Raw genomic sequence first — 57,233 nt, 5'->3', positions numbered from 1 at the left:
TGATCGGGGTGCTGGTGGCCATGTTCGTCCACCTGCTGGTGACGAACAAGGCGTTCAACTGGTCGTTCATGGTCGACGAGATGTTCCGCCCGCCGATCATGGAGGGGGTGCGCGGCAGCATCGCGCTGCTCCTGACCGCCATGCTGATCGGCATCGTGCTGGGCATCGTCCTCGCCATCATGCGGCTGTCGGAGAACCCGATCCTGCGCGGCGTCGCCTGGGCGTACACCTGGTTCTTCCGGGCGGTGCCCCGGTTGGTGCTGGCGATCCTCTTCGGCAACCTGGGCATCCTCTGGGCGCGCATCGAGTTCGGGCTGCCCTTCGACCGGCAGATCGGTGCCCTGTTCGGGGTCGACGACTTCGAGGCGCGGCTGTTCGGCTTCTCCGCCTTGGAGGTCCTGACCGGCTTCGTCGCCGGCATGCTGGCGCTGGGCCTCTCCGAGGCCGCCTACATGGCGGAGATCGTCCGGGCCGGCATCCAGTCGGTCGACGAGGGCCAGACCGAGGCGGCCCAGGCGCTGGGCATGCGGCGGGGGCAGATCCTGCGCCGCATCGTGCTGCCGCAGGCCATGCGGGTGATCGTCCCGCCGACCGGCAACGAGACCATCGCCATGCTCAAGGACACCTCGCTCGTCGCCTTCGTGCCGGTCTCGACGGAGCTGTTCTTCCAGCTCAGGGCCGTCGGCAGCCGGACCTTCCAGGTCTTCCCGATGTTGGTCGCGGCGACCATCTGGTATCTGCTGCTGACCAGCGTGCTGCTGGTCGGGCAGTACTACCTGGAGCGGCACTTCTCCAAGGGCGTCGGGCGCAGCGGGCGGGCGAAGACGAAGCTGCGCGGGATCACCGCGGAGGCGGGCGGCGCGACCGGGAAGGTGGACGGCGGATGACCGAGGTGACGGTGCCGGCCCAGGCCGGCGCGCCCACGGCGGAGTCCGGGCCGATGGTCCGGGCCGAGCAGGTGCACAAGTCGTTCGGGTCGGTCGAGGTGCTCAAGGGCATCGACCTGGAGGTCCGCAGCGGCGAGGTCTGCTGCCTGCTGGGCCCCTCAGGCTCCGGCAAGTCGACGTTCCTGCGCTGCATCAACCACCTGGAGAAGATCAACGCTGGTCGGATCTGGGTGGACGGCGAGCTGATCGGCTACCGCGAGCGCGGCGGGAAGCTGCACGAGATGCGGGAGAAGGAGGTGGCCGCCCAGCGCCGTACGATCGGCATGGTGTTCCAGCGGTTCAACCTCTTCCCGCACATGACCGCCCTGCAGAACGTCGCCGAGGCGCCGGTGCTGCTGGGCCGGGAGAAGAAGGCCGCCGCCCGTGACCGGGCCGCCGCCCTGCTGGAGCGGGTGGGGCTGGGCGACAAGCTCGGCAACTATCCCGGTCAGCTCTCCGGCGGCCAGCAGCAGCGGGTGGCGATCGCCCGGGCGCTGGCCATGCGGCCGAAGCTGATGCTCTTCGACGAGCCCACCAGCGCGCTCGACCCGGAACTGGTCGGCGAGGTGCTCGACGTGATGAAGGACCTGGCCCGCGACGGCATGACGATGATCGTGGTGACCCACGAGATCGGCTTCGCCCGCGAGGTCGGCGACTCGCTGGTCTTCATGGACGGCGGCGTCGTGGTCGAGTCGGGCAACCCGCGCGAGGTGATCGCCAACCCCCGGCACGACCGGACGAAGGCGTTCCTGGCCAAGGTGCTGTGACGGGGACGCCGGCGCGGCCGTACGGGCCGCGCCGGCGTCCGCCCCGTGCCGATGGCATGCCGATGGCGGTCGTGCCGGTGTCCCGAACTGTCGGGGCGGGCGGCTAGAGTCGCTCGCGTGACAGCTACGACGCCCCGCCTGCTCCTCGTCGACGGACACTCCCTGGCATACCGGGCGTTCTTCGCCCTGCCGGTGGAAAACTTCTCCACCACCACGGGTCAGCCGACCAACGCGGTCTACGGCTTCACGTCCATGCTGATCAACGTGCTGCGCGACGAGCAGCCGACGCACATCGTCGTCGCCTTCGACGTCTCCCGCCGTTCCTTCCGCACCGAGAAGTACGCGGAGTACAAGGCCGGCCGCAGCGAGACCCCGACCGACTTCAAGGGCCAGGTCAGCCTGGTCAAGGAGGTCCTCGCGGCGCTGCGCATCCCGGTGGTGGAGAAGGAGGGCTACGAGGCCGACGACGTCATCGCCACCCTCGCCTGCCAGGCCCGCGACCAGGGCATGTCGGTGCTGATCACCACCGGCGACCGGGACGCGTTCCAGCTCGTCGGCGACCAGGTCACCGTGCTCTACCCGCGCAAGGGCGTATCGGACCTGGCCCGGATGGACCCGGCGGCGGTGGAGGCGAAGTACGGCGTCGCCCCGGACCGCTACCGCGACCTGGCCGCCCTGGTCGGCGAGACCAGCGACAACCTGCCCGGCATCCCCGGCGTCGGCCCGAAGACCGCCGCGAAGTGGATCAACACGTACGGCGGGGTCGACGGGGTCGTCGCGCGGGCCGACGAGATCAAGGGCAAGGCCGGCGACAGCCTGCGTGAGCGGCTCGCCGACGTGATCCGCAACTACGAGATCAACTGTCTCGTCTCCGACCTGGAGCTGCCGCTGCGCCCCGAGGACGCCCGCTGGGAGGGATGGGACCGCGAGGCGGTCCACCAGGTCTTCGACACCCTCGAGTTCCGCATCCTGCGCGACCGGCTCTACCAGTACCTGGAGGCCGTGGAGCCGGAGGCCGAGGCCGGCTTCGACCTCACCGGCGAGGTGCTCTCCGAGCCCGGGGCGGTGGCCGGGTGGCTGGAGACGCACGCGCCGGCCGGCACCCCGGTGGGCGTGGCGGTGAAGCTCGACACCGGGCCCAACCGCCGGCACACCGCCTCCGTGACCGGCATGGCCCTGGCGACCGCCGGCGGCGCGGCGGCCTGGCTCGACCCCGCCACCCTGGAGCCGGCCGACGAGGCGGCCGTGGCGGCCTGGCTGGCCGACGAGGCGCGGCCCAAGGTGCTGCACGACAGCAAGCCGGCCGTGCTTGCGTCCGCCGCGCACGGCTGGCGCCTGGAGGGCATCCTCCGCGACACCCAGATCGCCGCCTACCTGGCCCGCCCCGACCAGCGCTCCTACGACCTGACCGACCTGGCCCTGCGCTACCTGCACCGCGAGCTGCGGGTCGACGCGCCGGAGACCGGCCAGCTCACCCTCGACGGCCTCGGCAACGACGGCGAGGCGGAGCAGAACCTCATGCTCCAGGCCCGGGCCACCCTCGACCTCGCCGACGCCATCGACGCCGAACTCTCCCGCGACGGCGAGCAGTCCGCCCGGCTGATGGCCGGGGTGGAGCTGCCCCTGATGCGGGTGCTCGCCGGCATGGAGCGCACCGGCATCGCCGCCGACACGCACTACCTCTCCGAGCTGGAGGCGCACTTCGCCGCCGAGGTGAAGGCCGCCGCCCAGGGGGCGTACGCGGCGGTGGGGCGCGAGTTCAACCTCGGCTCGCCGAAGCAGTTGCAGGAGATCCTCTTCGGCGAGCTGGGCCTGCCCAAGACCAAGAAGATCAAGACCGGCTACACCACCGACGCCGACGCCCTGCAGTGGCTCCACGCGCAGAACCCGCACCCGGTGCTCGCCCACCTGCTGCGCCACCGGGACGTGGCCAAGCTCAAGACCACCGTCGACGGGCTGCTCAAGTCGGTCTCCGACGACGGGCGCATCCACACGACGTTCAACCAGACGGTGGCGGCCACCGGCAGGCTCTCCTCGACCGAGCCCAACCTGCAGAACATCCCGATCCGCACCGAGGAGGGGCGGCGGATCCGCCGCGCCTTCGTCGTCGGGGAGGGCTACGAGTGCCTGCTCACCGCCGACTACAGCCAGATCGAGATGCGCATCATGGCGCACCTGTCGTCGGACGACGCGCTCATCGAGGCGTTCAACTCCGGCGCCGACTTCCACGCCGCCACCGCCTCGTCGGTCTTCGGGGTGCCCCTCGACGAGGTCACCGCGGACCAGCGGCGCAAGATCAAGGCGATGAACTACGGCCTGGCGTACGGGCTGAGCGCGTTCGGCCTCTCCCAGCAGCTCGGCATCACCGCCGAGGAGGCGCGCGGGCTGATGGAGGACTACTTCGCCGGCTTCGGCGGGGTGCGCGACTACCTCCAGGATATCGTCTCCCGGGCCCGGCACGACGGCTACACGTCGACGATCCTGGGTCGCCGGCGCTACCTGCCCGACCTGGTCAGCGACAACCGGCAGCGCCGGGAGATGGCCGAGCGGATGGCGCTCAACGCGCCGATCCAGGGCTCGGCCGCCGACATCATCAAGGTGGCCATGCTGCACGTCGACACCGCGCTGCGCGAGGCTGGCCTGCGCTCGCGGATGCTGCTCCAGGTGCACGACGAGCTGGTGTTCGAGGTCGCGCCGGGCGAGCGGGAGGCCCTCGAGGCGCTGGTGCGGCGGGAGATGGGCGGGGCCTACCCGCTGTCGGTGCCGCTGGAGGTGTCGGTCGGCGAGGGGCGGGACTGGAACAGCGCCGACCACTGAGCGTCTTCGTTACGGGTGGGTTCCGGGGCAGCCTCACCCGCTCCGGGCGGTCAGGCTTGATCCCTGCGCGGGTCGGGCCGCCCCGGACCCATCGTGGTCGGCGTCGTGTCGGCACGGTCCGGTCCGCCGTACGGTCCCTACCGGGCGTGGTGGCCGGGTCGGTTCACCGGCCCGGCCCCCGGCGTTCCTTCGGCGGGGCGCCGTGCCGCTGCAGGGCCTGCCGGGACCGGCCGCCCGGCGCCGGCAGCGGGGCCTTGAGCGGGTCGTGGCCCCAGTTCATGAGGGACCAGCGCCACTTCGTGTCGCGGACGTCGCCGGAGGGGCGCTGGGCCATGTGCCGGCGGACGTACCCGACGACCTTGCGCATGTGCCGGTAGTCGCCCTCGGACAGCTCGCTGCGCTTGCGCCGCAGCAGACCGATGATCTTCCGGCCGGACTCGTGCCCCACCGACTCGCCGCCCTTGGTGCCCTTCCGCCAGCCGACATGCTTCGACTCGTCGGTCTCCAGCCACGTCGACAGCTCGCCCGGCTTCATGTTCACCGCCTCGGTGAACTCCCGGTAGACGTCCCGGCCCTCGTCACCCCTGCTCATGGCGCAGCACCTCCGGTCGGTGGGCGACGTCCCGACCCGAGTCGTCGTTGCGGATCCGGTACTGCGGGTGCTCCGGGGACGCGTTCACGGCGTGCCCGCGCACGTGCGTCCGGTCGACCAGCTTCTCCTTGACCACGCCGTACGCCCGGCCGCTGTGACTGGCCCAGGAGACGTGGTCACCCTCGCGGAACTCGTTCTGCTCGGCCATGCCGGGCGGGTACCCGGCGTCGATGCCCCGAAACGAGGGCCGGCGCCCCGCCGGGACCCCTCAGGCGGGTTTCTCGGCGACGAAGATGGCAGTGCCGGGGAAGAGGCGGCCGCGCAGCGGGCTCCACTGCCCCCAGATCCCCTCGTGCCCCTCGGGCCACTCCGGCTCGACCAGGTCGACCAGGTCGAAGCCGGCGCCCACGATCTCCCGGATCCGGTCGCCGAGCGTGCGGTGCTGCTCGACGTAGGTGGCCGCGCCGGTCTCGTCCTGCTCCACGTAGGGGGAGCGGTCGAAGTACGAGTGCGTGGCGGTCAGCCCGCCCTCGCCGGGGTCGTCGAGGAAGATCCACCGCATCGGGTGGGTCACCGAGAACACCCAGCGACCGCCGGGGCGCAGCACCCGGAACACCTCGCGCATCACCGCCGCCGAGTCGGCCACGAACGGGATCGCCCCGAACGCCGTGCAGGCGGTGTCGAACGCCGCGTCGGCGAAGGGCAGCGCCAGCGCGTCGGCCTGCACCAGCGGCACGCGTACGCCGGTGCGCGCGGCGGCGAGGGCGGCGTGCCGCAACATGCCGGCGGACAGGTCCATGGCGACCGGCCGGGCGCCCCGGGTGGCGAGCCACCGCGCGGCGGCCGCGGCGCCGCAGCCGACCTCCAGCACCCGCCGCCCGGTCAGGTCGCCCAGCAGCCGTGCGTCCGCCTCGCGCACCCCCTCCGGGCACCAGACGAAGTCGAGGTCGCCGAGGAAGTCGCCGTGCTCGGCCTGGTAGTCGTCGGCGTCGGTGTCCCACCAGTGGCGGCTGGCGCGCCGGGCCTCGGCGTCGCCCACCCGGCGCCGGGTCACCCGGCTGCTGTCGTCGTCCACCCGCTCACGCTAGTGCCTCTTTCGCGGGGCGCGACGGCGGGCGGCGGGCCCCGGGCGCGGCGGAACGGGGGTGGCGCTACGGTCTCCGGTGGTGCCCTTGTGACGGACGCGACAGGCGGGGCAGCTTCCTACCGAAATCTCCGCTTTCGCAGGTGGCGAGGCGGCGAGAGGGCGGGAGGCCTTGCACGCTGTGGTAATGCAGCGGGTAGGCTAGACGATGCGCTCGCGGATCGTGTGCCTCGGCAGGGAGCAGGTGCGCGGTCTCCGGGACCACTGGCGGAGTTACCTCCATGATCTCACTCGATCTTCGGTGTGCCCGGCGACGGATCCGCTGGCGCGAACAGGTCACCGCGACACCAGCCTGCTGTGACACACCATCCGACCGGAGCAACCGCCCACATGACGAGCAGCATCGAGGCCCCCTCGAGCGCCACCCGGGTCACCCACGACGATCTCGGTTCCGAGGAGGCTTTCCTCGCCGCGATCGACGAGACCATCAAGTACTTCAACGACGGCGACATTGTCGAAGGCACCGTCGTCAAGGTCGATCGGGACGAGGTCCTGCTCGACATCGGCTACAAGACCGAGGGCGTCATCCCCTCTCGGGAGTTGTCGATCAAGCACGACGTGGACCCGGCCGAGGTCGTTTCGGTTGGTGATCACATCGAGGCCCTGGTCCTCCAGAAGGAGGACAAGGAGGGGCGCCTGATCCTCTCCAAGAAGCGGGCGCAGTACGAGCGGGCCTGGGGCACCATCGAGAAGATCAAGGACGAGGACGGCGTCGTCCGCGGCTCGGTCATCGAGGTGGTCAAGGGCGGCCTCATCCTCGACATCGGGCTGCGCGGCTTCCTGCCCGCCTCCCTGGTCGAGATGCGTCGGGTGCGGGACCTGCAGCCGTACGTCGGCCGCGAGCTCGAGGCCAAGATCATCGAGCTGGACAAGAACCGCAACAACGTGGTCCTGTCCCGCCGGGCCTGGCTGGAGCAGACGCAGTCCGAGGTGCGCACCGAGTTCCTCAACAAGCTGCAGAAGGGCCAGGTCCGCAAGGGCGTCGTGTCCTCGATCGTCAACTTCGGCGCGTTCGTCGACCTGGGCGGCGTGGACGGCCTGGTGCACGTCTCCGAGCTGTCCTGGAAGCACATCGACCACCCGTCCGAGGTCGTCGAGGTGGGCCAGGAGGTCGAGGTCGAGGTCCTGGACGTCGACCTGGACCGCGAGCGGGTCTCGCTGTCGCTGAAGGCGACCCAGGAGGACCCGTGGCGGCAGTTCGCCCGCACCCACGCGATCCAGCAGATCGTGCCGGGTAAGGTCACCAAGCTGGTGCCGTTCGGCGCCTTCGTCCGGGTGGACGACGGCATCGAGGGCCTGGTCCACATCTCCGAGCTGGCCGAGCGCCACGTGGAGATCCCGGAGCAGGTCGTCCAGGTCGGCTCCGAGGTCATGGTCAAGGTCATCGACATCGACCTGGAGCGCCGCCGGATCTCGCTGTCGCTCAAGCAGGCCAACGAGGGCTTCGTCGAGGGCGAGGAGCACTTCGACCCGACCCTCTACGGCATGGCCGCGACCTACGACGCCGAAGGCAACTACATCTACCCGGAGGGCTTCGACCCGGAGACGGGCGAGTGGCTCGAGGGGTACGACAAGCAGCGCGAGACCTGGGAGAACCAGTACGCCGAGGCCCGTCAGCGCTGGGAGGCCCACACCAAGCAGGTGCAGACCTCCCGCGCCGCCGACGCCGAGGCCGCTGCCAACCCGGTTCCGGCCGTCACCGGTGGCACCACCACCTCGACCAGCGCGGCCCCGAGCCGGCAGGCCGAGGAGCCGGCCGGCACCCTGGCCACCGACGAGGCGCTCGCCGCTCTGCGGGAGAAGCTCGCCGGCGGCAAGTGACCCGCTGAACGACGGACGAGGGCCCCGTCCCCGCGATCGAGAGATCGCCGGGGGCGGGGCCCTCGCCGTGCCCACCCTCCCGCCCCTGCGTCGGCCCGAAACGCCGATCGTGGTGAGCTGGTCGGCGCCACGGCCGCTCGGCGCCGTTCCGGCGGCTCCGGGCATCGGGCCGTTCGTGTCGGCGGGGCCGGGCGTCGGGTCGTTCGTTTCGGCGGCTCCGGGCGCCGGGCCGTTCGTTTCGGCGGGGCGGGGCCGGGTCGGTCCGTGCCGGGCGCGGGGCACCGGTTCGGTTTGGCGGGGCGGGGAAGATCGGGTTGACTGGTCCGGTGCTGATGGTGGGGTTGACCGGGGGGATCGGATCCGGCAAGAGCGCGGTGGCGTCGCGGCTGGCCGATCGGGGCGCGGTGGTCATCGACGCCGACCAGGTGGCCCGGGAGGTGGTGACGCCGGGCACCGAGGGACTGGCCGAGATCGTCGCGGCCTTCTCCGACCGGGTCCTCGACGCCGGCGGGGCCCTCGACCGGGCGGCGCTGGGCGCGGTGGTCTTCGCCGACGAGGCGGCCCGGCGCCGGCTGGAGGGGATCATCCATCCCCGCGTACGGGCCCGCACGGCCGAACTGGCCGCCGCGGCGGGGTCCGACGCGATCGTGGTCAACGACGTGCCACTGCTGGTGGAGGTGGGGCTTGCGCCCACGTACCACCTGGTGGTCGTGGTGCAGACGGCGGTGGCCACCCGGTTGGCGCGGCTGGCCCGCGACCGCGGGATGGACCGGGCGGAGGCCGAGCGGCGGATCGCCGCGCAGGCCGACGACGCCCGACGCCGGGCCGCGGCGGACGTGGTGCTGACCAACGACGGCAGCCTCGCCGACCTGCACGCGGCGGTCGACGCGCTGTGGCAGGAGCGGCTGCTGCCCTACGGGGCGAACCTGCGCCAGCGGCGACCGGTGCGACCGCACCGCGTCGTGCTGACCGAGGCCGACCCGACCTGGCCGCAGCAGTACGCGCGGCTCGCCGCCCGGATCCGCCACGCGATCGCCCCCGCTGACCTGCGGATCGACCACATCGGCTCCACCGCGGTGCCCGGCCTCGCCGCCAAGGACGTGATCGACATCCAGCTCACCGTGCCGACCCTCGCCGACGCGGACGGCCCGCTGGCCGAGCGGCTCGCCGCCGCGGGCTTCCCGCGCCTGCCCGGCGACTGGTGGGACAACCCCCGACTGCCCGGCAGCGGCCGGTGGGAGAAGCGGCTGCACGGCAGCGCCGACCCGGGCCGCCCCGTGTACCTGCACGTCCGCGCCGTGGACTCGCCCGGCTGGCGGTACGCGCTGCTGATGCGCGACCACCTGCGTGCCGACCCGGACCAGCGGGCGGCCTACCTGCTGCTGAAGCGGGAACTGGCCGCCTCGGCCCCGGACAGCGCCACCTACACCACGGCGAAGGACCCGTGGTTCGACGAGGAGCACCTGCGCGCCGAGGAATGGGCGGCGCAGACCGGCTGGCGCCCCTGACCGGTCACCGGCCGCCGTCGCCGGCGCGGCGGGGTCCTGACGTCGCCCCGGCGGCGATCCTGACCCCGGTCGGTCACCGCCCGGCGGCCGGCGCTTCCGGGCGCTGCGGCGCCGGCCGGGCGGCGGGCCACCGGGGCACCGCGCCGGGGGCCAGGTCGAGCTGGGCCCAGGCGCCCGACCGGGTACGCAGCTCCACCCGGCGCAGCACGCCGGACCGGTCGATCCAGTAACGCAGCAGCGCCCCGGACGGGCGCAGCTCGACCACGTCCACGGTCCTGCCGGAGAGGCTGTCCCCGCGCACCCGGAGGGTGGCGTCCCGCGACGCGGTCGACCGGGCGGCCCGCAGCGCCGCGTCGAGCAGCAGGCCCAGGTCGCCGGCGCGCGTCGGGTCGGCCCGCCAGCCCCGGGCGGGCGGCGGCAGCGGAGGCCGGCCGGGGGCCTCCACCGTGCCGGGAACCGTCGTGGCGGGGACCTCCGCCCGGGTCACGTCCGTCCCGTCGACGCGCAGCAGCGCCCGGCGCTCCGGTGCGCCGAGGTCGGCGACGGCCACGTACGCGGCCCGGCCGGTCCAGCTCACCCAGCCGGCGCCGCGCAGGTTGGTGCCGGCGGCCAGAGGCGCGGTGAGGGTGACGGCGGCGCCGCCGGCGGCGCGGAGCCGGGCGGGCAACCGGTCCAGCCGGTCCCGCTCCCCGGCGGTCAGGGCGCGGGGCTGCCCGGGCCGGCCGCCGAGCGCGTCGACCGGCCGCAGCGTCGGCCGGTCGGTGCGGATGAGCTGCACGGTGACCGGACCGACGCCGGGCAGTCCGGTCTCCAGCCGGTGCAGGCGGGCGTCGCGGTCCAGCCAGTAGCGCGGGTGGTCGCCCGTCGCCGCGGACGCGGGTGGCGGTGGCGTGCCCGGGGCCGGCGGTGCCTGGAGGATGTCGACCGGCTCCGCCCCGACGGTGGCGCGGCCCACCCAGCGGGCGGCCTCCGGGGGCTGCTCGGGGCGGTCCGCGCCGAGCCGGAAGAGCAGGTCGAGCACGGCGGCGACCCCTCGCCCGCCGGACGGGTCGTGCAGCCGCCAGCGGTCCGCTGGCGGCACCAGCGGAGGCGGTGCGGCGGTGGGCACCGCCGACGGGTCGGGCCGCAGCACGGCCACGGTCGGCGTGGCCTGCAGCAGGCCGCGTTCGGGGCCCGCGCCGGGCCCGCCGACGTCCAGGTAGACCAGCGGCCGGGACCAGTCGACCCAGCCGACCAGTTCGATGCGGTCGGACCCGGTGCCCGTCGTCACCCGCACCCCGGCCCGCAGGTCGCGGTGGTTGGTGACCCGCATCGCGGCCAGCCGCTCGCGCTCGTCACCGGTCAGCGCCCGGGACGGCTCCGACCGGTCGGGCGACCAGCTCAGCAGCCCCGCGACCAGCGCCGCCGCGGAGAGCACGGCCACGACCGCGAGCACCAGCAGGGTGGTGCGCCGGCGGCCGGTCAGCACCCGCGGGACGGCCCCGGTGTGGGCGTCGTCGTGCGGCGGGTGGTCCCGCGGCGGGGAGGTCTGGTCGGGACGGGCGGCCCGGGCGGCGGAGGTGTCCACGGATGGTTGAACGGGATTCACCGTCGCGGGGTGACGAGCAGGGGCGCTCGCGGCGGCCGGTCAGCGCCTCGGGCGCGACCACGTCGGGTGCGCACGCCGGGCGTGCCGGGTGCTGCGACCCCTGTGCCGGGGGCGGGCCGGCCGCTGAGGGCCTGGCCGCCTGCCCGGTCGGCCGCCGCGAGCGGCCTACACCGAGAGCGTAGTCCCGTGAGATCGGCCACACAATGGTAATATCGAAGCCGATCAGGGACCGTCCGTAGTCGGCGCGGGTGTCGGACCCCCGGCGTACCGTTGAGGTCATGGCGCTCGACATTCCCCGGCTCGACGGCCGCTTCCAGGTCGTCAGCGACTTCCAGCCGGCCGGCGACCAGCCGGCGGCCATCGACGACCTGGAGCGTCGGGTCCGACGCGGCGACCGCAACACGGTGCTGCTCGGCGCGACCGGCACCGGCAAGAGCGCCACCACGGCGTGGCTCGTCGAGCGGTTGCAGCGGCCGACGCTGGTGCTCGCGCCCAACAAGACGCTCTGCGCGCAACTGGCCAAGGAGTTCAGCGAGCTGCTGCCGCACAACGCGGTGGAGTATTTCGTCTCCTACTACGACTACTACCAGCCCGAGGCCTACATCCCGCAGACCGACACCTACATCGAGAAGGACTCCTCGATCAACGAGGAGGTCGAGCGGCTGCGGCACTCGGCGACGATGTCGCTGCTCACCCGGCGCGACGTGGTGGTGGTGGCCACCGTCTCGGCGATCTACGGCCTGGGCACCCCGGAGGAATACCTCGACCGGGCCGTGCGTGTCGCCGTCGGGCAGGAGCTCGACCGCGACCAGCTGCTGCGCCGCCTGGTCGACATCCAGTACTCGCGCAACGACATGGCCTTCAACCGGGGCACCTTCCGGGTCCGGGGCGACACGCTGGAGATCATCCCGGCCTACGAGGAGCTGGCCGTCCGGATCGAGCTCTTCGGTGACGAGGTGGAGAAGCTCTACTACCTCAACCCGCTCACCGGCGACGTGGTCCGCGAGGTCGACCACCTGCTGATCTTCCCGGCCACCCACTACGCGGCCGGCCCGGAGCGGATGGAGCGGGCGATCCGCGACATCGAGGCCGAGCTGGGCGAGCGGTTGGCCGAGCTGGAGCGGCAGGGCAAGCTGCTGGAGGCCCAGCGGCTGCGGATGCGCACGACCTACGACATCGAGATGATGCGGCAGGTCGGTTTCTGCTCCGGCATCGAGAACTACTCGATGCACATCGACGGCCGGCTGCCGGGCAGCCCGCCGCACTGCCTGCTCGACTACTTCCCCGACGACTTCCTGACGGTCGTCGACGAGTCGCACGTGACCATCCCGCAGATCGGCGGCATGTACGAGGGCGACGCGTCACGCAAGCGGATGCTGATCGACCACGGCTTCCGGCTGCCCAGCGCGGCCGACAACCGGCCGCTGCGGTTCGACGAGTTCCTGGAGCGGGTGGGCCAGATGGTCTTCCTGTCCGCCACGCCCGGCCCGTGGGAGCTGGAGCAGGCCCAGGGCGAGTTCGTCGAGCAGGTGATCCGGCCGACCGGCCTGATCGACCCCGAGGTCGTCGTGAAGCCCACCAAGGGCCAGATCGACGACCTGATGCACGAGATCAAGCTGCGCACCGAGCGCGACGAGCGGGTGCTGGTCACCACGCTGACGAAGAAGATGGCCGAGGACCTGTCCGACTACCTCCTGGAGAACGGCATCCGGGTGCGTTACCTGCACTCCGAGGTCGACACGTTGCGCCGGGTGGAGCTGCTGCGCGAGCTGCGTAAGGGCGACTACGACGTGCTGGTCGGCATCAACCTGCTCCGGGAGGGCCTCGACCTGCCCGAGGTGTCGCTGGTCGCCATCCTCGACGCCGACAAGGAGGGCTTCCTGCGCAGTGGCCGGTCACTGATCCAGACCATCGGCCGGGCGGCCCGCAACGTCTCCGGCCAGGTCCACATGTACGCGGACAAGATCACTCCGTCGATGGCGGACGCGATCGAGGAGACCAACCGGCGGCGGGCCAAGCAGATCGCGCACAACGAGGCGCACGGCATCAGCCCGGAGCCGCTGCGCAAGAAGATCCACGACATCCTCGACGACATCTACCGCGAGGCGGAGGACACGGAGAACAGCCGGGTCGGCGGGGCGGTGCGGCAGCTGTCCCGGGGCAAGGCGCCGGTGAAGGAGACCCGCAGTCGCGGCCGGGCCGGCGGCGCCGGGCCCGCGCGGGAGGGGATGGCCCGGGCCGAGCTGGCCCAGCTCATCCAGGAACTCAACGACCAGATGCTGGCCGCGGCCCGGGAGCTGCAGTTCGAGCTGGCCGCCCGGATCCGCGACGAGGTCGCCGACCTGAAGAAGGAGCTGCGCGGCATGGACGCCGCCGGCGTGAAGTGACCGCCCGGCGGCGGGCTGGCGGCTCCGTCGGCTCCTCGCCGTGCGGTTCCGCCACGACGCCGGCCCGTCGCCGAAGAGCACCGGGCGCTTTCCACCGGGCGTAGGCGGCCCGGGCGCCGGGCCCGGCCGCGCCCGGGTGCCGCACCGCCCGTGACCTGGCCGGCGACGTCTGCGCGTGCGGCACGTACCGGCCCTGACGGGCGGCCGGCGGGTCCCGGTCGGACTAGCCTCGATTGCGGTACGCGAGCAGACTATTGCGCTGGGTGATCGTCCTGCGTACTCTCCCTCGGTGGGGAGGCGGGGATGCCGTTGCCAACGAGTCCGGTCATTCGACGCGCGCGCCTGGGCGCCGAGCTGCGCCAGTTGCGCAGGCGGGAGGGGCTGACACTGGAGCAGGTCTGCGACCGGCTCGGCTGGGCGTCCACCTCCAAGCTGTCCCGCATCGAGCTGGGGCAGAGCCGGCCGGATCTCGCCGACGTCCTCGATCTGCTCGACGTCTACGAGGTGCCGCCGCCGCAGCGGGAGGCGCTCATCGTCATCGCCCGCGACGCCGCCACCAGCCGGGGCTGGTGGAAGGCGCTGGGGGAGATGGGGGAGCGGCAGCGCACCTACGCCGAGCTGGAGGCGGGGGCGGCGGCCATCGTGGACTGGCAGCCCGCCGTCGTGCCGGGGCTGCTCCAGACCCCGGCGTACGCCCGGTTGCGGATCGCCGCCGGCCGGCTGCTCGACCCGACCGTCGACGTGGAGGCCGACGTGCGCGCCCGCGCGATGCGGCACGAGGTGCTGCGGCGCACCGATCCGCCCCGCTACACGGCGGTGATCGCCGAGGCGGCCTGCGAGGCCGACGACATCCCGCCGCAGGTGCGGCAGGAGCAGCTGCGGTTCCTGGTCGACCTGGCCGGCCTGCCGCACGTGACGATCCGGCTGCTGCCCCGGGGCGTCGCCGCGCGGGGCGGGGCGCAGCCGCTCACGCCGTACTCCTGCTATTCGTTCCCCGACCCGGCCGACCCCCGCACCGTGATGCTGGAGGCGTTGACCACCGACGTGCGCCTGGCGACGACGGCCGACGTCGACCGCTACGACCAGCTCACCGGTTGGCTGCTGGACGCGGCGCTCAGCCCGGAGGAGACGAGCGCGGCGCTGAGCCGGCGTGCCGCCGGGTGACCCCCGCCGGGCGCGGCGCCGAGGCGGCGATGCCTGCCGACTGACCCGGCCGCGTGCGAGCAGCGCGGCCGAGGCGCTGCCCGCCGGACATCGCCGCGCGGCCACCGGGCCCGGCGCCCCCGAGCCCGTCGGGACCGGCAGCCGGCGCGTGCACCGCGCAGGGTAGGGCAGGGGTACGACAGCCTCAGGCCGGCACGTCCACGAAGTGCTCGACCAGCGGCGGGTTGGCGAAGTACGGGCCGATCAGCGCCCGCCACTGCGTGAAACGTTCGGTGCCCCGGAAGTTGTCGTTGTGCGCCTCGACCGAGTCCCACTCGACCAGCAGCACGAACCGGGACGGGGACTCCACGCCCCGGGTCATCCGCACCGACCGGCAGCCCGGCGTCCCGGCGAGCACCGGGTGCCCCTTGGCGTACGCGGCGGCGAACTCGTCCTCGTGTCCCGGCAGTACGTCGATGAGCGCGACCTCAAGCACCATGGCCGCAGCCTTTCACGTCGCTGCGGCGGCCCGCCCTCGCGGGGGCCTGTTCCCGGTGGTCGGGCGGATCTAGGGTGGGCGCGCGGAAAGGGGAGAGGCATGATCGACTGGCTCACCGGCACGGCGTTCACCGTGGCGGGCACCGGCACCACCCGCGCGGAACTGCTGGGCTTCGCCACCGGGGTGCTCAACGTCTGGCTGGTGGCCCGGCAGCGGATCGCCAACTGGCCGGTCGGCATCGCCAACGTGCTGCTGCTGATGCTGCTGTTCTGGACCGCCGGCCTGTACGCCGACGCCGGCCTCCAGGTCGTCTACGTCGTCCTGGGCCTGTACGGGTGGTGGGCGTGGCGCTACGGCGGCGAGCGGCGCAGCCGGCTGACGGTCCGCAGGACGAGCCGCCGGGAGTGGTGGGCGCTGGGGCTGGCCGGGGTGGCGCTGACCGGCGCGCTGTGGGCGCTGCTGGACCGGGCCACCGACTCGACGGTGCCGCTGCCGGACGCGCTGACCACCGCCCTGTCGCTGCTGGCCACGTACGGGCAGACCCGCAAGCGGGTGGAGAGCTGGTGGCTGTGGATCGCGGCCGACCTGATCTACATCCCGCTGTACGCCTACAAGGGCCTGTACCTCACGGCGGCGCTCTACCTGATCTTCCTCGGCCTCTGCGTGCTCGGGCTGCGCGAGTGGCGGGCGGACCTGCGGCGCGGCGCCGGTGCGACCCGGGCGCCGTCCGGTCCGGCCCCGGTGGCGGCGTGACGGGCCCGACGCCGGCCGACGGACGCCCGGCGGCGGTCGGCGGCGGCGCGGCCGGGCCGGCGGCGCCGGAGTTCCGGCACGGGCTGGTGGTGGGCAAGTTCTATCCGCCGCACGCCGGCCACCACGCGCTGATCGAGGCCGCCGCCGCCCGCTGCGCGGCCGTCACCGTGGTGGTGGCGCCGTCGCGCCGGGAGTCGGTCCCGCTCGCGCTGCGGCTGGACTGGCTGCGCGAGGTGCACGCGGGCACCCCGTGGGTCCGCTTCGTCGGCCGGTACGACGACCACCCGGTGGACTACGCCGACCCGGCCGTGTGGGACCTGCACTGCGCGGTGTTCCGCGAGGCGCTGGGCGGGCGGCGGGTGGACGCCGTCTTCTCCTCCGAGTCGTACGGCGAGGAACTGGCCCGGCGCTTCGACGCCGTCGGCGTGTGCGTGGACCAGGGGCGGCGGCGCGTGCCGGTCTCCGGGACGGCGGTGCGCGCGGACCCGGCGGGCCACTGGGGCCGGCTCAGCGCGCCGGTGCGGGCGTGGTTCGTGCGGCGGGTGGTGGTGGTCGGCGCGGAGTCCACCGGCACCACCACGATGGCCGCCGCCCTCGCGGCGCACTACGGCACCCGGTGGGTCCCCGAGTACGGCCGGGAGCTGACCGAACGGAAACTGGCCCGGCTGCGCGAGCGTGACCCGGCGGCAACGATCTTCGACGTGTCCTGGGATCGCGACGACTTCGCCGAGGTGGTCCGGGAGCAGCAGGCGGCGGAGGACGCGGCGGCCCGGTCGTGCGGCCCGCTGCTGTTCTGCGACACCGACGCCCGGGCCAGCGCCGTGTGGGAGGAGCGCTACCTCGGGTCGGCGTCGGTCCAGGTGCGCGCGGCGGCCCGGCGGCCCGCGCTGTACCTGCTGACCGACCACGTCGGGGTGCCCTTCGACGACGACGGGCTGCGCGACGGGGAACACCTGCGGGCGTGGATGACCGGGCGGTTCCGGACGGAGTTGGCCGGGTGCGGGGTGCCGGTGGTCGAGCTGACCGGACCGCATCCGGAGCGGCTGGCCCGCGCGGTGGCCGCCTGCGACGCGCTGCTCGCGGCCGGCTGGCCGCTGGCCGACCCGCTGGTGCCCGCGGGGTCGCCGGCGGACCCGCGCGACCCCGCCACCCAGGAGCACTAGCCTCCTAGGATGCTCTACGCGCAGTGCGCTCAGCCTCACCGGGAGGGTCGGCGGCCGACGGTGGGCGAAGACACGGGCAGCCCGGGGTGCGGTGACTGGGCGCGGTGGGCAAGAATGGCGGACGAGGAGGGGAGTATTCCCCCGTGACGGAGTCGTCAGCACGGTCGAGCGTCGGTCCCCGGTGCGCGACCCGGCCCCGTCGGTCACCGCCCGCAGGACGGTGACGGAAGAGACCTCCGACAGTCACCAGAGTCAGCGTCACCGGCACACCGCGCCCACCGAGGGCGTACGGTGTGCCCGTCGTTGCGTGTCTGCCGGAGGAATGAACCTTGGACGTGTCCGGACTGGTCTGGGCGGGGACCCTCGTCGTACTGACCGCGGTCCTCCTCGTGGATCTGCTGATCATCGGTCGGCGCCCCCACGAGCCGAGTGTGCGTGAGTCGAGCCTGTGGGTCGGCTTCTACGTGGGCCTGGCTCTGATCTTCGGCGCCGGCGTCTGGCTGGCCTCCGGGGCGAGCGCGGCCGGGCAGTTCTACACCGGCTGGCTGACCGAGTACAGCCTCTCGGTCGACAACCTCTTCGTCTTCGTGATCATCATGGCGCGGTTCGGGGTGCCCCGGCAGTACCAGCAGAAGGTGCTGCTCATCGGCATCGTGCTGGCGCTGGTCATGCGGGGTGGGTTCATCGCCGCCGGCGCGGCCCTGATCTCCCAGTTCTCCTGGGTGTTCTACATCTTCGGGGCGTTCCTGATCTACACCGCGATCAACCTGGCCCGGCAGGGCGAGCCGGACGAGGACGAGTTCAACGAGAACGTGCTGATCCGGTGGAGCCGCAGGGCGCTGCCGATCTCGAAGGACTACGACGGCGCCAAGCTGACCACCCACTCGCCGAAGGGCAAGCGGATCTTCACCCCGATGCTGATCGTCATGATCGCCATCGGCACCACCGACCTGATCTTCGCGATCGACTCGATCCCGGCGATCTTCGGTATCACCCAGGAGCCGTACCTGGTCTTCACCGCGAACGTCTTCGCGCTGATGGGGCTCCGGCAGCTCTACTTCCTGCTCGGCGGCCTGCTGGACCGGCTGATCTACCTGACCCACGGCCTGGCCGTGGTGCTCGGCTTCATCGGCGTCAAGCTGGTGCTGGAGGCCCTGGCCGGCAACAACCTGCCGTTCGTCAACGGTGGGCAGCACGTCTCCTGGGCCCCGCACATCCCGATCTGGCTCTCGCTTGTCGTCATCCTCGGCACCCTCGCCGTGGCGACCGTCGCCAGCCTGGTCAAGTCCTCCCGCGACCGGCGCCGCCTGCTGTCCGACGCCCGCCGCTGAGGCGTACCCGCGCGACGAGGGGGCGCTCCCGGACCGGGAGCGCCCCCTCGTGCCGTACGCGGGTCAGACCCGGTGCGCGCCGACCAGGGTGGCGGTGCGTTCGGCCGGCAGCCGCTCCTCCAGCACCCGACGCTGGAGGTAGCAGGCGTGCAGCATCCGCCGGTCGTCGCCGGGACGGGGGTCGGCGGTGACGATGCCGATGTGGTGGATCTTCCGGCCGGGCCGGGCGAAGAAGTAGAGGTCGCCGGGGCGTTCCGTGCCCAGCGGCACCGGCGTGGTCGCCGCGGCCTGGTCGTCGGCGTCGCGCGGCAGCAGCACGCCGAGCCGCCGCCAGGCCAGGTGGACCAGGCCGGAGCAGTCGATGCCGTACGCGGACACGCCGCCCCAGATGTAGACGACGTCGAGCAGCCGCTGGGCGACGGCCAGCACCTCCCCGGCCGACGGGGGCGTGGTGGGCACCGGCACGGCGTGGGCGGCGGGCAGCCAGAGCGGGTCGGCGTGCCCGGGCGCGTGCACGGGGCGCCAGCCGTCGGCCGCCGGGCCGGCCGGGGCCAGCCGGGTGCCGAGGACCACCCCGGGCACGACCTCGGCCCCGCCCGGGGCGGTACGCAGGGCGGTGACGGTGGCGTCGACCACGAGCGCCTCGGCGTCGGCGGGGCCCGCGCCCGGGGCGAGCTGCTCGGCGGGGAGCCAGCCGGGGTAGCCGCGCGGGTGCAGCCCGGGGGCCGACTGCTCGACGGCCACCACGTGCGCCCAGCCGTCCGGGCGCACGTCGGTGACGAGCACCCGCTCGCCGAGCAGCAGTTGGCTCAGCACGCAGTCGCCGACCTGCTGGTCGGTGTCCAACCCGGAGATCCAGGCCGCGATGTCGGTGCGCGCGGCCAGGGCGGGACCGTCGACGGGTCGTACCGCCTCGGGAGAGGTCCAGAGGGTCGCGACGGCGACCCGGACCACGGCCTCCCGGCCCGGTTGCAGCTCCACGTCCACCCCCAGCTCGATCGTTCCCGCGACCCTATGAAAGTTTCCGCCAGTCAGCAATCACGAGTCTGCATCTTTGCTTCAGTCACGGAGGTCACGCCGAGGCCCGGCGCGTCCGGCAGCACGACGGTCGCGCCGTCGTACCGGAGGCCGCCCCGCACCGGCGACCAGGCCAGCCACCAGGCGGCGTCCAGGTCGGCGACGGCCGTGGTGCCGTAGGCGGCGACCAGGCTGGCGGCGGCGCCGATGCCCACCTCGCTCTCCATCATCGACCCGACGACGGTGCCGAGGCCGTGCGCGGCGGCCAGGTCGAGCAGGGTCCGGGCGGGGTGCAGGCCGCCGCACTTGGCGAGCTTGACGTTGACCATGTCGGCGGCCCGGCGGCGGATCACCTCGACCAGGTCGCGGACGCCGAAGACCGACTCGTCGGCGAGGACCGGCACGTCCACCCGGTCGCTGACCCAGGCCAGCCCGTCGAGGTCCCAGCGCGGGACCGGCTGCTCGACCAGTTCCACGTCCAGCCCCGCGTCCTCGACGCCGCGGATCACCCGGACCGCCTCGCGCGGGGTCCAGCCCTGGTTGGCGTCGAGCCGGATCCGCACGTCCGGACCGACGGCCGCCCGCACGGCGCGGACCCGCTCCAGGTCGCCGGCCGCGTCGGTGCCCACCTTCATCTTGAGCACGCCGAAGCCCTCCGCCCGCCGCTGCCGGGCCGCCGCCGCGAGGTCCACCGCCTCGCCGGCGGCGAGCGTGACGTCCGTGGGGACCCGCAGGCCCGTGCCGCCGAGCAGCCGCACCAGCGGTACGCCGAGCCGCCGAGCCGCCAGGTCGTGCAGGGCGACGTCGACGGCCGCCTTCGCCGCCTCGTTGCCGGCGACCGCCCGTTGCACCTCGGTGCAGCGGGCCACCAGATCGTCGGCGTCTCGCCCGGTGAGCGCCGGGCCGAGCAGGTCGCGGACGCACGCCTCGGAGCCGGCCACCGACGCCCCGGTCACCTGCCACACCTGCGGCGCCTCGCCGTAGCCGGAGCGGCCGTCGGCGTCGACGACCTCCACCACCAGGGTCTCCACGGTGGTGGTGCGGCGCAGCGCGGTGACGAACGGGGTGTGCAGGGGAGCGGAGAGCCGGTGGGTGCGCACCGCGGCGATCGTCATGTCCGGCACCCTATACGGACACGCACGGGCGAAGGGGAGGCCGGCATGAGCGAGCGGAGCGAGCGAATCGTGGGGCGTGGTGCGGTGGTGCCTCATGTCGGCACGGAGCGGAGCGGAGTGCCGGCATGAGCGAGCGGAACGAGCGAATCGTGGGGCGTGGTGCGGTGGTGCCTCATGGCGGCACGGAGGGGAGCGGAGTGCCGGCATGAGCGAGCGGAACTGGGATCTGGTGGGCGCGCCGAACGCCCGGGACCTCGGCGGGCTGGTCGGCGTGGACGGCCGGCGGGTGCGGCCGGGCGTGCTGATCCGCACCCCGGCGCTGGGCCGGCTGGCCGACGAGGACCTACCGGTGCTGGCGAGGCTCGGCCCGGCCTGCGTGGTCGACCTGCGGGACCGCTCGGAGATCGTGGTCGCCCCGCCGGACCGGCTGCCGGGTGAGCCGACCGTGGTGCACCTGCCGGTGCACGACGCCGAACACCCCGTCTTCACCTACGTCTCGGCGGTGCTGCTCGGGCACGACCTGGGCGCGTACGCGGCCCTGGCCGAGCAGGGCACCCCGGCGGCGATGGCGGCGATCTACCGCTGGTTCGTCACGGGGGCGTCGGCGCGGGAGAGCTTCGGCGCGGCGGTGCGGCTGGCCGCGGAGGCGCGGAACCTGCCGCTGGTCTACCACTGTTCGGCGGGCAAGGACCGCACCGGCTGGTTGACGGTGCTGCTGCTCAGCGCGCTCGGCGTGGACGAGGCCGCGATCCGGGCGGACTACCTGGCGAACAACGCGCTGACCGAGAGCCTGCGGGAGGTCCTCCTGGAGGCGATGCGCCGGCGGCAGCCGGGGCTGGACGTCGGGGCGGTCCGGCCGGTGCTGGAGGTGCGCGAGGAGTACCTCGACGCCGCGTACGGGGAGGTGCGCCGGGTGCACGGCTCGTTCGGGGCGTACCTGCGTGACGGACTCGGGATCACCGACGACGTCGTGGCGGCGCTGCGGGCGCACCTGCTGGAGTGACGGCACTGCGCGGCGCCGGCCCCGGCGGGCCGACCGGCCGTCACAGGTCGTGTCGGGCGGCCCAGGCGGCGGCGGAGATCCCGGCGATCAGCCGGCAGGCGTCGTCCTCCGCCTCGTCGCCGTCGGGGCCGCCGTCGGCGAGGTCGGTGGTGGTGCAGGCGACGACCGCGTACGCCGGCGCGTCGCCGGGGAACACCACCCCGGCGCCGTGCCGCACGCCGTGCACCCAGCCGTTCTTGTGCGCGATGCGGGTGCCCTCGGGCAGCCCGGCGGCGAGGTCCTCGCGGTGCTCCTGGGCGAACAGCACGTCGAGCATGGCGGCGCAGCCGGCCGGCGAGGCGAGCGGACCCGGGGTGTCCGCCCCGGTGGCCAGCGCGCCGAGCAGGGCGGCCAGGTCGGCGGCGGTGACCAGGTTGGTGATGCCCGCCTCGCGGGCCGCGAAGTCCTCGATGCCCCGCCCGGTGACGCTGTGCCGGGCCCCGGCAAGCGCCCAGACCTGCGCCACCGCCGGCAGGCCGACGTGGCCGATGACGATGTTGGTGGCGAGGTTGCTGGAGCGGACGATCATCCGGTGGGCGAGCCAGCGCAGCGGCGCGCTGTCGCCGACCCGCTCCCAGACGGCCTCGTCGTTGTCGTAGTGGCGGGCGCAGGAGAACCGGGGCGCGCCGGGCAGCGCCGAGTCGAACTCGTTGCGCACCGGCACCGGGGCGTCCAGGTCGAGGGCGCCGGCCTCGGCGGCCCGGTGCAGCGCGACGAGCACCGCCGCCTTCATGGTGCTGGCCGCGTAGTGGGTGGCGTCGGCGTGCCGGGTCCAGGCGGGGTCGGCGCCGGGCCGCCCCACGTACGCCGACACGGTGCCGGGCACCCCGTCCAGGTGGGCGTCGAGCTCGTCCCAGGTCATGCGGCAGACCGTAGCGGATCACCGGCGGGACGGCGGAACGGGGCGATGCGTCGTACCGTGCGGGAATGACGGTTGCCGCCTACGACGCGCACGCCGACTGGTACGAGGCGTTCGCCGCCGACACGTCCAGCGACTACATGACCCGGGTCCGCGGCCGGTTGCGCGACCTGCTCGGCGCCGGCGCCGGCCGCTGCCTCGACCTGTGCTGCGGCTCGGGCCTGCAGGCGGCGGAGCTGCGCCGGCTGGGGTGGCACCCGGTGGGGGTCGACCTGTCGGGCGGGCAGTTGCGGCACGCCCGGCCGCGCCTGCCGGTGGCCCGCGCCGACGCGGCGGCGCTGCCGGTCGCCGACGGCTCGGTGCCGGCCGTGGCGTGCGTGCTCGCCCACACCGACGTGCCCGACTACGCGGCGGTGCTCGCCGAGGCGGCCCGGGTGCTCGCGCCCGGCGGGCGGTTCGTCCACGTCGGAGTGCACCCGTGTTTCGTCGGCGCGTTCGCCGACCGCGCCGACCCGGAGCGGATCGTGGTCGACGGCGGCTACGCCGACCGGGAGCGCAGCTTCCGGGCGTGGACGCCGCACGGGGTGCGGGTGCGTGTGGGCGCGTGGCACGTCCCGCTGGCCGACCTGCTCAACGCGGTCACCGACGCCGGCCTGACCCTGGTCCGCACGGCCGAGTCCGGCCCCGGCCCGGTGCCCGACCTCTTCGCCTTCCTCGCCACCCGCCCCGCCTGACCCGGGCGTCGCAGACGGGCGGAGCCCGGACCGCGTGGGGCGGTCCGGGCTCCGGGGCGGCTGCGGTCGTACGTCAGCCGGCGTGCTTGCGGCGGGCGGCGGCCCGGCCGCGGGCGGTCTGGTCGAGCACCACCTTGCGGATCCGGACGGCGGCCGGGGTGACCTCGACGCACTCGTCCTCGCGGCAGAACTCGAGGGCCTGCTCCAGCGACAGCTTGCGCGGCGGGATCAGCTTCTCGGTCTCGTCGGCCGTGGAGGAGCGCATGTTGGTCAGCTTCTTCTCCTTGGTGATGTTGACGTCCATGTCGTCGGAGCGGGAGTTCTCCCCGACGATCATGCCCTCGTACACCTCGGTGCCGGGCTCGACGAAGAGCTGGCCGCGCTCTTGGAGGTTGGTCATCGCGAACGCGGTGACCGCGCCCGAGCGGTCGGCGACCAGCGAGCCGTTGTTGCGGGTGCGCAGCTCGCCGACCCACGGCTCGTACGACTCGAACACGTGGTGCAGGATGCCGGTGCCCCGGGTCTCGGTGAGGAACTCGGTGCGGAAGCCGATCAGGCCGCGGGCCGGGACCAGCCACTCCATCCGGATCCAGCCGGTGCCGTGGTTGACCAGCTGCTCCATCCGGCCCTTGCGGGTCGCGAGGAGCTGGGTGATCGCGCCGAGGTACTCCTCGGGGGCGTCGATGGTGAGCCGCTCGACCGGCTCGCAGGTCTTACCGTCGATCTCCCTGGTGACGACCTGCGGCTTGCCCACGGTCAGCTCGTAGGACTCGCGGCGCATCTGCTCGACCAGGATGGCCAGGGCCAGCTCGCCGCGGCCCTGCACCTCCCAGGCGTCCGGGCGCTCGGTGGGCAGCACCCGCAGCGACACGTTGCCGATCAGCTCCTTGTCGAGCCGGTCCTTGACCATGCGGGCGGTGACCTTGGCGCCCTTGACCCGGCCGACCAGCGGCGAGGTGTTGGTGCCGATGGTCATCGAGATGGCCGGCTCGTCGACGGTGATCAGCGGCAGGGGCTGCGGGTTCTCCGCGTCGGCCAGGGTCTCACCGATCATGATCTCGGGGATGCCGGCGACCGCGATGATGTCGCCCGGGCCGGCCGAGTCGGCGGGCTTGCGCTCCAGGCCCTCGGTCATCAGCAGCTCGGAGATGCGGACCCGCTGGGTGCTGCCGTCGGTGCGGCACCAGGCCACGGTCTCGCCCTTGCGGATGGTGCCCTGCCGCACCCGGCACAGCGCCAGGCGGCCGAGGAACGGGGACGCGTCGAGGTTCGTGACGTGCGCCTGCAGCGGCGCGTCCTCCTCGTACGCGGGCGGCGGGATGGTGTCGAGCAGGGTGCGGAACAGCGGCTCGAGGTTGTGGCTGTCGTCCGGGACCGCGCCGTCGGCGGGCTGGGTCAGCGAGGCGATGCCGTCGCGGGCGCAGGCGTAGACGATCGGGAAGTCGATCTGCTCCTCGTCGGCGTCCAGGTCGAGGAAGAGTTCGTAGGCCTCGTCCACGACCTCCTTGATACGGGCGTCGGGACGGTCCACCTTGTTGATCACGAGGATGATCGGCATGCGGGCCTTGAGTGCCTTGCGGAGCACGAACCGGGTCTGCGGCAGGGGGCCTTCACTGGCGTCCACCAGCAGCACCACCCCGTCGACCATGGTCAGGCCGCGCTCCACCTCGCCGCCGAAGTCGGCGTGGCCGGGGGTGTCGATGATGTTGATGGTCACCGGGTCGGAGCCGTCCGCCGGCATGTACCGCACGCCGGTGTTCTTGGCCAGGATGGTGATGCCCTTTTCCCGTTCGAGGTCCATCGAGTCCATGACCCGCTCGGTTACCTCGCCGCGGGCGCCGTAGGCGCCGGCCTGCCGCAACATGGCGTCGACCAGGGTCGTCTTGCCGTGGTCGACGTGGGCGATGATGGCGACGTTGCGGAGGTCGGTGCGAAGCTGCATACGCTTCATACTCCTGTCTGCGGTTGCCGGGGCACGCGTCGGGGTCTCCCCCCAGATGGCCCGGATCTCTGCCGAAACTGATGTTCCGACCGTTTCAGCGCCTGGCATGCTGACCCCCGTGGGAATGGGGGCCCGATGCACGACCTGCTGACCTGGCTGCAGGGCCTGCCGCCCCTGCTGATCTATGTGATCGCCGCGATGATCGTCGCGGGGGAGACCGCCGTGATCTTCGGTCTGCTGGTGCCGGGCGAGGCGACCCTGTTGCTGGTCGGTTTCCTAGCGTACGCGGGGACGCTGCGGCTCGCGCCGGCCCTGCTGGTGATGATCCTTGCAGCCGTGATCGGGGACACACTCGCGTTCCGTGCCGGCCGGCGGTACGGGCCCCGGCTGCGGGCCGGCCGGCTCGGGGCCCGGGTGGGCCACGAGCGGTGGGGCCGGGCGGACGCGATGCTGGGCCGGCTGGGCGGGCGTGGCGTGCTGACCGCCCGCTGGGTGGCCTTCGCCCGCACCCTGGTGCCCCGGCTGGCCGGCGCGGCGGGGATGCCGTACCGGCGGTTCGCGCCGTGGAACCTCGCCGGCGTGGTGACCTGGGTGGGCGGTTCGGTGCTGGCCGGCAACCTGGCCGGCGAGTCGTACGAGACGGTCTCCCGGCTGCTGGGGCGGGCCACCGGCGCCGTGCTGGTGCTGGTGGCCGCGCTGGTCGCGGTGGTGCTGGCGGGGCGGTGGCTGGGCCGCAACCCGGACCCGGCGCGGGCGCTCGCGTCCCGGGCCGCCGGGCTGCGGCCGGTGCGCTGGCTCAGCGGCCGCTACGGCGTGCTGTTCTTCCTGCTCGCCATGCACGTCGGGCCGGCCTGGACGCTGCTGATCAACCTGGTCGGCGGGCTGCTGCTGCTCTTCGTGGCGGGGTTCGCCATCGCCTGGGTGCTGGGGGCGGTGGTCCGGCACAGCGGGCTGGCGGTGATCGACGGGGCCATCGCCGACTGGTTCGCCGACCGGCGTACGCCGGGGGCGGTCGACGTCACGCTGGCGGTCGTCTCGGCGCTGCGCGGGTCGGCGCTGATCGTGCTGGTGGCCGTCGTGGCCGCGGTGCTGGCCTGGCGCAACCGGCCCTGGCGGGCCGACCTGCTCAGCGTGGTCGGCACGGTGGGGGCGTTCGTGCCGCTGGTGGTGCTCGCCGTGGTGGTCGACCTGACGGGGCCGGCCACCGGCGGCCCGGGGGGCCGGGATCCCGCCCTGTTCCCGACGCAGAACGCCGTGGTGGCGGCCAGCCTCTGCACCCTCGCCTGGCTGCTGTCGCGCGGGGCGCGCTGGCCGGTGGCGGTGGCCGCCTGGACCGGCGCGGCGGCCGGGATGGTCGGCATCGTCGGCGCCCGCCTCTACCTGGGGTGGAGCACCGCCAGCGGCAGCGCCACGGCGGTGCTGCTCGGGGTGGCGTGGACGGTGTTGTTCGTGGTGGCCTGGGCCACCCGCGACCGGGCGGTGGGCGACGCCCCGGCGGAACCGGAACCGGCGGCGGTGCGCGCCGACGCCTGACCCGGCTCCGTAGCCCCTGCCGGGGCCGTGCCGTCGCCGAGTGGGTGACCCCGACCCGGCGGGCCAGGTCGCGCCACGGCCCCGATCGTGTCGGTCAGTCCCGGGCCGCCGCCGGCTCCGGGTCGGCCGTGGCGGGCTCGGGGGCGATCCGGCCCGGCCACCAGAAGCGGTCGCCGAGCGCGAACGCCAGCGCCGGCACCAGGACCGTCCGGACGAGCAGGGTGTCCAGCAGGACGCCGATGCAGACGATGATCCCGATCTGGGTCAGCAGGATCAGCGGCAGGACGCCCAGCACGGCGAAGACCGCCGCGAGCAGGATGCCGGCGCTCGTGATGACACCGCCGGTGACCCGCAGGGCCGACAGCATGCCGTCCCGGGTGCCGGTGCGCCGCGCGTCCTCGCGGGCCCGGGTGACGAGGAAGATGTTGTAGTCGACGCCCAGCGCCACCAGGAACACGAAGGCGAGCAGGAGCACGCCGCTGTCCAGCGCGGGGAACCCGAGCACGTGGTCGAAGATCAGCCACGACGCGCCGATGCTGGCGAAGAACGACGCGATCACGGTGAGCACGAGCAGCACCGGCGCGATCAGGCCGCGCAGGAGCAGCACGAGCACGGCGCCGACGAGCAGCAGGATGACCGGCAGGATGAGCCGCAGGTCCTTGCCGTCGGCCTCGCCCGAGTCGTAGGTCGCGGCGACCGGGCCGCCCACGACGGCCCCGTCGAACGTGGCGGCGCCCTCCACCGCGGGCGGGGCGGAGTCGGGCACGGCCGCGACCGCGTCGCGCAGCGCCTCGACGGTGCGGTCGGAGGCGGCGGTGCCGGGCTCCGCGTCGAGGACGACGTCGACCTGGGCGACCCGCGCGCCCGCCTCGCCGGGCCGCGCCGAGGCGACGCCGGGCACGGCCGCGGCGGCGTCCGTGACGGCCCGTACCGCCGAGGGGGTGGTCAGGACCGCGACCGGCTGGGTCGTCCCGGCGGGGAAGGCGCGGGCGAGGGTCTCCGCGCCGGCCACCGCCTCGGGCTTGACCCGGAACTGCTCGGTCTCGGGCAGGCCGGTGCGGATGCCGAGCCCGCCGAGGGCGAGCCCCGCGAGCAGCAGCGCCGCGAGCACGGCGACCGGCACCGGACGGCGTTCGACGGCGGCGCCGAGGCGGCCCCACAGCCGGCCCTCGCGGACCGCGCCGCCGACCCGGGGCGCGAACGGCCAGAACAGACCACGACCGAAGATCACCAGTGCGGCGGGCAGGACGACCAGCGCGGAGAGCATGGCGAGGACGACGCCCGTCGCGCAGGCCACGGCGAGGGCGCGGTTCAACTCCTGCTCGGACAGCAGCAGGGTGAGCACGCCGAGCACGACGGTGAAGCCGCTGGCGAGGATGGGCTCGGCGGTGCGGCGCAGCGCGGCGCGCATCGCCACGAAGCGGTCCTCCTCGCGGCGCAGCTCCTCCCGGTAGCGGGCGATGAGCAGCAGCGCGTAGTCCGTGGCGGCCCCGAAGACGAGGACGCTGGCGATGCCGGTGACGGCGCCGCCGGGCAGGTTGATGCCGACCGCCGGGACGATCGTGTCGAGGGCGCGCAGCGTGACCTGCTCGGTCGCCGCGACGACGACGAGCGGCACGATCCACAGGAACGGGCTGCGGTAGGTGATCAGCAGCAGCAGCGCGACGACGCAGGCGGTGACGACGAGCAGCGTGGTGTCGGCGCCGTCGAAGACCTTGGTCAGGTCGGTGGTGAACGCGGGCCCGCCGGTCACCTCGACGGTGAGTGCCCTGGGCACGTCGTCCAGGGAGGCGCGGAGCGCGTCGACCCGGCCGGCGACCTCCGCCTGCCCGCCGCCGGTGGACAGCGGCACGGCGACGAGCGCGACGGTGCCGTCGGGGGAGACCTGCGGTGGGCCGACGCGGCCGCCGGCGGCGAACCGGCCGAGGTCGTCGGACTGCCCGGTGAGCGCCGCGCGGTCGGCCTCGGTGAGCGGCCCGCCGTCGGCGCGGCTGACCACGACGATCGCCGGCTGGACGTCGCGGGAGGGCAACTGGTCCTGGAGGCGCTCCACCTGGGTCGACTGCCACTGGACGGACAGGCCGGTGGCCGAGACGGGAGCCGGGTTGTCGGGCCTGGGCAGCCCGAGGACGGCCGTGCCGAGGACGATCGCGGCGACCACGGTGAGCCACGCGGCCAGTCGTCCGCGGGCCACGTGGGTGAACACAGACATCGGATGCCCTCACGGTCTCTCGGCGGGACTGCTTCGACGCAAGACCTCGCCGCTGACGGAAGTATGCCGACCGCCGAGTATCTCGATGATCGAGATTATCGGCCGCTGAGTTATGCTGCAACCGCAGCGGCGGCGGGAGGAAGCGGCGGACGTGACAGGCCACGGCATGTACCGGCGGCGCGACACCCGCCGCGAGAAGCTGGTCGCCGAGATCGCGGCCGAGCTGCGCCGCTACTCCGTCGACGCGCAGCACGTCGGGCACGCCTTCGCCAACCTGCACGGGCTGGGCGCGACCGACCTGCAGGCGCTGATCGCGGTGATGGACGCCGAGCTGGCCGGCCAGCCGATCACCCCCGGGCGTCTCGGCGAGCAGCTCAGCCTCTCCTCCGGATCCGTCACCGCGCTGATCGACCGGCTGGAGCGCGCCGGGCACATCCGCCGCGACCGCGACACCGCCGACCGGCGCAAGGTCTTCCTGCACTACGCCGAGCGGGGCGCGGCGCTGGCGACGGACTTCTTCCGCCCGCTGGGCCGGCGCACCGACGAGGTGATGGCCGGCTTTGGCGACGACGAGCTGGAGGTCGTGCACCGGTTCATGGCCGCGATGACCGCCTCGATGCGGGAGCACCGTGACACCGTCCGGGCCGCCCGCGACGAGCCGCCCCGGCGCGCGAAGGGCTGACGCCGTGCTCGACCGGCCGGCCGTCCGGCTCGCCGCCGCCGCGCTGCGGCTGCCGCCCGCGCGCACCCGGCGGGTCACCGTCACCCGTGGCGTCGCGGTGCGGGTCCGCGACGGTGTGCCACTGCGCACCGACCACTACGCCCCGGACCTGCCCGGCGCGCCCACCGTGCTGATCCGCACCCCCTACGGGCGGGGCGGGCCGATGCGGCTGCTCGGCCGGCTGGCCGCCGAGCGCGGCTTCCACGTGGTGATCCAGTCCTGTCGCGGCACGTTCGGCTCGGGCGGCACCTTCGACCCGCTGGTGCACGAACGCGACGACGGCCTGGACACCCTCGACTGGCTACGCCGCCAGTCCTGGTGGTCCGGCGCGTTCGGCATGTTCGGCGCGAGCTACCAGGGCTTCGTGCAGTGGGCCCTGGCCGCCGACGCGGGACAGGAGCTGCGGGCGATGGTCGCGGTGGTGACCGCCTCGGGCACCCGCGACTCGACGTACGCCGGGGAGTCCTTCGCCCTGGACACGGTCCTCACCTGGGCGGAGCTGCTCCAGGCGCAGACCGTGCCGTGGCTGGCCCGGCAGTGGGAGCTCAAGCGCGGCCAGCCCCGGCTCACGGCGGCGCTGGCGCACCTGCCGCTGCTGGAGGCGGACCGCGTGGCCACCGGCGTGACGGTGCCGTTCTTCCAGGAGTGGCTGCGCCACCACACCCCGGACGCCGGCTACTGGCGCGACCGCGTCTTCGGCGACCGGATCGCCGAGGTCCGCGCCCCGGTGGCGATGGTGACCGGCTGGCACGACATCTTCCTGCCGGCGCAGCTGCGCGACTTCGCGGCGCTGCGCGCGGCCGGTGCCCACCCCCGGCTGACCGTCGGGCCGTGGACCCACGGCAGCCCAGGGCTGTTCGTCGCCGCCCTGCGCGAGGGGCTGGACTGGCTCGACGAGCACCTCGCCGGCCGCCCGCCGCACCGGGCGGAGCGGCGGGGCACCGCCGCCGGCCGGGCGGCCCCAGTGCGGGTGCACGTCGGCGGGGCCGGTGGCGGCTGGCGCGACCTGCCGGACTGGCCCCCGCCGGCCGCGCCGATCCGGTGGCACCTGCACCCGGGCGGCGGGCTGGGCACCGCGACGCCGGTCCCGTCGGCGCCGGATCGCTTCCGCTACGACCCGGTCGACCCGACGCCCTCGCTCGGCGGGCCGCTGCTCGTCGCCCAGCGTGCCGGGCCGGTGGACAACCGTCCGGTCGAGGCCCGACCCGACGTGCTGACCTTCACCAGCGCCCCGCTCGACGCGCCCGTCGAGGTGATCGGCCCGGTACGCGCCGAGATCCACCTCCGCAGCGAACTGTCCCACCTGGACGTCTTCGTGCGACTGTGCGACGTGGACCGGCGTGGCCGGTCCTGGAACGTCTGCGACGGGCTGGTCCGCGTCGCGCCCGGCCGGTACCCCACCGACCCGGCCGGCGTGGTGCGCGTGCCGGTGGAGCTCTGGCCCACGGCACACCGGTTCGCGCCCGGGCACCGGCTGCGGGTCCAGGTCTCCGGCGGCGCCCATCCGCGCTACGCGCGCAACCCCGGCACCGGCGAAGCCCTCGGTGCTGCCGTCACCCTCCGTGCCGGATGGCGAGAGATCCTGCACGACCCGCAGCGACCGTCCGCAGTGGTGCTGCCGATCACGGCGACCGCCGCACAGCTTTCTCCCAGTCGAAAAAACCCCTCCTGAGCTGGGCATTCATTCATCGGCGGCGTTATGGTTGGGCCAACGCCCGGCGCTGTGCACCACTCGGCCGGGCCCCGCACGTGTGGCCCCACACCGCCTACGCGGTGTCACCGTTGTGCCCGGCCCCTGACCATCCGCAAGGGGGAATCCCATGACGCGGGCACCGGAGAACCTGTTGACCGTCCGCCGTCTGCTGCTCGACCACCTCGACATCGACCCCGACACCAGCCGCAGCCAGGACCTCGAACCCGCCGAGGTCGGCATCGTCGGCGACCCCGCCCACCGGGGCGGCTACCACTGCGGCTCCGACCGGGTGGTGACCAAGGACTACTCCGTCGTCGAGTCGCCGCGCGACTCCGCCGGCCTGACCCTCGACGCGGCGGCGCTCGACGTCGGCATCTTCGAGGTCCGCTCCGGCGGCCGTACGCACGACCTGCGCACCTTCTCCAACTGGTGCGTGGCGCAGTGCGTCGCCAACACCCCGGACAGCCGGGACGTCAGGGAGATCATCTACTCCCCGGACGGCAAGGTCGTCCGACGGTGGGACCGCCTGCGCAAGCGGACGAGCGGGGACGACTCCCACCTGTGGCACACCCACTTCAGTTTCTTCCGCGACTCGATCAAGGCGGGACGCGACCAGACCCCGCTGTTCCGCCGCTACCTGACCGCCATCGGACTTCTGGAGGACGACATGAGCGCACAGGCCGAGAGTCAGATCAACAGCATTTACGCCGGCCTGTTCTACGGCGGGTCGAGCATGGGGCGCAGCGTCGACCCCGACGCGGGCGGCCCCGAGAAGGCCAGCAACAGCATCGTGGCGAAGCTGGACTACACGATGCAGCGGCTCGACGCGCTCGTCGCGCAGCTCACCGCGCTGTCCGGCAGGGACTTCACCGACGAGCAGGCGATCGTGGCGGGCGTGCTCGCCACCCTCACCCCCGAGAAGATCGCCGCGGCGATCCCCGCCACCATGGCCGCGCAGGTCGCCGACGAGCTGGGCCGCCGGCTGGCCGCCTGACCCGCCGGCGACACCGACCGCCGGGACAGCGCGGGCGGGGTGTCGAGCGCCCGCCGGGACGGAACCAGCAACGACAGTTGCGCAAGAGTCATTGCGCAACTGTCGTTGCTGATGCCAGACTGGCGGCATGACGAACCCTGAGGTGCGCCAGGTCACCGACTCGCGGGTCCTCGCCGCGCTGTCCCACCCGCTGCGTCGCCGGTTGATGGACGTGCTCAAGGTGCACGGCCCGTCGACCGTCGGCCAGCTCGCCGAGCGGACCGACCAGGCCCCGGCGAACGTCAGCCACCACCTCAGGGTGCTGGCCGGCGCCGAGCTGCTCGAGGAGGCGCCCGAGCTGGCCCGCGACCGCCGGGAACGCTGGTGGCGCCTGGTCAGCCGGGGCGTGCGCTGGTCCCAGTCGGACTTCGACGCCGACCCCGCCGCCCGGGCGGTCGCCGACGCCGCCACCTCGCTCAACCTGGACCGGCACGTCGCCCTCGCCCGCGCCTGGCACGCCACCGACGAGGCCAGCCAGGCCGCCTGGCCCTCGGGGCCGTTCTCCACCGACCGCTGGCTGCACCTGACCGACGAGGAACTCGCCGAGCTGGGGCGCGAGGTGAACGACCTGCTCGCCCGGTGGGCCGACCGGGAGGTGCCCGACGACGGGCGGAAACGCGAGCCGGTCTTCCTCTTCGCCTACGGCATCCCGGCCACGCCGTGACGCGGGCCGTCGGCGCCGCGCCGCCCCGTACCCCCGCCGCCGGCGAGACCCCGCCGGCGCCCGCGCCGCGCCCGGCGGGCGACCCGGGGGTACGACGCGGCGGCCTGCTGCGGCACCGGGACTTCCGGCTGCTCTGGGCCGGGCAGACGGCCAGCGCCGTCGGCAGCAACGTCACCACCGTGGCACTGCCCCTGGTCGCGGTCACCGTGCTCGACGCCGGCGCCTTCGGCGTCGCGGTGCTCACCGCCGCCTCCTGGCTGCCCTGGCTGCTCGTCGGCCTGCCGGTCGGCGCCTGGGTGGACCGGCTGCCGCGCCGGCCCCTGATGATCGCCTGCGACCTGGTCTGCGCGGCGCTGTTCCTCAGCGTCCCGGCCACCGCCCTGCTCGGCATGCTGACCGTCGGGCAGCTGCTGGTGGTCGCGCTGGGCGCCGGCCTGGCCCGGGTCTTCTTCGAGACCGCCGACCAGGTCTACCTGCCCGTGCTGCTGCGCCCCGAGCAGGTGCCGGAGGGCAACGCCAAGCTCCAGGCCACCCAGACCGCGAGCTACGTGCTCGGCCCCGGGCTCGCCGGCGGGGTCGCGCAGCTCGCCGGCGCGGTCACGGCGCTGCTGCTCGACGCGCTGAGCTTCCTGTTCTCCGCCGTCTGCCTGCTGCGCATCCGCACCGTCGAGAAGCCTCCCGGGCGCGTGCGGCGGTCCCGGTCGCTGCGACGCGAGATCGGGGAGGGGATCCGCTTCGTCGCCCGGGACCCCTACCTGCGGACGCTCACCGTCTTCGGCGCGGCCAGCAACGTCGGGCTGGTCGGCTACCAGGCCGTCCTGGTGGTCTTCCTCGTCCGGGAGGCGCGCCTCGCGCCCGCGTCGGTCGGCGCGCTGGTAGCGGTGATGAGTCTCGGCGGCATCGTCGGCGCGCAGCTGGCCACCAGGCTCGGCCGGCGCCTCGGCACCGCCCGGGCCCTGCTGGTGGCGGGGGCGCTCAGCGGGCCACCGGCGCTGCTGATCCCGCTCGCCGGCCCAGGGGGCGCGCTGGTGCTGCCGGCGGTCGGCGGCATGCTGCTCAGCCTCGGGGTGGCGGTGGGCAACGTGGTCAAGGGCAGCTTCCGGCAGACCTACACCCCGCACCACCTGCTGGGCCGCGTCACGGTGAGCATGCAGATGCTGAACTACGGCACGATCCCACTGGCCGCGCTGCTGGCCGGGGCGGTCGGCGCGGCGTACGGGACCGGCACCGCGATCGCGATGATGACCGGCTGGCTGGCGCTCACCCCGGTGATCCTGCTGGTCGGGCCGCTGCGGCGGCGTCGGGACCTGCCCGCCGCGCCGGAGGTGCCCTGAACGCGCTGCGGCGGCGGCCGGCTCCCGGCCGCCGCCACCGGCACGGATCTACATCGGGCGGACGTTGTCCGCCTGCGGACCCTTCTGCCCCTGGGTCACCTCGAACTCGACCTTCTGGCCCTCGTTCAGCTCCCGGTAACCGCTCGTCGCGATGGCCGAGTAGTGGACGAAGACGTCCGGACCTCCGCCGTCCTGCTCGATGAAGCCGAAGCCCTTTTCCGAGTTGAACCACTTAACCGTGCCGGTTGCCATGCATCTCTCCCTGTTCCCAAGCGGGTGACCCCTCGGTGCTCGACCGATGATCGCCCGGTACCTCCCCGACAGTAACCGGCCGAACGCCGATCTGCTGGCCGAAGTGCCGCAGGCGGCGTGGTGAACTCTCGGGGCCGCTGGCCGAAAGCCGCGCGGCGACCGGCCCGCTGGGGCATGCTTGCGCCGGTGAGAGGTGCCGCAGCCGTCGCGCTGACCGAACTGGAGCGCGAGATCGACGCTCCGGGCGGCGGCCTGGACCGGCTCCGGCTGGTGCGGGCGCCGTTCGTGCCCGAGGTGCGGCTGCACCTGGCCGAGGACGCCATCGTGTGGTGGGCCCGGATGGAGGCGCACGCCGGGCGCGCCCTGCCGCCGCCGTACTGGGCCTCGGTCTGGGCCGGCGGGCAGGCCCTCGCCCGGCACCTGCTCGACCACCCCGACCTCGCCGCCGGGCGGCGGGTGCTCGACCTGGCCGCCGGGTCCGGCCTGGTGGCGATCGCCGCCGCGCTCGCCGGCGCCGACCACGTGGTCGCCAACGACATCGACCCGTACGCGGTCGCGGCGGTGACCGTCAACGCCCGCGCCAACCGGGTGACGGTCGCGGCCACCGGCGGTGACCTGCTCGACTCCGATCCGTCCGAGGTGGACCTGCTGGTGGCCGGGGACGTGCTCTACGACGAGGCGATGACGGCGCGGGTGCTGCCCTTCCTGCGTCGGGCCGCCGCCACCGGCGCCGACGTGCTGGTCGGCGAACCCGGGCGGGGGCACCTGCCGCCGGACGTGCTGGCGGCCGTGACGAGCTATGTCCTGCCGACCACCGAGCCCGCCGTCGACACACCCGTCCGGCGGGTCCAGGTGCTGCGCCCCCGGTGACCCCGGGCTCCTCAGGGTCGACCCCGACCCGGATACCAGGGGGCGGTGGGGGATCGGACCCGATGCCCGGGGTGGCCGGGCGGTCATAGCGTACGGGGCATGGCGGATTGGCTGGCCCAGGTCGGAGAGCTTCCCACCACCCTGCTCATGGGGGTGCTCGGGGTGGTGATGCTCTTCGACGCCGTACCGCTGCTCGGTGTGCTGGTCCCGGGGGACGTGGCGATCCTGGCCGCCATGGGGGTCGGCGGCCCGGTCACCGGCGTCGCCACCTTCGCCGTCGTGGTGGCCGGCTGCCTTTCCGGGTGGTCGCTGAGCTTCCTCGCCGGCCGCCGGTACGGGGACCGGCTGCGCCGCAGCCGGATCGGCGGGTGGATCGGCGAGGAGCGCTGGGTGGCGGCGGAGGGGATCCTGCGGCGCGGGGGCGGCCGGATGGTGCTGATCGCGCCCTTCCTGCCGGTGTTCAACGCGCTGCTGCCGCTGGCGGCGGGCGGGCTGCGGATGTCGTACCGGCGCTTCCTGGGCTGCGCGACGGTCGGCGCGGCGGCGTGGGCCGGGCTCTACCTGGTGCTGGGGACCGCCTCGCGGTCGCTGGCCGGGCTGCTGCCCGGGGAGTCCAGCCCGATGCTGGTCACCATGGCGGTCGGGCTGCTGCTGGCGGGGGTGGTGCTGATGGGCACGCGGCGCCGGCTGCGGGCGGTCACCGGGGGCTGACCGCCGCCAACGGGGGGAGCGGGGCCGGGCGCGCGACGCGCCCGGCCCCGCCGGTGCTCACCAGCCCCGGGCGCGCCACTGGGGCAGCGCCGGGCGCTCCGCGCCGAGCGTGCTGTCCTTGCCGTGGCCGGGGTAGAACCAGGTGTCGTCGGGCAACCGGTCGAACAGCTTGTGCTCCACGTCGTCGATCAGCGCGGCGAACCGCTCCGGGTCCTTGTCGGTGTTGCCGACCCCGCCGGGAAAGAGGCTGTCGCCGGTGAACAGGTGTGGCGTCCCGGCCGGATCGCGGTAGAGCAGCGCGATCGAGCCGGGGGTGTGCCCCTTGATGTGGATGACCTCCAACGCGCAGTCGCCCACCGGCACGGTGTCGCCGTCGGCCAGCGTCTCCGCCTCGATCGGCAGCCCCGCCGCGTCGTCGGCGTGCACCAGCGGGCGGGCGCCCGTCTTGGCGACCACCTCCTCCAGCGCCACCCAGTGGTCCATGTGCTGGTGGGTGGTGACCACGGTGCCCAGCCCCGCGTCGCCGACCAGGTCGAGCAGGCGCGGGGCCTCGTTCGCCGCGTCGATCAGCACCTGCTCGCCGGTGGCCCGGCAGCGCAGCAGGTAGGCGTTGTTGTCCATCGGGCCCACCGACACCTTGGTGATGGTGAGCGCGTCGAGCTCGCGTACGGCCGGCGCACCGCCGGGCGTGACGTCTCCGCTGTAGGTCATGGTCTGGCTATATCCATTCCGGTGGTTGCGGCAGGGGACCGTCGGGAGTGACGGCCAGCACGGTGCCGGGGCTGCGGCCGATCAGCCAGGCGGCGAGTTCCGGGGCGGAGCCGGCGACCGTGGGCGCGGCCGAGCGGTCGCCGACGACGAGCTCGTGCCGGCTGCCGTCGAAGCGCAGCACCATCGGCGGCACGTCGGCGCGCCCGGCGAGGTCGCCGGCGACCTCGTGCAGCAGCCGGTGGCCGAACGACTCGGGCCAGTCGGCCGGCCGGTAACCGGCGTCGAGGTCCACGTGGTGCACCTCGATCTCGCGCAGCCGGCCCCAGACCAGCATGGCCGTCGGCCACGGGCCGCGCCGGGTCTGGACCGTGCCCGCCCACGCCTCGACGGGCATCGCCGCTACCGCCTCGGCGAACCGGTCGGCCGAGCGGCGCAGGTCGTCGAGGTGGGCCTCGGGCGGCCGGGGAGCGCCGGCCTCGATGTCGGCCTCCCGGGCCGTCGCGGAGGCGTACATCGGGACGGGCTCGCCGGTGCGGGCCGCGGTGAACAGGTTGACGAAGCCGTCGGCGTTGCGGGCCAGGTGTGCCAGCACGTGCCCGCGGGTCCAGCCGGGCAGCAGGGAGGCGGCGGCGATGTCCGCACCGTCGAAGGTGGCCGCGGTCCGCAGCAGGCGGTCCGTGGCCGCGTCCACCTCGCCGGTCAGCAGGAGTGGATCAGTGGTCACGTACCGACCCTAACCGTCGGGCCGCCCCGAGTCGCCGGGGAAATCGCTTTCGGCGCGTCGTCGCGCGCCCTACCGTCGGCGTCGGACGCGGCACCGGAAGTCGGGGAGGAGGTGGTGACGTTGCCGGTCGCAGCACGCGTGCACCACCCGCTCCGACACCGATAAGGAATGCCATGACCATCGATATCACCGCCCTCGGCTGGGACGCCGACCGGGCGGCACACGTACGACGGCGCAGCGACCACCGCCCGGGCCGGGTGGCCCGGGTGGACCGGGGCGTCTGCACCGTGCTCTGCGCGGAGGGCCCGGTCCGCGCCACCCTGGGCGGGGCGGTCCTCGCCGCCGCCGCCCGGGACCTGACCCGCCTGCCCTGCGCCGGCGACTGGGTGCTGCTGGGCACCTGGCCGGACCGCAACGTGACCGTGGAGGCGGTGCTGCCGCGGCGCACCGCCCTGGTCCGGCGGACCGCCGGCAAGGACGCCAGCGGCCAGGTGCTGGCCGCCAACCTGGACGCCGCCGCGGTGGTGGAGCCGGTGCACCCGGAGCCGGACATCGGCCGGATCGAGCGGCTGCTGTCCCTGGCGCACGAGTCGGGCGCCCGGCCGCTGGTGGTGCTCACCAAGGCCGACCTGGCGGCCGACCCGCAGGCGGTGGCACGCCAGCTCACCGCCGTCGCCCCCGGGGTGCCCGTGCTGGCCGTCAGCGCCGAGCGCGGCACCGGGCTGGAGCCGCTGCGCGCCGAGGTGGCGCCCGGCCGCACGCTCGGCCTGCTCGGTCCGTCCGGTGCCGGCAAGTCGAGCCTGGTCAACGCGCTGGCCGGGGCCGTGGTGATGCCCACCCAGGCGATCCGGCGCGTCGACGGCAAGGGCCGGCACACCACCACGTGGCGGGCGCTGGTCCCGGTGCCCGGTGGCGGGGCGGTGCTGGACACCCCGGGGGTGCGGGCCGTGGGCCTGCTGGACGGCTCGGCGGGGCTGGACCGGGCGTTCGCCGACATCGCCGAGCTGGCCACCGGATGCCGGTACGCCGACTGCGGGCACGACGGGGAGCCCGGCTGCGCGGTGCGCGAGGCGCTGGAGAGCGGCGAGCTGCCGGCGCGGCGCTGGGAGAGCTGGCGCCGGTTGCAGCGGGAGGTGGCGTACGAGAGCCGGCGGCGCGAGGCGCGGCTGGCCGCCGAGCGGCGCGGCAGCTGGCGCTCCGCCCGCCGGCGGGCCGCCCGCCCCTGACGGGGTCGTCGCGACAGCGGCCGGTCGGCGCGTGGCGCTCGACCGGCCGCGGGCGGGCGCTTCGCGGGCGGGCGCTTCGCGGGCGGGCGCTTCGCGGGCGGGCGCTTCGCGGGCGGGCGCTTCGCGGGCGGGCGCTCGGCCCGTGTCAGGGGTGGCCGGCGGCGCGGCCGACCGGGCTGAGCTGGGGGAATGTGCCGGCGGGGAAAAGTGTCGTACCTCGGGGCTAGAGTTGCCGGGGCGCCTTTCCTGTGCGCAGACAACCGCTCAGACCAGCCTCAGAGCGGACATTTCCGCCTCATCTTCTTCACCCGGGAGTACACGGACAGTGGCCGACCGACTGATCATCCGTGGCGCGCGCGAGCACAACCTGCGTGACGTCAGTCTCGACCTGCCCCGGGATGCCCTGATCGTCTTCACCGGGCTCTCCGGGTCGGGCAAGTCGAGCCTGGCCTTCGACACGATCTTCGCCGAGGGGCAGCGCCGCTACGTCGAGTCGCTGTCGTCGTACGCGCGGCAGTTCCTCGGCCAGATGGACAAGCCGGACGTCGACTTCATCGAGGGCCTCAGCCCGGCCGTCTCCATCGACCAGAAGTCCACCTCGCGCAACCCGCGCTCGACGGTGGGCACCATCACGGAGGTCTACGACTACCTCCGGCTGCTGTTCGCCCGCATCGGCGAGCCGCACTGCCCGGTCTGCGGCGAGCGGATCTCCCGGCAGACCCCGCAGCAGATCGTCGACCGGGTCCTCGCCATGGCCGAGGGCACCCGGTTCATGGTGCTCGCGCCGGTGGTGCGCGGCCGCAAGGGCGAGTACGTCGACCTCTTCGCCGAGCTCCAGGCCAAGGGCTACGCCCGGGCCCGGGTCGACGGCGTGGTGCACCCGCTCACCGAGCCGCCGAAGCTGAAGAAGCAGGAGAAGCACACCATCGAGGTGGTGATCGACCGGCTCACCGTCAAGCCGAGCGCCAAGCAGCGGCTGACCGACTCGGTCGAGGCCGCCCTGGGCCTCTCCAACGGCCTCGTGCTGCTCGACTTCGTCGACCTGGCCGAGGGCGACCCGGAGCGCGAGCGGCGCTACTCCGAGCACCTGGCCTGCCCCAACGACCACCCGCTCGCCATCGAGGACCTGGAGCCCCGGGTCTTCTCCTTCAACGCGCCCTACGGGGCGTGCCCGGAGTGCACGGGCATCGGCACCAAGAAGGAGGTCGACCCCGAGCTGGTCGTCCCCGACCCCGAGCGCAGCCTGCGCGAGGGCGCCATCCAGCCCTGGTCGACCGGGCACAACCTGGAATACTTCCTCCGCCTGCTGGAGGCCCTCGGCGAGGCCGAGCACTTCGACGTCGACACCCCGTGGCGGGCCCTGCCGTCCCGGGCGCAGAAGACGATCCTGCACGGCTCCGACGACCAGGTGCACGTGCGCTACCGCAACAAGTTCGGCCGCGAGCGCTCCTACTACACCGGCTTCGAGGGCGTGGTGCAGTGGATCGAGCGCCGGCACACCGACACCGAGTCGGAGTGGTCGCGGGAGAAGTACGAGGGCTACATGCGGGACGTGCCGTGCGCGGCCTGCGGCGGCGCCCGGCTCAAGCCCGAGGTGCTCGCGGTGACCCTGGCCGGCAAGAGCATCGCCGAGGTCTGCAACCTGTCGGTCGGCGAGGCCGCCGACCTGCTCGCCGGCATCGAGCTGACCGACCGGCAGAAGATGATCGCCGAGCGGGTGCTCAAGGAGATCAACGCCCGGCTGAAGTTCCTGCTCGACGTCGGCCTGGACTACCTCTCCCTGGACCGCCCGGCCGGCACCCTCTCCGGCGGCGAGGCGCAGCGCATCCGGCTGGCCACCCAGATCGGCTCCGGCCTGGTCGGGGTGCTCTACGTGCTCGACGAGCCGTCGATCGGGCTGCACCAGCGGGACAACCACCGGCTCATCGAGACCCTGGTCCGGCTGCGCGGCCTGGGCAACACGCTGATCGTGGTCGAGCACGACGAGGACACCATCCGCACCGCCGACTGGATCGTCGACATCGGCCCGGGCGCCGGCGAGCACGGCGGCAAGATCGTGCACAGCGGCTCGGTGCCGGCGCTGCTGGAGAACCCTGAGTCGGTGACCGGGGCGTACCTGTCCGGCCGCCGGTCCATCCCGACGCCGCAGCAGCGTCGCCCGCAGACCGCCGGCCGGGAGTTGGTCGTGCACGGCGCGCGCGAGCACAACCTGCGCAACCTGACCGTGTCGTTCCCGCTGGGTCAGCTCATCGCGGTCACCGGGGTCAGCGGCTCCGGCAAGTCCACGCTGGTCAACGACATCCTCTACGCGGTGCTGGCCAACCAGATCAACGGCGCGCGGCTGGTCCCCGGCCGGCACACCCGGGTCTCCGGGCTGGAGCACGTCGACAAGGTGGTCGGCGTCGACCAGTCGCCGATCGGGCGTACCCCGCGGTCCAACCCGGCCACCTACACGGGGGTCTGGGACCACGTCCGCAAGCTCTTCGCGGAGACCACCGAGGCCAAGGTCCGGGGGTACGGTCCGGGCCGGTTCTCGTTCAACGTCAAGGGCGGCCGCTGCGAGGCGTGTTCCGGCGACGGCACCATCAAGATCGAGATGAACTTCCTGCCCGACGTGTACGTCCCGTGCGAGGTCTGCAAGGGCGCCCGCTACAACCGGGAGACCCTGGAGGTCCACTACAAGGGCAAGACCGTCTCCGACGTGCTGGAGATGCCGATCGAGGAGGCGGCGGAGTTCTTCTCCGCGATCCCGGCCATCCACCGGCACCTCAGGACGCTGGTGGACGTCGGCCTGGGCTACGTCCGGCTCGGCCAGCCCGCGCCGACGCTGTCCGGCGGCGAGGCGCAGCGGGTCAAGCTCGCCTCGGAGCTGCAGAAGCGCTCCACCGGCCGGACGGTCTACGTCCTCGACGAGCCGACCACCGGCCTGCACTTCGAGGACATCCGCAAGCTGCTGATGGTGCTGGAAGGGCTGGTCGACAAGGGCAACACGGTGATCACGATCGAGCACAACCTCGACGTGATCAAGTCGGCCGACTGGCTGATCGACATGGGCCCCGAGGGCGGTCACCGGGGCGGCACGGTGCTCGCCACCGGCACCCCCGAGGAGGTCGCCGAGGTGCCCGAGAGCCACACCGGGCAGTTCCTGCGGCAGGTGCTCAAGCTCGACGGCGAGGCCAAGGGCGCGGCGGCGGCCACCTCCCGGGCGGCCAAGGCCAACGGCGCGAAGTCCCGCGCGCGGAAGGTCCCGGCCGGGGCCCGCTGAGGCGCGCCGGCACCCGACCGGGCGGGCCGTCGGACCCGTCCGGCCAGCCCGGCGCTCGCCGATCGGGTGAACCGTCGGGCACAGTGTTGCGTGTACCCGAGCGTGGCCGCGGATCATCACTGGGCGGCGGCAGCCGAGAGAGAGGCAAGGCATGAGTGACGAGCAGGAGCTGACCGGGCCGGCGGCGCAGACCCGGCGCGCCCTCCTCACGGGCGCCGGCGCGGTCGGCGCGGCGGTGGTCCTGGCTGCCTGCGGCAGCGACGACTCCGGCGGCGGCGCGACCCCGACCAGCGGCGGCCCGGCGGTGCCCAGCACCGGCGACGCCGGCGGCGGCGACCGCGCGGGTGCGCAGTCGTTGGCCCGCACCGCCGACATCCCGGTCGGCGGCGGCGCCGTGTTCGCCGCGCAGGGCGTGGTGATCACCCAGCCGACCGCAGGGCAGTTCAAGGCTTTCGACCCGATCTGCACCCACCAGGGCTGCCCGGTGTCGAACGTCGACGGCGGCACCATCAACTGCACCTGCCACTTCAGCAAGTTCTCCATCGAGGACGGCTCGGTGAAGGGCGGCCCGGCCACCAAGCCCCTCCCGCCGAAGAACATCAAGGTCACGGGCGACCAGATCTCGCTGGCCTGACCGGACGCACCGCGGCCGGCGACCCCACCGGGTCGTCGGCCGCCGTCATCCCGTCGTGGCGTCCGCGTCGACCATCGACGGCCGGCCGGCGGGGCTCCCCGAGGGCGGCCGGCGGCAGGAACCGCTCCAGCACCAGGACGCCGGCCGTGCCGCCGGCGGGTCGTCCACCGGGCCCGGGCGGGCGGGGCGGCGCCCGCGCTCCTCCCGGGGGTGTCGGAGGCGCGGACTAGGCTTGCTGCCGTGGCTGACCCCTCGACCTACCGTCCCGCGCCCGGCACGATCCCGGAGTCACCGGGGGTCTACCGGTTCCGCGACGGCACCGGCCGGGTGATCTACGTCGGCAAGGCGAAGAACCTGCGCAGCCGCCTCAACTCCTACTTCGCGGACCTGTGGGGCCTGCACCAGCGCACCCAGCAGATGGTCACCACCGCCGAGTCGGTCGACTGGGTCACGGTCGGCACCGAGGTCGAGGCGCTCCAGCTCGAATACACCTGGATCAAGCAGTACGACCCGCGCTTCAACGTCCGCTACCGCGACGACAAGTCGTACCCGTACCTGGCGGTCACCCTCGACGAGGAGTTCCCGCGCCTGCAGGTGATGCGGGGCGCCAAGCGCAAGGGGGTGCGCTACTTCGGGCCCTACTCGCACGCCTGGGCGATCCGCGAGACGCTCGACCTGCTGCTGCGGGTCTTCCCGGCCCGCACCTGCTCCGCCGGGGTGTTCAAGCGCGCCGGCCAGGTCGGCCGCCCCTGCCTGCTGGGCTACATCGGCAAGTGCTCGGCGCCGTGCGTCGGCAGCGTCACCCCCGAGCGGCACCGCGAGATCGTCGACGGTTTCTGCGAGTTCATGGCCGGCCGCACCGACACGATGGTCCGCAAGCTGGAACGGGAGATGACCGAGGCCAGCGAGCAACTGGAGTTCGAGCGGGCAGCCCGGCTGCGCGACGACATCGCCGCGTTGCGCCGGGCGATGGAGAAGCAGACGGTGGTGCTCGGCGACGGCACCGACGCCGACGTGGTCGCGTTCGCCGACGACCCGCTGGAGGCGGCCGTCCAGGTGTTCCACGTCCGCGACGGCCGGGTCCGGGGCCAGCGCGGCTGGGTGGTGGAGAAGACGGAGGACCTGACCACGGGCGACCTGGTGCACCACTTCTGCACGCAGGTCTACGGCGGCGAGCAGGGCGAGGCCGACGTGCCGCGCGAGCTGCTCGTGCCGGAGTTGCCCGCCGACGCCGTCGCGCTGGCCGATTGGCTCTCCAGCCACCGGGGCAGCAGGGTGACGCTGCGGGTGCCGCAGCGCGGCGACAAGCGGTCCCTGCTGGAGACGGTCGAGCGCAACGCCAAGGACGCCCTCGCGCGGCACAAGCTGCGCCGCGCCGGCGACCTGACCACCCGGAGCAAGGCCCTCGACGAGATCAGCGAGGCGCTCGACATGCGCACCTCGCCGCTGCGCATCGAGTGCTTCGACATCTCGCAGATGCAGGGCACCGACGTGGTGGCCAGCATGGTCGTCTTCGAGGACGGGCTGCCCCGCAAGAGCGAATACCGACGGTTCATCATCCGTGGCGCCACCGACGACCTCTCCGCCATGTCGGAGGTGCTGCGCCGCCGCTTCGCCCGTTATCTCGACGCCCGCGCCGAGACCGGTGAGGTGGGCGTCGAGCCGGCCGACGACCCCGACGCCCCGGCCGGGCCCGACGAGCCGCGGGTCGGCACCCTGATCGACCCGACCACCGGCCGGCCGCGCAAGTTCGCGTACCCGCCGCAGCTGGTGGTGGTCGACGGCGGTGCGCCTCAGGTCGCGGCGGCGGCCCAGGCCCTCGCGGAGCTGGGCGTCGACGACGTGGCGCTCTGCGGCCTGGCGAAGCGGCTGGAGGAGGTCTGGCTGCCCGACGACGAGTTCCCGGTCATCCTGCCGCGCACGTCCGAGGGGCTCTACCTGCTGCAACGGGTGCGCGACGAGGCCCACCGCTTCGCCATCACCTTCCACCGGCAGCGGCGCTCGAAGCGGATGACCGAGTCGGCGCTGGACAAGGTCCCCGGCCTGGGCGAGGTGCGGCGCAAGGCGCTGCTGCGGCACTTCGGCTCGCTCAAGCGGCTCTCCGCCGCCACCGTCGAGGAGATCACCGAGGTGCCCGGCGTCGGTCGGCGCACCGCCGAGGCGGTCCTCGCCGCCCTCGGCGGCGAGGCGAAGGCCCCGCCGGCGGCGGACTGACCCCGCTGTCGGCGACGGCCCGGCCGGGCCCGCTCAGCCGGCCGCCGGCCGCTCGGCCAGGACGCCCAGTCCGGACGTCTCTGCTCCGTGCCGGAACGGCCCTTGCGGGCCCTTGCCTTCTTCCGGACCCCCGAGCCGCCGGTGGCACGGCCACCGGCTCACGCCCACCGGGCCACCGCCGGGGCCCGCGGCCGGCTGTCGCGCCCGACTGCGTCAGGGTCTTGACATCCGACGCGTTCGATATACGGTCAAGGCCGTAATGCGGCCTCTTGATGGTGGGTAGGAAACCGTCGACAGCCGCGAATCTTTCCTTCACGCCACCGCCCTGACGGAGGTCGACTTGCCCATATCGATGCGGAAACTGCGCCTGGCCATAGTGGCCGGTGTCCTCATGGCGTCAACGGGTAGCGGGGCTCTCGCCGCTGCGCCGGTCCAGCCGCTGACCGTGGACTCGGTCGTGCGGAACGGTGGATTCGAGGATCCTGCCCCGGCCGCCGCAATTCCGGGCTGGACCCAAAGATACGGGACGGGCGGCTTCAGCGTTGTCGCATCGCCGACGCGCGGCGGGTCGCAGGCGCTTTCCATGGAGGATCGCAGCAACACCGGCCAGTTTGGCCTGCTCAGCGACCCGGTGCCGGTGATCGCTGACCAGAGGTACGACTTCGGGGCCTGGGTGCTCGTCAAGCAGGGCATTCCGTCGATCGTCGTCTACTACTACGACGCGGCGGGCCGGCAGCTGTCCAGCAGCTCGCACCGCATCTCCTACAGCGACCCGACGGCCTGGGCCTGGGAAGCGGTGACCGCGACAACCCCCGTGGGGACGGCCACCGCCCGGATCCTGCTCTACTCGTCCACCGGCGACGTCACCAGCGTCACCTGGGACGACGTCACCTTCCGGCGCGCCGTGCCGCGGACCGAGACCTCCATCGGGCACCCGGTGGTGGCCGCCAACATCCTCGACACCGCGTACGGCGTGGGGCCCGACGGTCGCGAGGAGATCTACGCCGTCACCACGGGTACGCCCGCCCGGTTCGAGGTGATCGACGTAGCGTCCGGCGATCTCAGGCACGCGGTCTCCCTGCCCGCCGGCGCACAGGGATCATGGACAGTCATCACTGGCGGCGACGGCTCGGTATACGTCGGTGCCTACAACGACGGGGCGCTCTACCGCTGGTCGCCGTCGACCGCCAAGCTGGAGTCGCTGGGCCGGGCCACCCCGAACGCCATGTACCTGTGGGACCTGGAGGTCGACGAGAACGGCATCGTCTGGGGTGGCACCTACCCGAAGGGTGAGGTGTTCAGCTTCAACCCCGCCACCGGTGACTTCACCAGCTACGGCAGCGTCTCGGAGGAGGCGTACGTGCGCAGCGTCGCCGTCGCCGACGGACTGGTCTACGCCGGCCTCGGCAGCTCGAAGCCGCGCATCGTCGTGCTCGATCCCGGCACCGGAACCCGGCGCACCATCGAACTTCCCGCCGAGCACCGCGACAACGAGTTCGTCTACTTCCTCGACATCCGGGGCGACACGATGTTCGCCCGGGTCACCCCGGGCAACCACCTGCTCGCGTACGACCTGAAGCGGGGTGAGTGGGCCACCGATCTCGGGCCGACCTCGTTCGGCAGTGTGTCGGAGCCCGGGCCGCGACGGGACGTCTACTACATCGACGCGGCCGGTGAACTGCGTGCCTACAACCTCACATCCGGCCAGGTGCGGGGGACGGGCATGAAGAACCTCAAACCGGCGCGGGACTTCGGCTGGGTGCACCTGGGCAGCGCAGACTTCCCGGGCAACACGCTCGCGTTCATGTACCAGACCGGCGAGCTGGCTCTCTACAACCCCGTGACCGGAAAGCACGACATCCGCCAGGCCGACGTGGAGACGGCGCCGATCAAGATCCAGTCGATCGGCCGGGGACCCGACGGTCGGATCTACACCGGCGGTTACATGTACGAGGGTGTCTCCGCGTACGACCCGGTGACGGGGACCACCGAGCAGCTGCCGCGCGGGCACGTCGGGCAGGTCGAGGGGATGCTGGCCCACGACGGCGACCTCTACCTCGGGACGTACACCCGGGCCAACCTGTACCGGTACGACCCGAGCCGGCAGTGGGACGGCACCACCAACCCCGAGCACATCGGCGCCCTGGAGCACCTCGAGCAGGACCGGCCGTTCGCCTGGGCGTCCGTGGGCGACCGGGTGGCCTTCGGCACTGTCCCCTCCTACGGCAAGCTCGGCGGGGTCCTCGGCCTGTACGACCCGAAGACCGGGGAACTTGTCACGCACCGGGATGTCGTTCCGGGCCACAGCATCGTGTCGCTGGCCGCGGCGGGCCAGGTGCTCTTCGCCGGCACCTCCGTCCACGGTGGGCTGGGCTCCACGCCGACGGACCGGACCGCGAAGATCTTCGCCTGGGACACCACCCGCGCCGCCAAGCTGTGGGAGATCACGCTCAGCCCGGAGGTCGAGGCCGTGACCGCCCTGACCGTCGCCCCGAACGGCAACCTCTGGGCGATCGACATGGGTCGGTTGTACGAGCTGGACCCGGCCACCGGCCAGGTGCTGCGCAAGACCCAGCTCACCCCGTACCTGTGGCAGGGGGCCGCCGTCTGGGTCAGCGCGGACCTCGAGTTCGCCGAGGACGGCACCCTGTACGCGTTGAGCCGGGGCAACCTCTTCCAGGTCGATCCGACGACACTGGAGCCACGGCGGTTGGCCAACGGGATCACCAACTACACCTTCGCCCGTGACGGGCACACGTTGTACTACACCCGTTCCGACGAGGTGTTCCGCCTCAGCCCTGAGGCAGACGCCGCCGGCTGAGCCGGACCGCCGGGCCGCTGCGGCGAGCAACCGCGATCGGGTCGGGAGGCTCTGCTTCCCGACCCGATCGTCGCGCCCGGCGCACCCCGTCGGCGGCAGCTTCAGTCGAGTAGCGGGTGGCTCAACCGGCCGCCGGCTCCGTGGCCAGGACGGTCAGGATCTGCTCGCCGTACTTGGCGAGCTTGTTCTCGCCGACGCCGCTGACCCGGGACAGCTCCGCCAGGGATGCCGGCGCGTCGGTGGCGATCTGCCGCAGCGTCGCGTCGTGGAAGATCACGTACGCCGGGACGCCCTGCTCCTTGGCGGTGGCCGCCCGCCAGGCGCGCAGCCGCTCGAAGACCCCGGCGGCCGCCGGGGACAGGTCGGCCACGACGGTGGCCGCCCCCCGCGGCTTGGCCGCCCGGGGCGAGGCGACCCGCTCCGGCTCGCGCCGCATCATCACCGTGCGGCGGCGGCCCAGCACCTCCGCGCTGGCCTCGGTCAGGGCCAGCGTGCCGTAGTCGCCCTCGACCGCCAGCAGCCCCTCGGCGAGCAGTTGCCGCACCACGCCGCGCCACTCGGCCTCGCGCAGCTCGCCGCCGATGCCGAACACGGTCAGCGAGTCGTGGCCGTACTGGGTGACCTTGTCGGTCGTGCGGCCGAGCAGGATGTCGACGCAGTGCCCCGCGCCGAAGCGCTGGTTGCGTTCCCGGTCGAGCCGGAACACCGTGGAGAGCAGCTTCTGCGCCGCGACGGTGCCGTCCCACGACTCCGGCGGGTCGAGGCAGGTGTCGCAGTTGCCGCAGGCGGCCGTCGCCTGCTCGCCGAAGTAGTCGAGCAGTTGGGCGCGGCGGCAGCGGACCGTCTCGCAGAGCGCCAGCATCGCGTCGAGGTGGGCGGCGAGGTTGCGCCGGTGGGCGAGGTCGCCCTCCGAGGTCTCGATCATCTTGCGTTGCTGCACCACGTCCTGCAGCCCGTACGCCAGCCAGGCGGTCGACGGCAGCCCGTCCCGCCCGGCGCGGCCGGTCTCCTGGTAGTAGCCCTCGACGGACTTGGGCAGGTCGAGGTGGGCGACGAAGCGGACGTCGGGCTTGTCGATGCCCATGCCGAAGGCGATGGTCGCCACCATCACCAGGCCGTCCTCGCGCAGGAATCGCTGCTGGTTCCGCGCGCGGGTCGCCGCGTCCAGGCCGGCGTGGTAGGGCAGCGCGGCGATGCCGTTGGCGGTGAGGAACTCCGCCGTCTTGTCCACGGAGGCACGGGACAGGCAGTAGACGATGCCGGCGTCGCCGGGGTGTTCGTCGCGCAGCAGGCCCAGCAGTTGCTTGCGGGGCTCGCGCTTGGGCACGATCCGGTACTGGATGTTGGGCCGGTCGAAGCTGGCCACGAAGTGCCGGGCGTCGGTGAGCTTCAGCCGGGTGGCGATCTCGGCGCGGGTCGCGCTGGTCGCGGTGGCCGTGAGCGCGATCCGGGGCACGTCCGGCCAGCGTTCGTGCAGCATCGACAGGGCGAGGTAGTCGGGGCGGAAGTCGTGCCCCCACTGCGACACGCAGTGCGCCTCGTCGATGGCGAACAGGCCGATGCGGCCCCGGTCGAGCAGCTGCTGCACCGGGCGGGTGCCCAGCGCCTCCGGGGCGAGGTAGAGCAGGTCCAGCTCGCCGCCGACGAACGCCCGCTCCACCGCGCGGCGGGCGTCGAGGTCCTGCGTCGAGTTGAGGAAGCCGGCCCGCACGCCGACCGCGGTCAGCGCGTCGACCTGGTCCTGCATCAGCGCGATCAGCGGCGAGACCACCACCGCCACGCCGTCACGCACCAGCGCCGGGATCTGGTAGCACAGCGACTTGCCGCCACCGGTCGGCATCAGCACCAGCGCGTCGCCGCCGGCCACCACGTGGTCGATCACCTCCTGCTGGAAGCCGCGGAAGGCGTCGTAGCCGAACACCCGGCGCAGCGTCTCCAGGGCGTCGGACGTGCGCAGGTCGGTGGGGGAAGCCATCCGGGGATTCTACGAACCGCCCCCGACACCCGGCCGGCCCGAGCCGCCCCGGCGCGCGGTCGTGCCCGGACGGCCGGACACCGGCGGCTCCCCACCGCCCGCCGGCACCGGCTCCCCACCACCCGCCGGGCGGGGCGGCCGGGCCGGACGCCGACGGCGGTGCGGCAGCCCGCCGGGCCACGCCGCCCGCGGGCGTACGACGGTGGGCCGGCAGCGGCGGGATAGAGTCGCTGATTGACCACGCGCGGCCGGGTGTCCCGGCCGCGGCGCCACGGCTGGGGGGTAGTGGGTGAGCGAGGCGCGTACGGCCGAGGATCGGGGCGCGACGGTGACGGGGCAGCCGGCCCCGGCGGAGCCGGACACCACCCTGGTGGTGGTCACCGGCCTCTCCGGCGGCGGTCGCAGCACGGTCGCCCGGGCGCTGGAGAACGTCGGCTTCTACGTGGTGGACAACCTGCCCCAGGCGCTCATGCTCGACATGGCGGAGCTGGCGTTCAAGGCCGGCGGGGCGGCCCGGCGCACCGCGATGGTGCTGGACGTGCGCTCGCGTGCCTTCTCCACCGACCTGGCGGGGGCGATCCGGGAGCTGAAGGAGCGCGGCTTCTCGCCCCGGGTGGTGTTCGTCGACGCCGACGACGAGGTGCTGATCCGGCGGTTCGAGAGCGTCCGCCGGTCGCACCCGTTGCAGGGCGACGGGCGGCTCGCCGACGGCATCGCGGTCGAGCGTGGCCTGCTGGAGGAGGCCCGCGACCAGGCCGACGTGATCATCGACACCAGCCACCTGAACGTCAACCAGCTCCGCCGTCGCATCGAGGAGCTGTTCGGCGGCGAGGACGCCCGCCGGCTGCGGGTCACCGTGCTCTCCTTCGGCTTCAAGTACGGCCTGCCGCCGGACGCCGACTTCGTGCTCGACGCCCGTTTCCTACCCAATCCGTACTGGGTGCCCGAGCTGCGCGAGCACACCGGCCGGGAGGAGGCGGTCAGCTCGTACGTGCTGGGGCAGGAGGGCGCGGACGCCTTCGTCGCCTCGTACGCCGACCTGGTCAACGCCACCACCGCCGGCTTCGAGCGGGAGGGCAAGCGTTACCTGACCGTCGCGGTCGGCTGCACCGGCGGCAAGCACCGCAGCGTGGCCATCGCCGAGGAGTTGGCGGCCCGGCTGCGCCAGTCCGGCCTGGCGGCCAACGCCCAGCACCGCGACCTGGGGCGCGAGTGACGGCGACGCGGGTGGTCGCCTTCGGCGGCGGGCACGGCCTGTCCGTCTCGCTGCGCGCGTTGCGCCGCTGCGCCCCCGAGCTGGACCTGGACATCACGGCGGTGGTCACCGTCGGCGACGACGGCGGCTCCAGCGGCCGGCTGCGCGCCGAGCGGGGTGGCCTGCCCCCGGGCGACCTGAGGCAGGCGCTGGTGGCGCTGGCGGGGGACCACCCCGCCACGCGGCGCAGCGCCGGCCTGTTCCAGCACCGCTTCGCCGAGGTGCCGCCGCCGGGCTCCGCGGACCCGGCCCCTGGGCGGGGCGACGGGCTGGCCGGGCACGCGGTGGGCAACCTCGTGCTCTGCGGGCTGATGGAGCTGCTCGGCGACCCGGTGGCCGCCCTGGAGCACGCCGGTGCGATGCTCGGCGCGGTGGGCCGGGTGCTGCCGATGTCCTGCGAGCCGGTGGGCATCGAGGCGCGGGTGCGCGGCGCCGACCCGACCCGGCCGGACGAGGTGCGTACGGTCACCGGCCAGCACCAGGTCGCGGTGACCACCGGCCGGGTCGAGTCGCTGCGGCTGACCCCGGGCGCCCCGCGGGCCTGCCCGCAGGCGGTCGCCGCGATCGGCGCGGCGGACTGGCTGATCTTCGGGCCGGGCAGCTGGTACACGAGCGTGCTGCCGCACCTGCTGGTGCCGGAGTTGGCCGCCGCCGTCGTCGCCAGCCCGGCGCGGCGGCTGGTGACGCTGAACCTCGCGTCGGAGAAGGAGACGCTCGGGCTCTCCCTGGCCGACCACCTGGCCGCGTTGCGCTGGTACCTGCCGGAGCTGAAGGTCGACCATGTGGTCGCCGATTCCAAGGCGGCGGGTGACCCCGAACCGGTCGAACGTGCGGCAGAATCGCTGGGTGCCCGCCTGGTCCTCGCTCCCGTCGCGGTCACCGACGGCACTCCCCGTCATGATCCGGCCGCTCTGGGCGCCGCACTGGTGCCTGTCCTGGGCGCCGATCGTTAGACACGTACGTAATCTCCGGCGACACGCCGGAACAGGTCCGTGAGGGGACGCACAATGGCGATGACGGCTGCGGTCAAGGACGAGCTGAGTCGGGTCGACGTGCCCAAGCCCTGCTGCCGGCGGGCGGAGATGGCGGCGCTGCTGCGCTTCGCCGGCGGGCTGCACATCGTCTCCGGTCGGGTGGTGGTGGAAGCCGAACTCGACACCGGGGCGGTGGCCCGGCGGCTGCGGCGGGAGATCGCCGAGGTCTACGGCTACCCCAGCGAGATCCACGTGCTGGCCTCCGGCGGCCTGCGCAAGGGCAGCCACTTCATCGTGCGGGTGGTCAAGGACGGCGAGGCCCTCGCGCGGCAGACGGGGCTGCTCGACGTCCGGGGCCGTCCGGTGCGGGGCCTGCCACCGCACGTCGTCGCCGCGAACGTCTGCTGCGCGGTGTCGGCCTGGCGGGGCGCGTTCATGGCGCACGGCTCGCTGACCGAGCCCGGCCGCTCCAGCGCGCTGGAGATCACCTGCCCCGGCCCCGAGTCGGCGCTGGCCCTGGTCGGCGCGGCCCGCCGGATCGGCATCACCGCCAAGAACCGCGAGGTGCGCGGGGTGGACCGGGTGGTGGTCAAGGACGGCGACGCGATCGCCGCGCTGCTCACCCGCATCGGCGCGCACTCCAGCGTGCTGGCCTGGGAGGAGCGCCGGGTCCGCCGCGAGGTCCGGGCCACGGCGAACCGGCTGGCCAACTTCGACGACGCCAACCTGCGCCGCTCGGCGCGCGCCGCGGTGGCCGCCGCCGCCCGGGTCACCCGGGCGCTGGAGATCCTCGCCGACGACGCCCCGAACCACCTGACCTCGGCCGGTCAGCTGCGCCTGGAGCACCGGCAGGCGTCGCTGGAGGAGTTGGGCGCGCTGGCCGACCCCCCGCTGACCAAGGACGCCATCGCCGGCCGGATCCGCCGGCTGCTGGCGCTGGCGGACAAGCGGGCCCGAGACCTCGGCATCCCGGATACGGAAGCGGCCGTCACGCCCGACATGCTCGTGGTCTGATAGGACGGTGAGGCGTCGCGCCGCGGACGGATCTCCACCCGCCGCAGCGCGGCGGCACACGCTCGGATAGGGTCGCTGCGTACGGCAAGGGGGCCGGCACAGGCACTCCTCGCCGTGCACACCGCCTCGGGCGGTCAGGTCTCCACGACCGCGGCGGGGTGGCCGAGATGAACCGTCAACGGCCGGCTCCAACGGTCGGCGCACACCACTTCGCCGGCTGTTATCCCACGCCGGCGGACAGAACGCGAGGAGATGGGACCTGTGACCATCCGGGTTGGCATCAACGGCTTCGGCCGGATCGGCCGCAACTTCTTCCGGGCAGTGCTGGCGTCCGGCGCTGACGTCGAGGTCGTGGCGGTCAACGACCTGACCGACAACGCGACGCTCGCCCACCTTGTCAAGTACGACAGCATCCTGGGTCGCCTCCCGCACGAGGTCAAGGCGACCGCCGACGAGATCACCGTGGGCGGCAAGACCATCAAGGCGTACGCCGAGAAGGACCCGGCGAAGCTGCCGTGGGGCGAGGTCGGCGCGGACGTGGTCATCGAGTCCACCGGCTTCTTCACCGACGCCACCAAGGCCAAGGCGCACATCGACGGCGGGGCCAAGAAGGTCATCATCTCCGCGCCGGCGAAGAACGAGGACGTCACGGTGGTGATGGGCGTCAACCAGGACCAGTACGACCCGGCCAAGCACACCATCATCTCCAACGCCTCCTGCACCACCAACTGCCTCGCCCCGATGGCGAAGGTCCTGCACGACACGTTCGGCATCCAGCACGGTCTGATGACGACGATCCACGCGTACACCCAGGACCAGAACCTCCAGGACGCGCCGCACAAGGACCTGCGCCGCGCCCGCGCCGCCGCGCTGAACATCGTGCCGACCTCGACCGGCGCCGCGAAGGCGATCGGCCTGGTGCTGCCGGAGCTGAAGGGCAAGCTGGACGGCTACGCGCTGCGGGTGCCGATCCCGACCGGCTCGACCACCGACCTCACGGTCAACCTCAACCGGGAGACCACGGTCGACGAGGTCAACGCCGCGATGAAGGCGGCCGCCGACGGGCCGCTCAAGGGCGTCCTGGTCTACAACGACGACCCGATCGTCTCCGCCGACATCGTCACCGACCCGGCGTCGTGCATCTTCGACGCGCCGCTGACCAAGGTCGTCGGCAACCAGGTCAAGGTCGTCGGCTGGTACGACAACGAGTGGGGCTACTCCAACCGACTGGTCGACCTGGTCAAGCTGGTGGGTCAGTCCCTGTGAGTGCGAGGAGTGAGCTTGCGAGCCCCGCAGTCACGAACGGAGGACTGACTCGGTGAGCATCCGTACCCTCGACGACCTGCTCGCCGAGGGGGTGTCGGGTCGGCGCGTGCTGGTGCGCGCCGACCTGAACGTCCCGCTCGACAAGCAGACCGGTGACATCACGGACGACGGCCGCATCCGGGCCGTCCTGCCGACGCTGGGCGCGCTTGTCGAGGCCGGCGCGAAGGTGGTCGTCTGCTCGCACCTGGGCCGCCCGAAGGGCGCCCCGGACCCGCAGTTCAGCCTCCGTCCGGTCGCCGGGCGGCTCGGCGAGCTGCTCGGGTCGCGGGTGCACTTCGCCACCGACACCGTCGGAGAGTCCGCCCGCGCCGCCGTGGAGGCGCTGGCCGACGGCGAGGTGGCGCTGCTGGAGAACCTGCGCTTCAACAAGGGCGAGACCAGCAAGGACGACGCCGAGCGGGGCGCTTTCGCCGACCAGCTCGCCGCCCTCGGCGACGCGTACGTCGACGACGCGTTCGGCGCCGTGCACCGCAAGCACGCCAGCGTCCACGACGTGCCGGCGCGGCTGCCGCACGTCGCCGGTCGGCTGGTGCTGCGCGAGGTGGAGGTCCTCTCGAAGCTCACGGGTGAGCCGGAGCGGCCGTACGTGGTGGTGCTCGGCGGCTCGAAGGTCTCCGACAAGCTCGCCGTGATCGAGGCGCTGCTGCCGACGGTCGACCGGCTGCTCATCGGCGGCGGCATGTGCTTCACCTTCCTCAAGGCCCAGGGCCACGAGGTGGGCTCCTCGCTGCTGGAGGAGGAGATGGTCGAGACCTGCCGCAACCTGCTGGAGCGTTCCGAGGACAAGATCCTGCTCCCGGTCGACGTGGTGGCTGCGGACGCGTTCGCCCCGGACGCCGCGCACGACACCGTGCCGGCCGACGGCATTCCCAGCAAGCGGGTGGGTCTCGACATCGGGCCGAAGACGGTCGCCGGGTTCGCCGCCGCCCTCAAGGGCGCGCGGACTATCTTCTGGAACGGCCCGATGGGCGTGTTCGAGATGCCGGCGTTCGCCCACGGCACCCGCGGGGTCGCCGAGGCGATCGCGAAGGCCGACGCGTTCACTGTGGTCGGTGGCGGCGACTCGGCGGCGGCGGTCCGCGCGCTGGGGCTGGACGAGTCCGCTTTCGGGCACATCTCCACCGGCGGTGGCGCCTCTTTGGAATACCTGGAGGGCAAGACCCTCCCTGGCATCGCGGCTCTGGAGAACTGATGGCGAGCGCCACCCGCCGGCCCCTGATGGCCGGCAACTGGAAGATGAACCTCAACCACCTCGAGGCCAACCTGCTGGTGCAGAAGCTGGCGGCCAGCCTCACCGAGAAGCAGCTCACCGACGTGGAGACGGTGGTCCTGCCGCCGTTCACCGACCTGCGTACGGTGCAGACCGCCGTCGACGGCGACAAGCTGCTGCTCGGCTACGGCGCGCAGGACCTGTCGCCGCACGCGTCGGGGGCCTACACCGGCGACATCTCCGGCCCGATGCTGGCCAAGCTGGGCTGCACGTACGTGGTGGTCGGGCACTCGGAGCGGCGCGCCTACCACAACGAGGACGACGCGATCGTCAACGTCAAGGTGCAGGCGGCGCTGACCCACGGGCTCACCCCGATCCTCTGCGTGGGCGAGGGGCTCGACGTCCGGGACCGGGGCACCCACGTGGCGCACTGCAGCGACCAGCTCGACGGCGCCCTGAAGGGGCTGACCGCCGAGCAGGTGGCGAAGGTCGTGGTGGCGTACGAGCCGGTCTGGGCGATCGGCACGGGCAAGACGGCCACCCCGGAGGACGCGCAGGAGGTGTGCGAGGCGGTCCGCCAGCGGCTGGCCGAGTCCTTCGGCCAGGACACCGCCGACCAGGTCAGGGTCCTCTACGGCGGCTCCGTCAAGTCCTCCAACGTCGCGGCGATCATGGCCAAGCCGGACGTCGACGGGGCGCTGGTGGGCGGCGCGAGCCTGGACGCCGAGGAGTTCGCGAAGATCTGCCGGTTCCCGGAGCACATCGCCCGCTGATCGCTCGCTATCCTTGACTCCGCCCGTCCGTCGGTCGGTGCCACCGTGCCCGATCTGCCCGGGCGAGGATCGTAACGAGAGGACTGACCCCAGCCATGCCGATCTGGTTCGCATACACGTTGATCGTGTTGCTGGTCATCACGAGCATCCTGCTGACCATGCTGATCCTGCTGCACCGTGGTAAGGGCGGCGGGTTGTCGAGCATGTTCGGTGGCGGCGTCAGCTCCAGCCTCGCCGGGTCGTCGGTGGCGGAGAAGAACCTCGACCGCTACACCGTCCTGGTGGGCATCGTCTGGTTCGCCTGCATCGTCGGGCTCGGGCTCTGGCTGCGCCTGCAGACGGCCAGCGGCGCCGTCTGAGCGCCGTCTGGTCGTACAATCTGCGCGCGGTCCGTCACTGACGGGCCGCGCGCAGTCCGTTTCACCCGCTGCACCGCGTCGCCCGCCGCCCCCTCCGCGGCGGTACCCCTCCCGACGACAGGAGCGAGCAGCCGTGCCGAGTGGCAACGTCATCCGGGGCACCCGCATCGGATCCGCCCCCGAACGCCGCGCCGAGCGCTACCAGCCGGTCCCGTGCCGGGCGGTCACCTACTGGTGCCGCAACGACCACCACACCGAGATCCGCATCGCCGCCGACGCCGAGGCCCCGGAGGTGTGGGACTGCCCGCGGTGCGGCCTCCCCGCCGGCCGGGACGCGCAGAACCCGCCGGGCCGGGCCCGGCCGGAGCCCTACAAGACCCACCTGGCGTACGTGAAGGAGCGGCGCAGCGCGGAGGAGGGGGAGGCCATCCTGGCCGAGGCCCTCGCCGACCTGCGCCGCCGCCGTACCGCCGCGCAGTGAGGAAGGGCCCTCGCCGGCAGGGCCCCTTCCGCACCCGCGTCAGCGCAGGCTGCGCAGGCGGGCCGGCACGTCGGCCGCCGCCGCCCGGTCCAGCAGCCAG

Annotated in this window: 48 protein-coding genes (2 of these 48 only partly in view); 33 read left to right on the top strand and 15 right to left on the bottom strand. The window is 73.6% G+C overall.

Going from position 1 to position 57,233, the window contains the following annotated elements; genetic code table 11:
- The 3 genes from ABT006_RS22420 to polA all read left to right on the top strand — a co-directional run.
- Positions 1-887, top strand: partial view of an amino acid ABC transporter permease gene (locus tag ABT006_RS22420; protein WP_350709231.1) — the 3' portion only. 94 nt of this gene lie to the left of the window's left edge; only the last 887 of its 981 coding nucleotides appear in the window; its start codon lies beyond the left edge, outside the window; its stop codon occupies positions 885-887.
- The gene (locus ABT006_RS22415) at positions 884-1,693 is read left to right on the top strand and encodes an amino acid ABC transporter ATP-binding protein (protein WP_350709229.1); all 810 of its coding nucleotides are present in this window, start codon (positions 884-886) and stop codon (positions 1,691-1,693) included. The genes ABT006_RS22420 and ABT006_RS22415 overlap by 4 nt, the downstream gene beginning before the upstream one ends.
- A 117-nt stretch (positions 1,694-1,810) precedes the next feature.
- Positions 1,811-4,510 carry a DNA polymerase I gene (gene polA, locus ABT006_RS22410; protein WP_350709227.1) on the top strand — a complete coding sequence of 900 codons (2,700 nt, stop codon included), beginning with the start codon at positions 1,811-1,813 and terminating at the stop codon, positions 4,508-4,510.
- 163 nt (positions 4,511-4,673) lie between these two features.
- On the opposite strand, the gene ABT006_RS22405 is transcribed toward polA, so the two are convergent.
- Genes ABT006_RS22405 through ABT006_RS22395 form a run of 3 tightly spaced genes read right to left on the bottom strand, consistent with a single transcriptional unit; the run spans position 4,674 to position 6,177 of the window.
- Positions 4,674-5,102 carry a DUF3140 domain-containing protein gene (locus ABT006_RS22405; RefSeq protein ID WP_350709225.1) on the bottom strand — a complete coding sequence of 143 codons (429 nt, stop codon included), beginning with the start codon at positions 5,100-5,102 and terminating at the stop codon, positions 4,674-4,676.
- Positions 5,089-5,310 (bottom strand): hypervirulence associated TUDOR domain-containing protein, encoded by a 222-nt coding sequence (locus tag ABT006_RS22400; RefSeq protein WP_350709223.1) that lies wholly within the window; start codon positions 5,308-5,310, stop codon positions 5,089-5,091. The genes ABT006_RS22405 and ABT006_RS22400 overlap by 14 nt, the downstream gene beginning before the upstream one ends.
- 60 nt (positions 5,311-5,370) lie before the next feature.
- A complete protein-coding gene (locus ABT006_RS22395) occupies positions 5,371-6,177 on the bottom strand; it encodes a class I SAM-dependent methyltransferase (RefSeq protein WP_350709221.1) in 807 nt (268 codons plus the stop codon).
- Positions 6,178-6,576: 399 nt separating this feature from the next.
- Here ABT006_RS22395 and rpsA point away from each other — a divergent pair, with 399 nt between their 5' ends.
- Both rpsA and coaE read left to right on the top strand, forming a co-directional pair.
- Positions 6,577-8,067 carry a 30S ribosomal protein S1 gene (rpsA, locus tag ABT006_RS22390; protein WP_350709219.1) on the top strand — a complete coding sequence of 497 codons (1,491 nt, stop codon included), beginning with the start codon at positions 6,577-6,579 and terminating at the stop codon, positions 8,065-8,067.
- Between the two features lie 326 nt (positions 8,068-8,393).
- Complete coding sequence (gene coaE / locus ABT006_RS22385) at positions 8,394-9,575, top strand: dephospho-CoA kinase (protein WP_350709380.1); 1,182 nt, start codon at positions 8,394-8,396, stop codon at positions 9,573-9,575.
- A 73-nt stretch (positions 9,576-9,648) separates the two neighbouring features.
- On the opposite strand, the gene ABT006_RS22380 is transcribed toward coaE, so the two are convergent.
- Positions 9,649-11,142, bottom strand: a complete 1,494-nt coding sequence (locus tag ABT006_RS22380; RefSeq protein ID WP_350709217.1) for a hypothetical protein — start codon at positions 11,140-11,142, stop codon at positions 9,649-9,651.
- Between the two features lie 299 nt (positions 11,143-11,441).
- Here ABT006_RS22380 and uvrB point away from each other — a divergent pair, with 299 nt between their 5' ends.
- Positions 11,442-13,550, top strand: a complete 2,109-nt coding sequence (uvrB, locus tag ABT006_RS22375) for an excinuclease ABC subunit UvrB (RefSeq protein ID WP_350709215.1) — start codon at positions 11,442-11,444, stop codon at positions 13,548-13,550.
- A gap of 303 nt (positions 13,551-13,853) precedes the next feature.
- Complete coding sequence (locus ABT006_RS22370) at positions 13,854-14,714, top strand: helix-turn-helix domain-containing protein (RefSeq protein WP_350709213.1); 861 nt, start codon at positions 13,854-13,856, stop codon at positions 14,712-14,714.
- A gap of 184 nt (positions 14,715-14,898) precedes the next feature.
- Here the strand turns inward: ABT006_RS22370 and ABT006_RS22365 are convergent, their stop codons facing one another.
- Positions 14,899-15,192: an antibiotic biosynthesis monooxygenase family protein gene (locus tag ABT006_RS22365; protein ID WP_350709211.1), complete on the bottom strand. Its 294-nt coding sequence runs from the start codon at positions 15,190-15,192 to the stop codon at positions 14,899-14,901.
- Positions 15,193-15,291: 99 nt separating this feature from the next.
- On the opposite strand from ABT006_RS22365, the gene pnuC reads away from it, so the two are divergent.
- The 3 genes from pnuC (at position 15,292) to ABT006_RS22350 (ending at position 18,439) form a co-directional block, all read left to right on the top strand.
- Positions 15,292-15,945: a nicotinamide riboside transporter PnuC gene (pnuC, locus tag ABT006_RS22360; protein ID WP_350709209.1), complete on the top strand. Its 654-nt coding sequence runs from the start codon at positions 15,292-15,294 to the stop codon at positions 15,943-15,945.
- Positions 15,942-17,108: an AAA family ATPase gene (locus ABT006_RS22355; RefSeq protein WP_350709207.1), complete on the top strand. Its 1,167-nt coding sequence runs from the start codon at positions 15,942-15,944 to the stop codon at positions 17,106-17,108. The genes pnuC and ABT006_RS22355 overlap by 4 nt, the downstream gene beginning before the upstream one ends.
- Positions 17,109-17,437: 329 nt before the next feature.
- The gene (locus ABT006_RS22350) at positions 17,438-18,439 is read left to right on the top strand and encodes a TerC family protein (protein ID WP_350709205.1); all 1,002 of its coding nucleotides are present in this window, start codon (positions 17,438-17,440) and stop codon (positions 18,437-18,439) included.
- Positions 18,440-18,502: 63 nt separating this feature from the next.
- Here the strand turns inward: ABT006_RS22350 and ABT006_RS22345 are convergent, their stop codons facing one another.
- Together ABT006_RS22345 and ABT006_RS22340 are read right to left on the bottom strand one after the other, a co-directional pair.
- Positions 18,503-19,420: a C40 family peptidase gene (locus ABT006_RS22345; protein ID WP_350709203.1), complete on the bottom strand. Its 918-nt coding sequence runs from the start codon at positions 19,418-19,420 to the stop codon at positions 18,503-18,505.
- A gap of 50 nt (positions 19,421-19,470) precedes the next feature.
- Positions 19,471-20,571 carry a mandelate racemase/muconate lactonizing enzyme family protein gene (locus ABT006_RS22340; protein ID WP_350709202.1) on the bottom strand — a complete coding sequence of 367 codons (1,101 nt, stop codon included), beginning with the start codon at positions 20,569-20,571 and terminating at the stop codon, positions 19,471-19,473.
- Positions 20,572-20,776: 205 nt separating this feature from the next.
- On the opposite strand from ABT006_RS22340, the gene ABT006_RS22335 reads away from it, so the two are divergent.
- A complete protein-coding gene (locus tag ABT006_RS22335; RefSeq protein ID WP_350709200.1) occupies positions 20,777-21,574 on the top strand; it encodes a tyrosine-protein phosphatase in 798 nt (265 codons plus the stop codon).
- Positions 21,575-21,614: 40 nt separating this feature from the next.
- Here the strand turns inward: ABT006_RS22335 and ABT006_RS22330 are convergent, their stop codons facing one another.
- A complete protein-coding gene (locus tag ABT006_RS22330; protein WP_350709199.1) occupies positions 21,615-22,475 on the bottom strand; it encodes a serine hydrolase in 861 nt (286 codons plus the stop codon).
- 65 nt (positions 22,476-22,540) lie between these two features.
- On the opposite strand from ABT006_RS22330, the gene ABT006_RS22325 reads away from it, so the two are divergent.
- On the top strand, positions 22,541-23,206 hold the full coding sequence (locus tag ABT006_RS22325; protein WP_350709197.1) for a class I SAM-dependent methyltransferase: 666 nt from the start codon (positions 22,541-22,543) through the stop codon (positions 23,204-23,206).
- Between the two features lie 73 nt (positions 23,207-23,279).
- Here the strand turns inward: ABT006_RS22325 and typA are convergent, their stop codons facing one another.
- Entirely contained in the window at positions 23,280-25,148 is a 1,869-nt protein-coding gene (gene typA / locus ABT006_RS22320) for a translational GTPase TypA (protein WP_350709195.1), read from the bottom strand.
- A gap of 135 nt (positions 25,149-25,283) precedes the next feature.
- On the opposite strand from typA, the gene ABT006_RS22315 reads away from it, so the two are divergent.
- Positions 25,284-26,681 (top strand): DedA family protein, encoded by a 1,398-nt coding sequence (locus ABT006_RS22315; RefSeq protein ID WP_350709193.1) that lies wholly within the window; start codon positions 25,284-25,286, stop codon positions 26,679-26,681.
- Positions 26,682-26,775: 94 nt separating this feature from the next.
- On the opposite strand, the gene ABT006_RS22310 is transcribed toward ABT006_RS22315, so the two are convergent.
- Positions 26,776-28,893, bottom strand: coding sequence for an MMPL family transporter (locus ABT006_RS22310; protein WP_350709191.1), 2,118 nt, complete (start codon positions 28,891-28,893; stop codon positions 26,776-26,778).
- 166 nt (positions 28,894-29,059) lie between these two features.
- Here ABT006_RS22310 and ABT006_RS22305 point away from each other — a divergent pair, with 166 nt between their 5' ends.
- From ABT006_RS22305 to ABT006_RS22285, 5 genes are all read left to right on the top strand, one after another.
- Entirely contained in the window at positions 29,060-29,575 is a 516-nt protein-coding gene (locus ABT006_RS22305) for a MarR family winged helix-turn-helix transcriptional regulator (RefSeq protein ID WP_350709378.1), read from the top strand.
- 4 nt (positions 29,576-29,579) lie between these two features.
- Entirely contained in the window at positions 29,580-31,286 is a 1,707-nt protein-coding gene (locus tag ABT006_RS22300; RefSeq protein WP_350709189.1) for a CocE/NonD family hydrolase, read from the top strand.
- A gap of 148 nt (positions 31,287-31,434) precedes the next feature.
- Complete coding sequence (locus ABT006_RS22295) at positions 31,435-32,301, top strand: hypothetical protein (RefSeq protein WP_350709187.1); 867 nt, start codon at positions 31,435-31,437, stop codon at positions 32,299-32,301.
- A 127-nt stretch (positions 32,302-32,428) separates the two neighbouring features.
- Complete coding sequence (locus ABT006_RS22290) at positions 32,429-33,004, top strand: ArsR/SmtB family transcription factor (RefSeq protein ID WP_350709185.1); 576 nt, start codon at positions 32,429-32,431, stop codon at positions 33,002-33,004.
- Positions 33,001-34,338 carry an MFS transporter gene (locus tag ABT006_RS22285; protein ID WP_350709184.1) on the top strand — a complete coding sequence of 446 codons (1,338 nt, stop codon included), beginning with the start codon at positions 33,001-33,003 and terminating at the stop codon, positions 34,336-34,338. The genes ABT006_RS22290 and ABT006_RS22285 overlap by 4 nt, the downstream gene beginning before the upstream one ends.
- Positions 34,339-34,386: 48 nt before the next feature.
- Here ABT006_RS22285 and ABT006_RS22280 read toward each other — a convergent pair whose 3' ends face one another.
- On the bottom strand, positions 34,387-34,590 hold the full coding sequence (locus tag ABT006_RS22280; RefSeq protein WP_007072071.1) for a cold-shock protein: 204 nt from the start codon (positions 34,588-34,590) through the stop codon (positions 34,387-34,389).
- A 174-nt stretch (positions 34,591-34,764) separates the two neighbouring features.
- Here ABT006_RS22280 and ABT006_RS22275 point away from each other — a divergent pair, with 174 nt between their 5' ends.
- Complete coding sequence (locus ABT006_RS22275) at positions 34,765-35,460, top strand: class I SAM-dependent methyltransferase (protein WP_350709182.1); 696 nt, start codon at positions 34,765-34,767, stop codon at positions 35,458-35,460.
- Positions 35,461-35,559: 99 nt separating this feature from the next.
- On the top strand, positions 35,560-36,171 hold the full coding sequence (locus ABT006_RS22270) for a DedA family protein (RefSeq protein WP_350709180.1): 612 nt from the start codon (positions 35,560-35,562) through the stop codon (positions 36,169-36,171).
- A 57-nt stretch (positions 36,172-36,228) separates the two neighbouring features.
- Here ABT006_RS22270 and ABT006_RS22265 read toward each other — a convergent pair whose 3' ends face one another.
- Entirely contained in the window at positions 36,229-36,882 is a 654-nt protein-coding gene (locus ABT006_RS22265) for an MBL fold metallo-hydrolase (protein WP_350709178.1), read from the bottom strand.
- Positions 36,883-36,889: 7 nt separating this feature from the next.
- Positions 36,890-37,606 (bottom strand): maleylpyruvate isomerase family mycothiol-dependent enzyme, encoded by a 717-nt coding sequence (locus tag ABT006_RS22260; protein WP_350709176.1) that lies wholly within the window; start codon positions 37,604-37,606, stop codon positions 36,890-36,892.
- Between the two features lie 173 nt (positions 37,607-37,779).
- Between ABT006_RS22260 and rsgA the strand changes: the two genes are divergently transcribed.
- From rsgA to ABT006_RS22235, 5 genes are all read left to right on the top strand, one after another.
- Entirely contained in the window at positions 37,780-38,832 is a 1,053-nt protein-coding gene (gene rsgA, locus ABT006_RS22255; protein ID WP_350709174.1) for a ribosome small subunit-dependent GTPase A, read from the top strand.
- 325 nt (positions 38,833-39,157) lie between these two features.
- Entirely contained in the window at positions 39,158-42,097 is a 2,940-nt protein-coding gene (uvrA, locus tag ABT006_RS22250) for an excinuclease ABC subunit UvrA (RefSeq protein WP_350709172.1), read from the top strand.
- Positions 42,098-42,248: 151 nt separating this feature from the next.
- A complete protein-coding gene (locus tag ABT006_RS22245; RefSeq protein WP_350709170.1) occupies positions 42,249-42,731 on the top strand; it encodes a Rieske (2Fe-2S) protein in 483 nt (160 codons plus the stop codon).
- Between the two features lie 240 nt (positions 42,732-42,971).
- Positions 42,972-44,945 carry an excinuclease ABC subunit UvrC gene (gene uvrC, locus ABT006_RS22240; protein ID WP_350709168.1) on the top strand — a complete coding sequence of 658 codons (1,974 nt, stop codon included), beginning with the start codon at positions 42,972-42,974 and terminating at the stop codon, positions 44,943-44,945.
- A gap of 583 nt (positions 44,946-45,528) precedes the next feature.
- Positions 45,529-47,766 carry a ligand-binding sensor domain-containing protein gene (locus tag ABT006_RS22235; protein WP_350709166.1) on the top strand — a complete coding sequence of 746 codons (2,238 nt, stop codon included), beginning with the start codon at positions 45,529-45,531 and terminating at the stop codon, positions 47,764-47,766.
- 121 nt (positions 47,767-47,887) lie between these two features.
- Here ABT006_RS22235 and recQ read toward each other — a convergent pair whose 3' ends face one another.
- The gene (gene recQ, locus ABT006_RS22230) at positions 47,888-49,741 is read right to left on the bottom strand and encodes a DNA helicase RecQ (protein ID WP_350709164.1); all 1,854 of its coding nucleotides are present in this window, start codon (positions 49,739-49,741) and stop codon (positions 47,888-47,890) included.
- 328 nt (positions 49,742-50,069) lie between these two features.
- Between recQ and rapZ the strand changes: the two genes are divergently transcribed.
- The 8 genes from rapZ (at position 50,070) to ABT006_RS22190 (ending at position 57,133) form a co-directional block, all read left to right on the top strand.
- The gene (gene rapZ, locus ABT006_RS22225) at positions 50,070-50,957 is read left to right on the top strand and encodes an RNase adapter RapZ (RefSeq protein WP_350709376.1); all 888 of its coding nucleotides are present in this window, start codon (positions 50,070-50,072) and stop codon (positions 50,955-50,957) included.
- Complete coding sequence (locus ABT006_RS22220; RefSeq protein ID WP_350709162.1) at positions 50,954-51,949, top strand: gluconeogenesis factor YvcK family protein; 996 nt, start codon at positions 50,954-50,956, stop codon at positions 51,947-51,949. The genes rapZ and ABT006_RS22220 overlap by 4 nt, the downstream gene beginning before the upstream one ends.
- A 54-nt stretch (positions 51,950-52,003) precedes the next feature.
- Positions 52,004-52,984: a DNA-binding protein WhiA gene (whiA, locus tag ABT006_RS22215; protein ID WP_067304387.1), complete on the top strand. Its 981-nt coding sequence runs from the start codon at positions 52,004-52,006 to the stop codon at positions 52,982-52,984.
- Positions 52,985-53,245: 261 nt separating this feature from the next.
- On the top strand, positions 53,246-54,250 hold the full coding sequence (gene gap / locus ABT006_RS22210) for a type I glyceraldehyde-3-phosphate dehydrogenase (RefSeq protein WP_350709160.1): 1,005 nt from the start codon (positions 53,246-53,248) through the stop codon (positions 54,248-54,250).
- A gap of 52 nt (positions 54,251-54,302) precedes the next feature.
- Positions 54,303-55,502: a phosphoglycerate kinase gene (locus ABT006_RS22205; RefSeq protein WP_350709158.1), complete on the top strand. Its 1,200-nt coding sequence runs from the start codon at positions 54,303-54,305 to the stop codon at positions 55,500-55,502.
- Positions 55,502-56,293 (top strand): triose-phosphate isomerase, encoded by a 792-nt coding sequence (gene tpiA / locus ABT006_RS22200; protein ID WP_350709156.1) that lies wholly within the window; start codon positions 55,502-55,504, stop codon positions 56,291-56,293. The genes ABT006_RS22205 and tpiA overlap by 1 nt, the downstream gene beginning before the upstream one ends.
- A gap of 95 nt (positions 56,294-56,388) precedes the next feature.
- Complete coding sequence (gene secG, locus ABT006_RS22195; RefSeq protein ID WP_350709154.1) at positions 56,389-56,652, top strand: preprotein translocase subunit SecG; 264 nt, start codon at positions 56,389-56,391, stop codon at positions 56,650-56,652.
- A 133-nt stretch (positions 56,653-56,785) separates the two neighbouring features.
- Complete coding sequence (locus ABT006_RS22190; protein WP_350709152.1) at positions 56,786-57,133, top strand: RNA polymerase-binding protein RbpA; 348 nt, start codon at positions 56,786-56,788, stop codon at positions 57,131-57,133.
- A 39-nt stretch (positions 57,134-57,172) separates the two neighbouring features.
- On the opposite strand, the gene pgl is transcribed toward ABT006_RS22190, so the two are convergent.
- On the bottom strand, positions 57,173-57,233 hold the 3' end of the coding sequence (pgl, locus tag ABT006_RS22185; RefSeq protein ID WP_350709150.1) for a 6-phosphogluconolactonase. 710 nt of this gene lie beyond the right edge of the window; only the last 61 of its 771 coding nucleotides appear in the window; its start codon lies beyond the right edge, outside the window; its stop codon occupies positions 57,173-57,175.

Origin of the sequence: Micromonospora sp. NPDC002717 (assembly GCF_040295705.1) — a bacterium.
In the GTDB taxonomy this organism is placed as follows: domain Bacteria; phylum Actinomycetota; class Actinomycetes; order Mycobacteriales; family Micromonosporaceae; genus Micromonospora.
The sequence above is the reverse complement of the archived record's forward strand: the minus strand, read 5'-3'. Positions and strand labels throughout refer to the sequence as shown.

Excerpts from the sequence above, each read along its gene's own strand:
- tpiA (WP_350709156.1), top strand. The coding sequence starts at position 55,502 with ATGGCGAGCGCCACCCGCCGGCCCCTGATGGCCGGCAACTGGAAGATG.
- ABT006_RS22270 (WP_350709180.1), top strand. The coding sequence starts at position 35,560 with ATGGCGGATTGGCTGGCCCAGGTCGGAGAGCTTCCCACCACCCTGCTC.
- recQ (WP_350709164.1), bottom strand. The coding sequence starts at position 49,741 with ATGGCTTCCCCCACCGACCTGCGCACGTCCGACGCCCTGGAGACGCTG.
- rpsA (WP_350709219.1), top strand. The coding sequence starts at position 6,577 with ATGACGAGCAGCATCGAGGCCCCCTCGAGCGCCACCCGGGTCACCCAC.
- ABT006_RS22265 (WP_350709178.1), bottom strand. The coding sequence starts at position 36,882 with ATGACCTACAGCGGAGACGTCACGCCCGGCGGTGCGCCGGCCGTACGC.
- ABT006_RS22275 (WP_350709182.1), top strand. The coding sequence starts at position 34,765 with ATGCTTGCGCCGGTGAGAGGTGCCGCAGCCGTCGCGCTGACCGAACTG.
- ABT006_RS22335 (WP_350709200.1), top strand. The coding sequence starts at position 20,777 with ATGAGCGAGCGGAACTGGGATCTGGTGGGCGCGCCGAACGCCCGGGAC.
- ABT006_RS22290 (WP_350709185.1), top strand. The coding sequence starts at position 32,429 with ATGACGAACCCTGAGGTGCGCCAGGTCACCGACTCGCGGGTCCTCGCC.
- ABT006_RS22315 (WP_350709193.1), top strand. The coding sequence starts at position 25,284 with ATGCACGACCTGCTGACCTGGCTGCAGGGCCTGCCGCCCCTGCTGATC.
- ABT006_RS22415 (WP_350709229.1), top strand. The coding sequence starts at position 884 with ATGACCGAGGTGACGGTGCCGGCCCAGGCCGGCGCGCCCACGGCGGAG.
- uvrB (WP_350709215.1), top strand. The coding sequence starts at position 11,442 with ATGGCGCTCGACATTCCCCGGCTCGACGGCCGCTTCCAGGTCGTCAGC.
- ABT006_RS22325 (WP_350709197.1), top strand. The coding sequence starts at position 22,541 with ATGACGGTTGCCGCCTACGACGCGCACGCCGACTGGTACGAGGCGTTC.
- rsgA (WP_350709174.1), top strand. The coding sequence starts at position 37,780 with ATGACCATCGATATCACCGCCCTCGGCTGGGACGCCGACCGGGCGGCA.
- ABT006_RS22280 (WP_007072071.1), bottom strand. The coding sequence starts at position 34,590 with ATGGCAACCGGCACGGTTAAGTGGTTCAACTCGGAAAAGGGCTTCGGC.
- secG (WP_350709154.1), top strand. The coding sequence starts at position 56,389 with ATGCCGATCTGGTTCGCATACACGTTGATCGTGTTGCTGGTCATCACG.
- ABT006_RS22245 (WP_350709170.1), top strand. The coding sequence starts at position 42,249 with ATGAGTGACGAGCAGGAGCTGACCGGGCCGGCGGCGCAGACCCGGCGC.
- typA (WP_350709195.1), bottom strand. The coding sequence starts at position 25,148 with ATGCAGCTTCGCACCGACCTCCGCAACGTCGCCATCATCGCCCACGTC.
- ABT006_RS22340 (WP_350709202.1), bottom strand. The coding sequence starts at position 20,571 with ATGACGATCGCCGCGGTGCGCACCCACCGGCTCTCCGCTCCCCTGCAC.
- ABT006_RS22370 (WP_350709213.1), top strand. The coding sequence starts at position 13,854 with ATGCCGTTGCCAACGAGTCCGGTCATTCGACGCGCGCGCCTGGGCGCC.
- ABT006_RS22310 (WP_350709191.1), bottom strand. The coding sequence starts at position 28,893 with ATGTCTGTGTTCACCCACGTGGCCCGCGGACGACTGGCCGCGTGGCTC.
- ABT006_RS22305 (WP_350709378.1), top strand. The coding sequence starts at position 29,060 with ATGTACCGGCGGCGCGACACCCGCCGCGAGAAGCTGGTCGCCGAGATC.
- ABT006_RS22400 (WP_350709223.1), bottom strand. The coding sequence starts at position 5,310 with ATGGCCGAGCAGAACGAGTTCCGCGAGGGTGACCACGTCTCCTGGGCC.
- pnuC (WP_350709209.1), top strand. The coding sequence starts at position 15,292 with ATGATCGACTGGCTCACCGGCACGGCGTTCACCGTGGCGGGCACCGGC.
- ABT006_RS22330 (WP_350709199.1), bottom strand. The coding sequence starts at position 22,475 with ATGACCTGGGACGAGCTCGACGCCCACCTGGACGGGGTGCCCGGCACC.
- whiA (WP_067304387.1), top strand. The coding sequence starts at position 52,004 with ATGGCGATGACGGCTGCGGTCAAGGACGAGCTGAGTCGGGTCGACGTG.
- ABT006_RS22235 (WP_350709166.1), top strand. The coding sequence starts at position 45,529 with ATGGAGGATCGCAGCAACACCGGCCAGTTTGGCCTGCTCAGCGACCCG.
- ABT006_RS22405 (WP_350709225.1), bottom strand. The coding sequence starts at position 5,102 with ATGAGCAGGGGTGACGAGGGCCGGGACGTCTACCGGGAGTTCACCGAG.
- ABT006_RS22295 (WP_350709187.1), top strand. The coding sequence starts at position 31,435 with ATGACGCGGGCACCGGAGAACCTGTTGACCGTCCGCCGTCTGCTGCTC.
- ABT006_RS22365 (WP_350709211.1), bottom strand. The coding sequence starts at position 15,192 with ATGGTGCTTGAGGTCGCGCTCATCGACGTACTGCCGGGACACGAGGAC.